We start from the raw sequence: 56,020 nt of genomic DNA, 5'->3' as shown, positions 1-56,020 counted from the left end.
TGAAGCTGGCGTCGTCATTGCTGTCAGCGAAGATGGTGTCCGTGCCGAACACGAGATCGTCGTCGCCGTTGTTGAAGCCAACACCGGCGTTCACACCGACGTAGAAGCCGGTCCAGGTGAAGACCGGAACAGCGGCCACGATCGGAGCCGGAGCGCGGCGGGACGGGAGGTCGGCAGCCATGGCGCCAGCGGTCAGGCCGAGAAGAGCAACCGAAGAGAGGAGAATCTTTTTCATTGATTTATCCATTCGCGAAGAACGCTATGGCCTCGCTTCTAACTCAGGGTTGCCTCAACGTCTGTCACTTTTACGCAACAGTGAACAATCGAAGCAACATCACACCCCTCTCTTAGAGGCATCTGTCGGCTCAAATCTGGCCCCGGACACGCGGTGCGCCAACGGCAGGAACGAGGGGAATCCGCCCTATCCTATTGTTTTGATGCGATTATTTTTCAAACCAAGATCGCAGAAGCACACCTGACACGACAGCTTATCGCAGGTAAGAAATCATTGACCATGCAGGAAAATAGCACCTTCCCTGCACATCTCTCAGCCCTCTTCGAGCCAGAGCCGCAAGGCATGTGCGACCCGTTCAGGCTGCTCCAGGCTGGACAGGTGACCGGCCTCGCTCACAACCGTAAGAGAGGCCCATTCGATCATGTCGGCCATTTCCCGGGCGATCTCGGGAGGCGTGATGGCATCGCCCTCGCCAACGAGAATCAATGTTGGAATTTCGATGCCGGGGAGAAGCGGGCGCGAATCAGGTCGGCCCATGATCGCGCGCTGCTGCCTGATGTAGGCATCCGCTCCCGTGTCGCGCAGCATTTCGAGCACGATGGCCTGCAGATCAGGATCGCCTTGACGGTCAGGATGCACCTGGCGCTGCCAGAGCTTCGCGTGAATCGCCTTGAAGCGTCCTGCCTCTGCCAGATCGATGAGTCGCTCGCGATCGCGGCTGGCCTCCGGGGTGTCCGGCAGGGCCGTGGTATCGAGAAGTGCGAGACGTTCGACGCGCTCGGGAGCCTGGCGCATGACCTCCATGGCCACGTATCCGCCCATGGACAACCCCGCGAGGGCGAAGCGCTCGGGCGCCTCCTCCAAAAGCCGTGCGGCTATTGCAGGAATCGAATCATCTCGCGTATGGTCGGCGACGACTACGTTCCTGTTTCCGGACAAAGCGGCAATCTGAGCATCGAACAGGCGCGCCGTGCAGGCCAAACCCGGAACCAGAACCAATGTTTCGGCCATTTCTTCCTTCCTGTGCAAGTTTGCTTGTATTGACAAGCTCATAGCTTGTCCTATGGTCCCGCCACACCTTTGACTTGAGCAAGAGCCTCAGGTGAAACCAGTCTCGCGCCTGTTTGTTGCCGTAGAGCGCGGCCGGCACTGTCAGCGCATCCTACCCCAACGGTATAGAGATTCATGTCCTTCGCCGAACTCGGACTTAGCGATAAAGTTCAACAGGCTGTCGCCGCGGCCGGTTACACGGAGCCGACGCCAATTCAGGCGCAGGCCATTCCCCATGTGCTCGCCCGCAAGGACGTTCTCGGCATTGCCCAGACCGGCACGGGCAAGACGGCCGCCTTCACGCTGCCGATGCTCACGCTGCTCGAACATGGCCGCGCCCGGGCGCGCATGCCGCGGACGCTGATCCTGGAGCCCACCCGGGAACTGGCCGCGCAGGTCCAAGACAACTTCGACAAGTACGGCATCTACCACAAGCTTTCCGTGGCCCTGCTGATCGGCGGCGTTTCCTTCGGAGACCAAGACGCCAAGATCACCCGCGGCGTCGACGTGCTGATCGCGACACCGGGCCGCCTGCTCGACCATTTCGAGCGTGGCAAGCTGCTGCTGACGGGAGTCGAGCTTCTCGTGATCGACGAAGCCGACCGCATGCTCGACATGGGCTTCATCCCGGATATCGAGCGCATCGTGAAGCTCGTGCCCTTCACGCGCCAGACGCTCTTCTTCTCGGCGACCATGCCGCCGGAGATCCAGCGCCTCGCGGATGCCTTCCTGCACAATCCGGTCAAGGTCGAGGTCGCCCGCGCCGCCTCCACGGCGGCGACGATCACCCAGCGCCTCGTGGCGACGGGACGGGAGGATTGGGAGAAGCGTGACACGCTGCGCGGCCTGATCCGCAACGCGACCGATCTGCAGAACGCCGTCGTGTTCTGCAACCGGAAACGCGACGTGGCCGTGCTCCATCGTTCGCTGCAGAAGCACGGCTTCGCGGCCGTGGCGCTTCACGGCGACATGGACCAGCATGCCCGCATGGCTGCGCTCGACAGTTTCCGCAGCGGCGAAATGCCCATTCTGGTGGCGAGCGACGTCGCCGCCCGGGGCCTCGACATTCCAACCGTGAGTCACGTCTTCAATTACGACGTGCCCCACCACGCCGAGGATTACGTCCACCGCATCGGCCGCACCGGCCGCGCGGGTCGTGTCGGTTACTCCTTCACGCTCGTCGGACCGGGCGATGAGAAATCCCTGGCCGCCATCGAAAAGCTGATCGGCACCTCCATCGAATGGGAGGGCCCGACCCTCGCCGAACTCCCGCCCTCCGAGGGCTCGTCCCGCCGCCGCGGCGGCCGAGGCGAAGAGCGCTCGTCCCGTGGCCGCAAGGTCAAGGTTCGCTCCGGCGGCCGTCAGCGGGGCGGATCCGAAGGCGAGAAAGAGGAAGCGGCGCCCGTACGGGAATCAGCGGCTCCCCATCAGGAGCAGCCCGCGCGCAAGCCGCGCCCGGAAAGGGAGCGCGCTTCCGGCAGGGGGAACCAGGGCCGTTCGCGCCGTGACGATGATGATGTGCCGGTCAAGGGAATGGGCGATCACGTACCGGCCTTCCTGATGCGGCCGGTCACGATCAAGAAGTCCTAGAGCATCCGACGTGAAGCGGGCCCTGCGCTTTCGGGCCCGTCCGGCGCCTCAGCTCTGTCGCCATGACGAGCCAGCCACGTCTTAAGAGCCGCTGCGCCACTAAGACGTGGATGTCCGCGACAGGCGCGGGCATGAGCGCTAAAGCGCAGGTTCCGAAGTTTTCCGCGATTTCCGGACGGGAGAAGACTTTTTCGTCTTCTTCGCAGCCGCCGCTTTCCCCCGCAGGGCCGCTCCCAACGCCATGCGGGCCAAGCCTGCCGCCTCGTCAGGGTCGTCCAAAGCCGATTCCGGCATGAGCCAATAGCTCATGATCGTCGTCCGGCCATCCTTGGTCCGATAGCTGAAGGGCCGCGAGCCGAGATCGCGGAAGAATCCGAGGCTCTCGTCATCGACCTTCAGGTAGAGCTCGCCGTCGCTTTCGAGGGCGAACATCACCCCTTCCCGGTAGACCCCCTGCCCGCCGAACATGCGGCGGATGCTGACCGGACCGAATGTCTGGAAGATCTCGCGGATGGCCTCGGCATCCATCGCTTTCAACCGGCGCTGTGGAGCGCGGGCGGCGTCGCCGGTGTGATCGCGACGGATTCGCCGCAACCGCAGGCAGAGGTCTGGTTGGGATTGTTGAAGACGAACTGGGACGACATCTTCGTCGTCTGGAAATCCATCTCCGTGCCGAGCAGGAACAGCACCGCTTTCGGGTCGATCAGCACGGTCACGCCCTTGTCCTCGACCACTTCGTCGAGCGGGTTGATGCTCTCGGCATATTCCATGGTGTAGGACATGCCAGCGCAGCCGCCGTTCTTCACGCCCACGCGGACGCCGACGATCGGCCGGTCGGCCTTGCTGATGATGTCCTTGACGCGGTTCGCCGCCGCGTCCGTCAAGGTGACGACCTTGAAACCGGGTAGAGCCATTAGCCTTCTCTCCTGGCAGCCGGGTTCAAGGCCCGGGCAGAACGAGTACGATATTCCATAGATAAGAGATCCCAGGGCAAACGTCGAGATCAACAGGGTTGTGATTGGCGGCCGCGTGCCTCATACGGGGTATGCTTTCCCAAAGACAAAATCCATCCAAGGAGAACAGATGCCGCATCACATGCCGCTGATATCCACGATCGTCGTCGGCCTCGTCCTGGCGTTCATTCTCGGCGCTATCGCGCAGCGGCTTCGCATCTCTCCCCTGGTCGGCTATCTCCTCGCAGGGGTTCTCGTCGGCCCCTTCACGCCCGGCTACGTGGCGGACCAGACGCTCTCCAACCAGCTCGCCGAGATCGGCGTGATCCTGCTCATGTTCGGCGTCGGCCTTCACTTCTCCCTGAAGGACCTCCTGTCCGTCCGCGCCATCGCCGTTCCGGGCGCGATCGTCCAGATCGCCAGCGCCACTCTCCTCGGAATGGGGCTCGCCTGGCTGATGGGCTGGAGCCTCGAAGGCGGCCTGGTCTTCGGCCTTGCCCTATCGGTGGCCAGTACGGTCGTGCTGCTGCGCGCCCTGCAGGAACGCCGCCTCGTGGACACGGAGCGCGGCCATATCGCGGTCGGCTGGCTGATCGTCGAAGACCTCGCCATGGTGCTGACCCTGGTGCTTCTGCCGGCCTTCGCCAAGGCGACGGCGGGCGCTAACGCCGATCTCGAATCGATTGCTCTTTCGCTCGGCCTCACCTTCGGCAAGGTCCTCGCCTTCGTGGCGGTCATGCTGGTCGTGGGCCGTCGCGTCATCCCATGGATCCTGCATTACGTGGCTCATACGGGCTCCCGAGAGCTGTTCCGCCTGGCGGTTCTCGCCATCGCCCTCGGCACGGCTTTCGGGGCGGCGGAGCTGTTCGGAGTATCCTTCGCCCTCGGCGCCTTCTTTGCGGGCATGGTCCTGAGCGAGTCGGAGCTGAGCCACCGCGCCGCCTCCGAAACGCTGCCGCTGCGCGATGCCTTCGCCGTGCTGTTCTTCGTCTCGGTCGGCATGCTGTTCGATCCGATGATCCTCGTCCACGATTTTGGGCCGGTGCTCGCCACGTTCCTGATCATCGTCGTTGGCAAGTCGCTCGCCGCCTACGGCATCGTCCGCCTGTTCCGGCATCCGGACACGACGGCGCTGACCATTGCGGCGAGCCTGGCCCAGATCGGCGAGTTCTCGTTCATTCTCGCGGGCCTCGGCGTCGAACTCCAGTTGCTGCCGAGCGAGGGGCGCGACCTGATCCTGGCCGGCGCGATCCTCTCGATCCTGATGAACCCGTTCCTGTTTGCACTGCTGGATCGCTGGTTCGCCAAGCGGGAAGCCGCGAAAAGCGAGAAGGCCGCCGCCGAGGCCAAAGCGGCCGCCGCAATGGTGGCCGAGCCTGCGCCCGTGACGCGGGAGCCTCTTCCGATGACATCCCTGACGGATCATGTTGTCCTTGTCGGCCACGGCCGCGTCGGCAAGTTCATCAGCCGGAAGCTCTCCTCCACCGGAACTCCTTTCCTGATCATCGAGACGAACAAGACGCAGCTCGCGGAGCTGCCGCAGGAGAGTGTCGAGACCCTGATCGGCAATGCGGCGGATCCGGAGGTCGCCGCCGCCGCGAATATCGCGGGGGCCCGCTGCCTCCTGGTCGCCATCCCGGACGCCTTCGAGAGCGGGCAGGTCGTCGAACAGGCCCGCAAGCTCAACCTGGACCTGCCGATCGTCGTGCGCGTCCATTCCGCCGCCCAGGAAGATCACGTCATGAAATACGGCGCGACGCGGGTGGTGATGGGAGAGCAGGAAATCGCCCGCGCCATGGTCTCGGCGGTTCCCGACGCTCCCCGCGCGCCCATCCTCTCCTCCGTCGAGGAGGCCGACGACATCGCCGAGGGTGCGACGGAGGAAGCCGCGCCGGAACGTGAGGACGAGAGCGCCCTATCGCACATGCTCCGGCCGGAAACCGATGCCGATGAGACGGGCCGGAAGGCGCCTGAACCACGGCCAGCGAGCCAGCACGCGGATGAGCCAGGGCGCTGACACCGGCCCGGTCGTCTTGAGAACCGGATCGATCAACCGCTTCTGAACGAGCACCTGCATGCCTTGGGTGAGCCGCGTTGGAAGCTCCCGCCTTTTCTGCACCAGAGCGAGCTTCCCCGGATCCAGTGCCCCGCGCTTGAGCGAGGGCCCGAGGATGTTCGCCGTCGCCACCGCATCTTGGATGGCGAGGTTGATGCCGACGCCGCCGATGGGCGACATGGCATGGGCCGCATCGCCGATGCAGAGCAGTCCCGGCCTGGACCATTGCGTCAGCCGGTCGACGGTCACGGTCAGGAGCCTGATGTCGTCCCAGCTGCGGATCTCCTCCACCCGCTCTCCCAGGAACGGAGCAAGGCTTGCCAGGCTGCGCCGGAAAGCAGCCAGGCCTTCGTTCCTGACGGTTTCGAACGATCCCTTGGGGATGAGATAGGCGCATTGCCAATACGCGCCGCGGTCGATCATCACCAGCATCCGCCCGGCCTCGATATGGCCCAGCAGATTGCTGGGGTCGCCGGGGAGTTTCGAGACCCGCATCCACAGCACGTCCATGGGCGCACCGATATCGAGCACCGGCAGGCCCGCCTTTTCCCGCATGATCGAATGCCTGCCGTCCGCCGCGACGACCAGGTCGCACATCACGTCGAGGAGGCCCTCCGGCGTCCTTGCGCGAACGCCGGTGATGCGCCCTCCCCCCTCGATCAGGTCCACCGCCTCCGCCTGCATCCGCAGATGAAAGCGCGGATAGGAACGGGCATGCTCGACCATGAAATCGAGGAAGTCCCATTGCGGCATGAAGACGACGAACTTGCAGCGGGTCGGGAGATGCGAGAAATCGCCGAGCTTCAGCAGGCTGTCGCCGACCCTGAGGCTGACGGTCTGCGTTTTCTGATGCGGTCTCGTGAGGAACTCGTCCAAAAGGCCCAGCTCGCCCATGAGATCGAGGGTCGAGGGATGTATGGTGTCGCCGCGAAAATCCCGCAGAAAATCGGCGTGCTTTTCGAGGACGACGACGTCGGTTCCCTGCCGGGCCAGGAGGAATCCCAACATGATCCCGGCCGGTCCCCCGCCGACGATGCAGCAGCGGGTGTGGAGCGTTTCAGGGGCTTGCGGCGTGTCCATGATCGGGCCTCCGTCACATTGAATACTGACACCACCCGCAAATCAGATATAATATTGCAATGAGTAAGGTGATTTCCTCATTGCATCGCGTCATCTCGTCCTCCGAGGGCGCTATATCCTTCACGACCGACGGGGGCGACGAGCATTGGCCCGGGTGGTGGCGCTGGCTGATGGTAAAAGGAAACAAGGCGTTTTTGATCGGCAATGTTTGTGACACTTGCGACTTTTTCTTCGAACGGCACGAGGGCGCAAACGCCAAGCCTGAGATAGGTGCCTTGAAGGACGCCCTCAGCGAGGGAATGCAGGAGCTGACACAATCTGCTCTGTCGACGCTCGAAGCCATATTTCCGAGCGGAGCGTACGAAATCCTTCTTCTGAGAACCCTCGTCAGCGACGTTAAGCTCGGATCAAACCTGGATTACTTCGCAAATGAGCAGATCAAAAATTCTGGCCTGGATACCTTCTGGGGCTTACCGCGTCATCCGAAAGTCACTTACTATAGAGCCGATACTCTTCAGATTGGCCAGAGGGAGAGCCTATTCGAGTTCGTAGTGCCTATGTTCCCGAAAACTTGGCTCAATCAGGCGCGGATCAATTACTTTCGAGAGGAGCTTCCACGAGGGGCTTGCCCGACTGCTCTGGCCATCTCCATCCTCGATGTGAAGACGCCCTCGACCTCTCCGAAGGGAGACAGCAGCGAGACACACTATTGCCTCGCTCACTATCTGCTGGATGGGCACCACAAGGTCGAAGCTGCTGCGCAAACAGGAAAGCCGATATCCATGATATGCTTCCTGGCGCTTGATCAGGGGGTCAGCAGCCCAGAACAGATTCTAACTGTGCTGAGTGCATTGAGGAGCGACTGAGCCCTTACCACATGTCGAGGGCGACACGGGCCTCGTCGGACATGCGGCTCTGGTCCCACGGGGGATCGAAGACGATGGTGGCTTTCACGCTCTGCACGCCCGGCACCGAAGCCACTGCGTTCTCCACCCAGCCTGGCATTTCCCCGGCGACCGGGCATCCCGGAGCCGTAAGCGTCATGTCGATGGCCACGTTCCGGTCGTCGTCGATGTCGACGCGGTAGATCAGGCCAAGCTCGTAGATGTCTGCCGGAATCTCGGGATCGTAGACGGTCTTGAGCGCGGCGATGATGTCGTCCGTCATGCGGTCGAGCTCTTCCGGGGGGATCCCTGAGCCGGGCGACACCTGCGGCGCGTTGGGCCCGTCCTGGATGGGGGTCTGGTCGTTCACAGGTCTATCCTTAGGCAAACAGGGTTTCCGCCTTCTGCAAGGCGTCCACCAGTTTATCGACTTCTTCCATGGTGTTGTAGAGGCCGAACGATGCACGGCAGGTGGAGGTCGCTCCGAAGCGGTTCAAGAGCGGCATGGCGCAATGGGTGCCGGCGCGAACCGCCACGCCCTGCCGGTCGATGATGGTCGCAACGTCGTGGGCATGGGCGTTCTTCATCTCGAAGGCGATGATCGGCCCCTTGCCTTTGGCCTCGCCGATGATGCGGATGGAGTTCATGGCCCGCAGGCGCTCGTGAGCGTAGGCCGACAGGGCCTCCTCGTGAGCGCGGATGTTCTCGCGGCCGAGCTCCAGCATGAAGCGGAGCGCGGCGTCCAGGCCGATTGCTTCGATGATCGCGGGCGTTCCCGCCTCGAAGCGGTGCGGCGGATCGTTGTAGGTGATCGCGTCCTCGCGCACCTCGCGGATCATCTCGCCGCCGCCCTGGTAAGGCGGCATCTTTTCGAGCAGCTCGCGCTTGCCGTAGAGAACACCGATCCCGGTCGGCCCATAGACCTTGTGGCCCGTGAACACGTAGAAATCGGCATCGAGGTCGCGCACGTCCACGTCGAGATGGACCGCGCCCTGAGCGCCGTCCACCAGAACCGGAACCCCGTGACCATGGGCGATGCGGATGATCTCCTTCATGGGCGTCGCGGTGCCGAGCACATTGGACATGTGCGTGATGGCGACCATCTTCGTGCGGGGCGAAAAGAGCTTCTCGAATTCCTCGACCAGGAAGTTACCCTCGTCGTCCACCGGGGCCCATTTGATGACGGCTCCCTTGCGCTCGCGCAGGAAGTGCCAGGGCACGATGTTGGAATGGTGCTCCATGATGGAGAGGATGATCTCGTCCCCCTCCCCGATATTCATGCGGCCGAAGGAATCCGCCACGAGATTGTACGCTTCCGTGGCCGATTTCGTGAAGACGATCTCGTCGATCGAACCGGCATTGATGAACTCGCGCACGGTCTCGCGCGCCCGCTCGAAGCCCTCGGTCGCCACATTGGCCATGTAATGCAGGCCGCGATGGACGTTGGCGTAGCCCGTCTCCATGGCATTGACCATGGCGTCGATCACGGCCTTCGGCTTCTGCGCCGAGGCGGCATTGTCGAGATAGACGAGCGGCTTGCCGTAGACCTGTTGCGACAGGATCGGGAACTGCGCCCGGATCGTCTCGACGTCGTATGGCTTCACTTGCATGTTCATCGCCTGATACTTCCCTTCACGTCATCACCGGCCTTGTGCCGGTGATCCCAACTCAGAAAAGCGCGTGCCTCTCCGATCGAGATGGCCGGGACGAGCCCGGCCATGACGTCGTGTTTTACGAACGGGCCTTCAGCCAGTTCTCGACCGTGCCGATCAGGGCCTCGCGGGCGCTCTCGTTCTCAACGAACTCGATGGCTTCTCCGAGGAATGCCTGGACGAGGAGGCTCTCGGCATCCTTCTTCGGCAGGCCGCGGGCCATGAGATAGAACAGGAGATCCTCATCGAGCTGGCCGCAGGTGGCGCCGTGGGCGCACTGCACGTCGTCGGCGAAGATTTCGAGTTCCGGCTTGTTGTTCATGGAACCGCCCTCCGCGAGGAGGAGCGCCGCCGACATCATGCGGCCGTCGGTCTTCTGGGCATGATGGGGAACGATGATCTTGCCCTGGAAGACGCCGGTGGCCTCGCCGTCGATCACGGTCTTGAACAGCTCGCGGCTCTCGCAGTGGAGCGCATTGTGCTCGACCACGAGCGTGGAATCGCCGTGCTGCGTGCCTTTCAGCATCGACGCGCCGTTGACGCGCAGGTGCGTGTTCGCACCGTCGAGGACGGCATAGACCTGGTGGCGCGACGTGGCGGCGCCGGTCACCACGTTGATGCTGTTGAAGGTCGCCTCGCCGCCGATCTTCAGGGCGAGCGTCGACAAGGCCAGAGACTTGTCACCTTCGGCGTTCAGGCGAACGTGCTGCACGTTCGACCGGTCGCCCGCGATCATCTCCACCACGTCGTTCGGCTGGTGGTTCGCGCCGTCGGTGCTCTCGTGGGATTCGAGGAGCGTGACCGATGCGTCGTCCTCCACCACCACGAGCACGCGGGTGGCGGTAGCGACCGCGGAACCGGCCGCCGTCACGAAGCGCAGATGAACCGGCGTCTCGACCTTACCGGCGACGCGGACCATCACCCCGTCCGCCATGAAGGACGTGTTGAGCTGATAGACCGGGTTGTCGCTCGCCCACGGAACCGGGCTGAGCTTCGCCAGCCATTGGTGGCCATTGGCCATGGCCTCCCGCAGCGGCACGATTTCGATGCCCTCGGGCAGGTTGTGGAAGTCCACCGCCTCGCGCACGAAATGGCCGTTCACGAACGGCACCTGGAGCGCGCTCACCTCTGCGAAGGCTTTCGAGCCCTGCAGTGCGGCCTTCGCCTCCTCGGTGGAGGGTACGTTCGCGAAAGGCGCGATCTCGCGCATAAGCGCGCGGAGGTCCGTATACTTGAACTCCTCGACCCGGCGGTGCGGGAGCCCCCGGGAGGAGAACTGCTCAAAGGCCTGGGCGCGCGACTCCGCGTCGCCCGGAAGCGTCGTCCTGGCGCTCTCGAAGGCCTGCACCAGCGCGGTTTCCGCCGGCGTCTTCATGAGGGTCACATCGGCCATGGTCACGCGGCCTCGCTTTCCCGGTAATCGGCGTAGCCGTTGGCTTCGAGCTCGAGCGCGAGCTCCTTGCCGCCGGTGCGCACGATGCGTCCGCCATGCATCACGTGCACGGTATCGGGCACGATGTGGTTCAGGAGGCGCTGATAGTGGGTGATGACCAGGAACGCGCGATCCGGCGAACGGAGCGAGTTCACGCCCTCCGACACGACGCGCAGCGCGTCGATGTCGAGGCCGGAATCCGTCTCGTCGAGGATGCAGAAGGACGGCTGGAGCAGCGCCATCTGCAGGATCTCCATGCGCTTCTTCTCACCGCCGGAGAAGCCGACGTTGAGGGCGCGCTTGAGCATGTCCTTGGGCATCTCGAGCTTGGCGGCAGCCGCATTCACCTGCTTGATGAACTCGGGCGTGGTCAGCTCGTCCAGCCCGCGCGCCTTGCGCTGCGCGTTGAGAGCGGCCTTCAGGAAGGTCATGGTGCCGACGCCGGGGATCTCCAGCGGGTACTGGAAGGCAAGGAAGACACCGGCCGCCGCGCGCTGATCCGGCTCCATTTCGAGCAGGTTCTGGCCGTCGAGCAGGACCTCGCCGTCGAGGATTTCGTAATCCTCCTTGCCGGCGATCACGTAGGAGAGCGTCGACTTGCCCGAGCCGTTCGGCCCCATGATGGCGGCAACCTCGCCCTTGTTCACGGTGAGATTGAGACCGTTGAGAATGCGCTTGTCCTCGATCTGGACAACAAGGTTCTTGATTTCGAGCATCTGAGTATTCCGTTTCTAGAGGCGTGGATGGCCGGATCAAATCCGGCCGTGACGGGCCTGGAGGTCTCGCGTCACGCCCGGGCTTGTCCCGGGCACCCACGTCTTGTTCCTGAATTAGCCGACCGAGCCTTCCAGCGAGATCGAGATGAGCTTCTGGGCCTCCACGGCGAACTCCATGGGGAGATGCTGCAGCACATCCTTCACGAAGCCGTTCACGATGAGCGCCGTCGCCTCCTCTTCCGAGAGGCCGCGCTGCTGGCAGTAGAACATCTGATCTTCCGAGATCTTCGATGTAGTCGCCTCGTGCTCGAACACGGCGGTGGCGTTCTTCGACTCGATGTAGGGCACCGTGTGCGCGCCGCATTCGTTGCCGATCAGCAGCGAATCGCAGTTCGTGAAGTTGCGCGCGCCGGTCGCCTTGCGGTGAGCCGAAACCAGACCGCGATAGGTGTTCTCGGAACGGCCGGCCGCGATGCCCTTCGAGATGATCCGGCTCGTGGTGTTCTTGCCGAGATGGATCATCTTGGTGCCGGAATCGACCTGCTGCATGCCGTTCGACACGGCGATCGAATAGAACTCGCCGCGCGAGTTGTCGCCGCGCAGGATGCAGGACGGATATTTCCACGTGATCGCCGAACCGGTCTCGACCTGGGTCCAGGTGATGACCGAATTCCTGCCGCGGCAATCGCCGCGCTTGGTCACGAAGTTGTAGATGCCGCCCTTGCCTTCGGCATTGCCCGGGTACCAGTTCTGGACCGTCGAGTACTTGATCTCGGCATCGTCGAGGGCGATCAGCTCGACTACGGCGGCGTGGAGCTGGTTCTCGTCACGCTTGGGGGCCGTGCAGCCCTCGAGATACGAGACGTAGGAGCCCTTGTCGGCGATGATGAGCGTCCGCTCGAACTGGCCCGTGTCCTTCTCGTTGATGCGGAAATAGGTGGACAGCTCCATCGGGCAGCGCACGCCCGGCGGCACATAGACGAACGAGCCGTCCGTGAAGACGGCCGAGTTCAGCGTCGCGAAGAAGTTGTCCGTCACCGGCACGACCGAGCCGAGATACTGGCGCACGAGATCGGGATATTCGCGGATCGCCTCGGAGATCGGCATGAAGATGACGCCGGCCTTCTTCAGCTCTTCCTTGAAGGTCGTCGCCACGGACACGCTGTCGAACACCGCATCCACGGCCACGCGGTTCTGCGGCTCGACCCCGGCCAGAACCTCCTGCTCACGCAGCGGAATGCCGAGCTTCTCATAGGTCTTGAGAATCTCGGGATCCACCTCGTCGAGGGACTTCGGCGCCGGGTTCTTCTTAGGGGCGGCGTAGTAATAAATATCGTTGTAATCGATCTTGTCGTAGGACACGCGCGCCCAGCTCGGCTCTTTCATGGTGAGCCAGCGCTTGTAGGCGTCGAGGCGCCACTGGAGCATCCATTCGGGCTCGCCCTTCTTGCCCGAGATGAAGCGGATCACGTCCTCGGAAAGGCCTTTCGGGGCCTTTTCCATCTCGACCTCGGTCTCGAAGCCATATTTGTACTGATCGACGTCAATCGACCGGACCTGATCGATCGTCTCCTGCACTGCAGGCATCTGTCTCTCCCACCTCTCACGGCTTCAAGGGCCGCGGGTTGATATGACATGGAAATCGGGCGGGGCTTTTCAGGCCGCGCTCGCCTTCCGCTTATATAAGGTGGCCACCACCGTTTCGCACGCCTCCGCAAAGCGGATGACGTCCTCATGTGTGGTCGACCACCCCAAACTCACGCGCAAAACGCCCTCTGCGAGGGCCTGCTCCACGCCCATGGCGTCGAGCACATGCGACCGCTTGACCTTCCCGGACGAGCAGGCCGAACCGGAAGACAGGGCGACCCCCGCCAGATCGAAGGCGATCAACGCCGTCTCGGCCTTAAGGCCGGGTATGGCAAAGGCCAAGGTATTAGGCAACCTTTCCGCGCCGGCACCCACAACGAGAGCCTCCGGGGCAATCCGGCGCACATGCGTCTCAGCCGCATTCCGCAGCTCCCGCAGCCGCCCGGCCTCCTGCTCAAGCCCGTCCAGGGCAAGCTCCGCCGCAGCGCCGAAGCCTGCGATAGCCGCCACGTTCTCGGTGCCGGCCCGGTAGTTCTTCTCCTGACCGCCGCCCCGGATCAGCCGCTCGCCGATCTCGTACTGATCGGAGGCGAGCACCAGAGCCCCTGCCCCCTTCGGACCGCCGAGCTTGTGGGCGGACAGAGTCAGCGCATCGACGCCGAGGCTCGCGATGTCCAATGGGACGCGGCCTGCCGCCTGCACCGCGTCGGTGTGAACGAACCCGCCATGGTCATGGACCAGCTTCGCGATCTCGGCGATGGGCTGGAGAACGCCGGTTTCGTTGTTGGCCAGCTGGACGGAAACCAGAACCCGCTCGCCGGGTGTGTCCTCCAGGTGAGACTTGAGCCAGGCGAGATCAAGGATTCCGTCCCCGTCGACGGGGATGATGTGGACCTTGTCGGTGGGGAAGCGATGGCCGTTGAGAACGCAGGGATGCTCGGTCGCGCCGATCAGAAGGCGCGTCGCACCCACCTGACCGAGACGGCGGAAGGACGGCGTCAGGACGAGATTCGCGGCCTCGGTGCCGCCGCTCGTAAAGATCACGTTTTTCGCCTTCGCGCCGACCAGCCTGGCGACGGCGGCCCGCGCAGTCTCGATCTCGGCCCTCGCGGCGCGGCCCTCGGCGTGAACGGAAGAGGCGTTGCCAGGCAGCTGCAGCACACGCACGAGCACCTCCGCCACCTCCGGGCGCAATGGCGACGTAGCGTTATGATCGAGATATGTGCGCTGGCCCGTCGCCATGGCTGTCAGCCTCAAACCTCACGAATGTCTTGCAAACAACCCTGGTTGCTGTGTTAAAGCACCGCAACCACATGCGCCCGTGTTTCAACCCAACGGCTCAGCCATTGGAATAAAATGAAACATTGGAACAGTTTAGAAATATTCTAAGGGTTTCTTAAGGGAATCCGAGACCTTGAGTCAAGGTCGCACGGGGGTTTCCCTCTCTTCACAGAGAGGCGATCAAGAGGTTCGCGTATATGCCTGAAGTCATCTTCACAGGTCCCGCCGGTCGTATCGAGGGGCGGTATCAGCCTGCCAAGGAGAAGGGCGCTCCGATCGCCATCATCCTGCATCCGCACCCGCAATTCGGCGGGACGATGAACAATCAGATCGTCTACAACCTGTACTACGATTTCGTGAAACGCGGCTTCTCGGTCCTGCGCTTCAATTTCCGCGGCGTCGGCCGCAGCCAGGGTTCCTTCGACCACGGCCAGGGCGAGCTGTCGGATGCCGCTGCGGCGCTCGACTGGGCCCAGGCCATGAACCCGGATGCCCGCGCCTGCTGGATCGCCGGCGTCTCCTTCGGCGCCTGGATCGGCATGCAGCTCCTCATGCGTCGCCCGGAGATCGAGGGCTTCATCTCAATCGCCGCCATGGCGAACCGCTACGATTTCTCGTTCCTCGCCCCCTGCCCGTCCTCCGGACTGTTCGTCCATGGATCCGAGGACCGCGTGGCCCCGGTGAAGGACGTGGTCAGCGTCATCGAGAAGGTGAAGACCCAGAAAGGCGTGAAGCTCGAGCATGCCGTGGTCGAAGGCGCCAACCACTTCTTCGACGGTAAGGTCGACGAGTTGATGGTGGCTGTCGACGAATATCTCGACAAACGCCTCGGCAGCACGGAAGAGGCTGCCTAAATCCCGTTTGCCCTCATTTGAAGAAGCGGCCGGTCACATCGACCGGCCGTTTCTTTTTTGGGAGTACGGACGAGACATCGGGCTCCGCCCGAGGTTCGGGCAGTTTCCCACGCAAGCCTCATGTTCATCCTTGCATCCGATGCTCTAGATGAAGGCAAAATCGTATGCAGCGAGTTTGCTGAGGTTCATGTTGTGCAAGGTGAGGCTGAAATCGCCTTTGGCAATGATGACGCTGCTGCCGTTCTGGTAAGCCGCTGCCCTTACTGCCGAGAAGTTGGCGAACAGGCTCGAAGCGATGTGGATCTTGTCGTACCCCGTCTCGAAGTCCGTGATCGTGCACGACTTTGCGGGAGCCTTAAGCTGGAAGATGTCTGCGCCCGTTCCGCCGGTCATCCAGTTCCCGGTGCCTATGGCAACCAAGACATCATTGCCGGACTCGCCGAACATGACATCCGATCCGTACCCGCCTTCGATCGTATCGTTCCCGAAACCGCCATAGACAAAATCGTTGTCGTTCCCGCCCCAAAGCGCATCATTGCCGTTGCCGCCGTAAACGGTGTCGTTGCCATCGTTGCCGATCAGCCTGTTATCGGCGTCGTTGCCGATAACCTTGTCGTTACCCCTGCCTGTATAGGCATTCTCGATCAGCGAACGTGAATCGCCATTGTAGAGGAACGCGTTGTAGACATTGCCTTTGGCGAAGGTGCCGTAGCCCTTCCGGGCAAGCTGCGTGTCGGAGAACCTGACATACCCGCCTGGGCCGAGATCGACATAACCGTCGCTCGAGAATGCGGTCAGATCATAGGTGTCGTTACCACCACCATCCCAAATGGTCAGGAAGATGTGATTGCCCGAGGTTGCGCCCTGGCTGACGCCGTTGACGAAGGTCTGGCCGGACCCTGGCACCCAGCGATAGACCGTCGCGCCGCTGTTTGTCGTGAAATCGGCCCCGTACATCGCCTGCAACGCACGGATGTCATATTGCATGAGGGTCTGAGGATCGTCCGAGAAGGTGTTGTAGGACATCACGGTGTATTCGGATGAGTCGTGCGCCGCGCTCATACGCGGCAGCGCACCTCCGGACTCGTGCGGATGCTTCAAGCCCAACGCGTGACCCAGTTCGTGCATGGCCAAAGCATAGGACCCGGATCCGGGAAGATCGCTGTTGCGCGTGATCCAGGTATCGCCGCTATAGATGGGAACGCCTGGATAATACCCATGGCTTCGGTTGATCATGCTGCCGGGGGTGAATCCGCTGATCTGCAGATCGCCCCCGTTGGTGCCCGCATAAACCAGTTCGAGGTTCGTGACCCCTTCGACGGACGTGAGCGCAAAGCCCGGTCCGCCCCCATATGGACTCCAGCCTTCAAGGATGTGGCGGGCCGCCTGCTGCGTCTCGAAGCTCAAAGGGCGGAATCCCGACGCGCTTGGGTTGATCCACTCGTAATCGTAGCGGGAATCCGGGAACGCGTAGGTGACGTAAGCCTTGTTCCACTGCGAGCCCGACATGACCGCAAGAACGTCGGGATCAAGGCCAGACGGGACATAATACCGGACACCCGGCATCGCGTAAGGGCTGGAGCCCGCCAAAGTCGAGAAGATTCCGAGAGGAAGAGCGGAGATGTTATCGCTGGTCCAATTATAGACCGAACCGATCTGGTTGCCGATCCAACCGGTTACATTCTGAACCGCGCCGCCGACCCAGTTCGTCACATTCCCGACCTGGTTACCAATCCAGCTCCAGGGCGAGCCTGCGGCCATCAAGGCGGGATTTAAGAGGGACAGTTCCCGGGCGCCATAGGAGAATTGCTGCCCCATGGAATACTGGAACCTGTCTTCGGTATCATGTTCGGAACCCATCCACGATGAGCTCACCGGCCAGAATGGAGAGGAGGGATACATCGCAACATTCCTAATGCAATTCTGTTGCATAATGGCAAAAGTTTCCCAGCACAATCCATGGCGCATTGCATTTCGGCAAATTCATTGACCTTCCGGACTCAGTTTTGAGCCAAAAGACAGGGTTTTTAAGCTGATTTATGCAAACTGCGCTTTATTGAGAGCCTCAAGATCCGATGATGCGCCAATAGCTTCTTCGACAGCGAGGTCGGCGGTCTGCCGGTCGCCACAGACGGAGGATCCCGATAGGCATCTCAGAGTGATCGCAGAAGCGAAGCGGCAAGCTGATCCCGCGCCGCAACGTCATGGGGGCGGCACCGCGCCTGCCCTCCAATTTCATCTCAGCCGAGCGCGAAGTCGTTCAATCGTCACCCTGTTTGCGAGATTGCTCGATCGCCTCGCTGGATGTGACGTGAACGGAAAGACTACGGGACGAACGACAGAATCCAGCCCCGCACGATGCATGAGCCGAGCAATCGATTACGATATGGCCTTGCATGAGACCTGACGGGTTGAGGGTTGAGGGCTGCGGTCAGCCCTCAATAACGGCGCTTGCAGGAGCAAGACAGCGTTCACGTGCCCCCCACCGTCAGATGAAACTGAAGTTGCTCGACACCAAGCTCCACATGTGAACGTCCTTAAGGACGAGATGGAGATAGTTGGGCTTGTCGATGACAACATCATTGCCGACTTGAGTTGCGGCCGCCATGACGGCGTTAAAGTCCTGCAGATAGGCTGCATACAAGACGACGGACTCGCCCGAGGCCCCTGCCCTCAAATCCTCAATGAGCGTGTCGCGCGAACCCAACACGAGGAAGGTGTCGACGCCGGCACCGCCAACCAAAGTATCGGGTATCCCTAGGTCCGAGCTCCCGGCCGAGAGCGTATCGTTGCCATCGCCGCCGAAGAGATAATCCGCCCCCGCATAGCCGTAAATCTGGTCATGGCCATTGCCGCCGTGGATGACGTTGGCGATGTCAGTGCCCGCCAGAACGTCATTCCCCCCTCCTCCGAAGACGTTTTCGAAGTTGGAGATGACATCGCCCGTAGCGATATCTCCGCTCGCGGTGTTGTTGTAGAGGTCAACGGTCACTCCGTTGACGGCATCATTGTATTCGAGCGTATCATAGATGCTGGCACCACCATCCAGGACATCAGCCCCAGGCCCGCCCCTGATATGGTCGGCTCCGTCGTAGCCATAAATGGTATCGTTGCCTTCTCCGCCGAACAGGTCGTCAGAGCCCGTTTGGCCGAACAGATGATCGTCGCCGCGCTCACCATACAGGTGAGCTCCTTGTGGGCGGCTGATCAGGAAATCCCCAAAATTCGAGCCCCGGACGCTCTCGATATCGACCAGGATATCCTCGTAGGCATCTCCCCAGTTCTGCCCCGTCGTCAGATCGACGGTGACGGGTCCCACTGAAGCAGAGAGATAAGACACTGTATCCCAACCGTTCCCGCCGAGGAATGTGTCCCCCTCGGAACCGCCATCCATCCAATCGTCCCCGTCATTGCCCTCAAGGATGTCGTATCCAGCACCGCCGATCAGGGTATCATTGCCAGACCCACCGGACAGGTTGTTGTTGGCGCTGTTGCCCGTGATGCTGTCGTTGAAATTCCCGCCGATGGCATTCTCGATCAGGGAACGAGGATCGCCTTGGTATTGCAAGGCGTTGAAGACGTTGCCGCGCGCGTAATGGTTGCCGCCGAGATAGGCGAGCCGATCATTCGAAAATTGAGACCAGCCGCCCGGTGTCAGATCGATTGTCATCTCCTGTCCGGAGTTGCTGAAATCGTAAGTATCGACGCCGCCTCCGTCCCATATCGTCATGAAGAAGCTGGAGCTGAAGCCGGCTTCTCTGAGATTGACGTAGGTCGTACCCGATACCGGGTCCCAGCTATAATACGTATCCGCATTGTTCGTGTTGAAATTGGCTCCATAAAGATACTGCAGAGCGGCGATGTCATACGTCATCAGCGTCTGAGGCGCCGTCGAGTCGCTGAAATTTTCGTCGGAATTGCCCACATAGGTACTGTAGGTCATGACCGAAAACTCGATGGAATTCCGATCCGGGCTCAGAACGGCAGGATTGCCGGTACTCGCCTCCTCGTGGCCGTGCTTCAGGCCCATTGCATGCCCGAGTTCGTGCATGACCGTGTAATATTGGAAGCTCCCGAAAGGAACGTCGGTGATGTTGTTTGCAAACCAGACGTCACCGCCCCGCGGATCGGCCCATGTCGGATCAGGGTAATACGCAAATGACCGATCGAGCAGCGTCGTCCGGCCTATGGCGATGTCCGCAGGGCTGGTTCCGGTCGAATAGAAGGTCAGGTTGGCGACCGCCTCCACCGAACTCAGCGTCATGTAATATTCGTAGGGCGAGGAAGGCCGATAGGTGCCCTGGAGAATGGCCTGCACCGCGTGCTGATGAGAGGCTCCAACAGGCTGGAAGCCGTAAACGAACAGGGGATATCTGTACCGATAATCACCAATGGAATCCGCGAAGAAGTATCCCAGGACGTTGGACGACCAGCTGTACCCCGATAGCAAAGCGCTGATGTTGTTCTCAGGCATATTTTCCTCCACGCGGAACGCCGACTCGTAACATAGTTGCGACCATTAGCAAGCCATGCGCTCGCTATTGGGCCCCACGATTTCTGGTTGCAGCCCTGAAATTTCGACCCGAGCGAGGCCTGTGCGGTTGCGGGAGCAGGCAAAACTGGTAGAGGGAAGCTCTCTTCTCGCGAAACCGAGTACCGTCATGACTGCGCCACGCTCCGAATTCCTCAAAGTGCTCACCGACCGAGGCTTCATTCACCAGACCTCCGATTTCGAAGGCGTGGATGCGGCGGCCCTTGAGAACCGGCTGACGACCTATGTGGGCTATGACTGCACGGGCCCGTCCCTTCACGTGGGCCACCTGCTCTCGATCATGATGCTGCACTGGCTCCAGAAGACCGGGGCCGGCAAGCCGATCACGCTCATGGGCGGCGGCACGACCCGCGTGGGCGATCCCTCCGGCAAGGACGAGAGCCGCAAGCTCCTGACGGTCGATCAGATCGAGGCCAACAAGGAGAGCATCAAGACCGTCTTCTCGCGCTTCATCAGCTTCGGCGAGGGCAAGATCGACGCCATGATGGTCGACAATGCCGAGTGGCTCACCAAGCTCAACTACATCGATTTCCTGCGCGATGTGGGCCGCCACTTCTCGGTCAACCGCATGCTGTCCTTCGACAGCGTGAAGCTGCGCCTCGAGCGCGAGCACGAATTGTCGTTCCTGGAATTCAACTACATGATCCTCCAGGCCTACGACTTCGTGGAGCTCAACAAGCGTTACGGCTGCGTGCTGCAGATGGGCGGCTCGGACCAGTGGGGCAACATCGTCAACGGCATCGATCTCGGCCGCCGCCTCGGCACGCCGCAGCTCTACGCCGTCACCTGCCCGCTCCTGACTACGGCTTCCGGCGCGAAGATGGGCAAGACCGCCTCCGGCGCGGTCTGGCTCAATGCCGACATGCTGAGCCCCTACGACTACTGGCAGTTCTGGCGCAACACCGAGGATGCGGACGTCTCCCGCTTCCTGAAGCTGTTCACGATCCTGCCGCTGGACGAGATCACCAAGCTCTCCGCCTTGCAGGGTGCCGAGATCAACGAGGCGAAGAAGGTGCTCGCCACCGAGGCCACCGCGCTCCTCCACGGCCGCGAGGCCGCGCAGCTTGCCGCCGAAACGGCGCAGAAAACCTTCGAGCAGGGCACCCTGGCGGAAAGCCTGCCCACCATCGAGGTTCCGTCCAGCGTCCTGAAGGAAGGGCTCGGCGTACTGACCGCCTTCGGACCCGACTACGCGAAGCTCGTGCCGTCATCGAGCGAGGCTCGCCGCCAGGTGAAGAGCGGCGGCCTGAAGGTGAACGACCAGACGGTCTCCGACGAGCGCGGCAGCTTGAGCCTGTCGGACCTCACGAGCGAAGGCGTGATCAAGCTCTCCTTCGGCAAGAAGAAGCACGTGCTCCTGCGGGCGGTGTAAAGGGATAGACACTCTCACGTCATGGCCGGGCTCGACCCGGCCATTCGCATTTTCGGGAACCGTTGAGCCAGCAAGACGTGGATCCCCAGCACAAGGCTGGGAATGACGAAGGGGAGAGCGTCGGAGCTTGTGCCCTCGCCGCCGCAACACCACTTGCGGAAAGCCCGCTCCCCTACCGTTCAGGAGGCGCAGGCTGCGCGTCGGTTTGCTGCGGCTCCATCCCCACGCCGAACAGCTTGCGCAGGAAGCCCGGAGCTACCGCCGAGAGCGGGTTGACCGTCAGGCTCGGCGCACTCGCCTGCCCCGTTGCCCGGAAATTGACCGCGAACAGGCCCTCGTACTGGCTGCCGCCGAGCAGCGGGCCGAACAGCGGCACCTTCGCGAAGGCGTTGTTCAGGCCATAGGCCGGGACGAACGTGCCGGAGATGTCCATCCGGTCCCGGCTGTAATCGAAGAACCCGTCCAGGGTGAAGCCGATCTGATTGCCGTAAATCGCCGCGTCCTTGAAATCGAGACGGCCGGACGTGCGCGTGAACTCGGCGCGAGCCCGGCTGAAGGCCACCTCGTTCACGTCCACGCGAACCATCTGGGGATTGCCTTGCTTGTCCTGCCCGGCGACCATTTGCGTCTGCGTCGGGATGATGCGGCGCAGGGCCGGCTCGTTGACCAGGGTGAAGGAGCGCAGCAGCAGAATGCCGGGCTGCTGCCCCTCCCCGGTCGTCATGTTGATGATGAGGTCGCCCCCGACCATCCGCCTATACACATCGGTGAAGCGCAGCAGCGCGCCGGCATCGTCGGCCTGGATGATGATGACCGATCCGTTCTTGCCCTGCGTGTCGGTGCGCGCCGCGACATTGGTCGCGCCGAGGCGGCCCTTCATCTCGAGCTGACGGAGGATCTCCTTGCGCATCGATCCCTTGATGACGGCGTTGGTGATCGCCTCGTTGTTGTACCCGGTCAGGATGTTGAGGTTCAGGTCGAGATCGATGTCCTTCGAATCCTTCTGGCCGTTTCCGTTCCTGGTCGGGGTTTGCGCGCCGAGGCTTTTGAGGAAGGGACGAGCATCGCCCACGTTGCCGCGGACGACGACCTTGTAGACGCCTCCGGATTGCTCGATCTGCGCCCGCATGTCGTCGCCAGGCGAGAGCTTGAAGGTGGAAAGATCCGCCTTCACGAGGTCGCCGTCCTTCGACAGGGCCGCGGATCCCCGCAGCTGGGCATTGCCGCTGTCGAGCTGCAGGTCGCGGATTTCGGGTTCGGGCCCGTCGCTCAAGGTGAAGGTGAGCTTGCCCGGTTTGCCCGCGGGCTTGACCCAACCCGGAATGAGCTGGTCCACCCCGGCCTTCGTCAGATCGGCTTCGACCGTCATGCCGGACACATCGGCGGCGCCCAATGGCACGCCGACCTTGAGGGCGACCGCGCCCGTCAACTGCGGTCCGAACGACAATCCACGCTTGCTGCGGGCGGCATCGTCGAGAACGAACGCGACATTGGCCTGCCCGCCCTGACGGCCCTTCTGCACGTCGATCGTCGCGGCGCCGCCGCCGATCTTGCCATCGCCCTTGATCGACAGATCGCCCCGGTCGTAGGCAACGGTCAGGTTGCCTCCTTCGAGCTTCTCCTTGCCGAACATCTTGTCGAGCGTGAGATCGCTGACGGTGCCCGTGATCTTCAGCGGAAGATCGGTGATGGCCGGAATGTCCTTGACGGGAATCCCGACCCCGACCAGCAGGTCTGCCCTGCCCTTCATGGTCGCGGGATCAACCTCGAAGCCTGCAATCTCTTTGACGAGCGGCTGCTGAAGCAAGGCCCCGACGCCGTCGGCCGGGCCTGTGAGACGAAAGCCGATGCGGGCAACGGCCTTGTCGTCCCAGTAATTGTCGAGCACGAACGAGCCGTCGAGGGCGTCCAGACCGTGATTGCCGGCCATGTCCACGCGGCCAGCCGGCGCGCGCAGGCTCACGCTCGTTCCGGTCACGCGCCCGGTCACGTCCATCCTCGAAACAGGCGGCAATCCCTCGGCCGCCTGGAGGGTGCCTTGCGAGATCACGAAATCGATCCTCACGGAGCGATCGGGAATGGGGCCGCCGGCCATGGATCTTTCGACGTCGGCTCCCGTCATCGCCACCTTGAGCTTGAAATTCTCGAGGGTGCCGCCCTTGAGATTCGCCACCAGGAAGCGGCGCACGGGCGGCGCGACCGCCTCGGGCCAGATCCGAAGCGCGGAGCGGATATTGGTCTTCGAGGCCGTGACGTCGAATTTCAGGCCTTTCGGATCGGCGGTATCCGCGAGGGTGCCGCCGATATTGGCGTTAAGATCGGGGCCCCTCAGGGCAATGCTGTTGATGATGACGCCGTTGGGGCCGGACAGGTCCGCATCCATCTGCGAGACTTGGAGCGGCGCATCGCCGGGAGCAGCCCCCGCCCACACGATGTCCCTGCCGCTGAGCCGCAGGTGCCACGTCTGGCGAGCGGTCGGGACCGACAGCGTTCCCTGGAGCTTGACCTGCGTATCGCCGCCTCTGAGTTCCAGGAGCGGCAGGTTGAGCGCCTTCTCGGTTTCGTTCCACTCGGCCACGATGGTGGCGCGGTCCACCGGGAGCGCGGACGTGTCCTTGTCCTCGATCCGGATGAATCCCGCATTGCTGTCGAGGCGCGTCTTCAGCTCGGTCACGCGGCCATCCGCATAGGCCACGTCGAAACGGCCCGAGAATTCGAGGTCCGTCGCCGCCGGAAGGCTCGACATGCCGCTCAGCACCATGATGTCCTGGATCGGAGCGGATTCAGCGACGAAGACGCCACGATACGCCGTCCGGTCCTCGGCCTTGGCGTTGCCTCTCAGCTCCCACGGTCCCTGAGGTCCCTCGATCGTGGCCGAGAAGCGGCGGCCGCCGTCCTGGTCCCAGTCGAAGGTGGCGTCGACCCGGTCGAACCGGGCCCGCTCGCGGTAATCGGCATCGATGATCACGAGTTGCGCATTGGTCAGCTGCGCCATTCCGAGCGTGTTGAGGACGCTGCGCGGCCCCACGATCAGATCGAACAGCGATCCTACGGCCCCAGAGACCAGAGACGGCCCGTCTGCGCTCGCGGCCATGGACGCCGCGGCCTCCTTGGAGGGAGCGGGCTCGGGAGCGGGAGCGCCCTGGGCCTGCCCCTCCTCCGTTGCCTGGACGGGCGAGAAGGTCAGCGAGCCGTCCCGGTTGACGAGCATGCGCAGCTGCAGATCCCGAACCTGGATGGCCTTGGGTTGAAGATTGGCGGTGAGCAGCGACGCGAAATCGACGCTGACAAGTGCATAGGGGGCGCGAACGACGAGCTCACCGCTAGGGCTGCGAATGTCGAGCCCGTTGGCCCGCAGGGCCGGCATGCCCTCGTGCAGTTCGATGACCGTGTTGCGCAGCGCCACGGTCCAGCCCGGACCGATCCGCGAGGCCAGAGCCTCGGCGACCCTCTCCGGCAGGCGTCCGAAGCTGAGCGGCGCAATGGACAGGCGAAGATAGAACACCCCCGCCGCGACGATCAGGAAGGCGATCAGCCCGAGCTTGGCATAGATCGTGCCACGGACCAGCCGCCTCACAAGGGTTCGTTTGGCCGGTTCTCGCCGGGACAACGTGGTACGGACCGATCGTTTCATTCTGTGGTATGGGGCAACCCGGTTCTTGCGCCTTCGCGGCAACGAGGGAATCAGTGAGGACCTTAACCGCCCCGGCAGCCTCCCGCGACCGCCTCTTTCCGTCGTGCACACAAGAGGCTTCCAACCAAGACATTCCGCCAAAAGGAAGGCGAACGATGACTCTGACGCCCGGAACCCAAGCCCCTGCCTTCTCCCTCCCGGCCACCGGCGGGCAGGAGATCTCCCTCGAAAGCCTCAGGGGCAGGAAGGTCGTGCTGTATTTCTACCCGAAGGACGACACCAGCGGCTGCACCCTGGAGGCGCAGAATTTCCAGGCTCTACGCCGGAATTTCGAGGCGTCGGACACCGTCGTCGTCGGGGTCTCGCCCGACAGCCTCAAGAGCCACGACAAGTTCCGCGCCAAGTACGATCTCTCGTTCCCTCTTCTGTCCGACGAGGCCAAGACGATGCTGGAGGCCTATGGCGTGTGGGTCGAGAAGAGCATGTACGGCCGCAAATACATGGGCGTCGAACGCACCACGGTGCTCATCGACCGGGAGGGCAGGATCGCCAGGGTCTGGAACAAGGTGAAGGTGCCGGGCCACGCGGAGGAGGTGCTGGCTGCGGCGAAAGCGCTCTGACAGGCGCGGGATGTGAAAAGGGCCGCTTCATTGAAGCGGCCCTTTGTTGTTAGTCGATGTCCTCGACCTCTTCTGCCCCGCCATAGACGCGCTGGGCGAGCGAGGCTTCGATGAACGGGTCGAGATCGCCGTCGAGCACGTCCTGCGGGCTCTGAGACTGGGTTCCCGTGCGCAGGTCCTTCACGAGCTGATAGGGCTGAAGCACGTAGGAGCGGATCTGGTGCCCCCAGCCGATGTCGGTCTTGGCGGCGGCTTCCGCATTCGCCTTTTCCTCGCGCTTCTTCAGCTCCAGCTCGTAGAGGCGCGCGCGCAGCATGTTCCAGGCGGTCGCCCGGTTCTTGTGCTGCGAGCGCTCCTGCTGACAGGCCACGACGATGCCGGTCGGGATATGGGTGATGCGCACCGCCGAGTCGGTGGTGTTCACGTGTTGGCCGCCCGCGCCCGAGGAGCGGAACGTATCGATGCGGCAGTCCGATTCCTTGACCTCGATATCGATGCGATCGTCCACCACCGGGTAGACCCACACCGAGGCAAAGCTCGTGTGGCGGCGCGCATTCGAGTCGTAAGGCGAGATGCGCACGAGCCGGTGCACGCCCGACTCGGTCTTGAGCCAGCCATAGGCGTTGTGGCCCTTGATCAGGAGCGTGGCGCTCTTGATGCCCGCCTCTTCACCGTCGGTGACTTCGAGAAGCTCGACCTTGTACTTCCGGCGCTCGGCCCAGCGGGCATACATGCGCTGGAGCATCGAGGCCCAATCCTGGCTCTCGGTGCCGCCTGCGCCCGAATGCACCTCGATATAGGTATCGTTGGAATCGGCCTCGCCGGAGAGCAGAGTTTCCACCTGACGGCGGGCGGCCTCCTCCTGGAGACGGCGGATCGCCTCCTCGCCTTCCCGGATCGTGCCTTCGTCGTCTTCCATCTCGCCGAGTTCGATCAGCGTCATCGCGTCATCGAGCTCCTGCTCCATGCGCTTGATGGCGGAGATCTGGTCCTCGAGCGACGTGCGCTCGCGCATGGTCTTCTGCGCGGCTTCCGCATCGTTCCAGAGGTTCGGATCTTCGGCGAGGGCGTTCAGTTCGGCGAGGCGGCGCTGGGCATTATCCCAGTCAAAGATGCCTCCTCAGCAGCCCGACTGACTGCTTGGTCTCTTCTACGAGGTGTTCGATTTCAGCGCGCATTTCGTCTTGCTGTCCGTGCCTGTGAATGAGGGGGTCTTAAGGGCCCTGCCCCGGTGTGTAAAGGATCTCTTCCCACAGGTCCGCCCGCCGTCGCCGTCACCGGAGCGCGGCAGCGGAGCCATGGATTCGTGCCTGTCAGAAATCCCGTTCGATATGGGATGCGGGGCGGATCAATACAATCCGCCCGGCGTCGCTCCTACGGCCCTGCGGGGCGTCGCGTCCGGAGGCGCGGGCGAATATTCCGCCTGCGGACTCTCCTCCTCAGGGGGGGAATAATATTCCGGAGGAGACTGGCCGGGCTTGAAGGCCTCCAGGATCGTGCCGCCGCCCTCGCCGCCCGCGCGGGTGCCGGTGGAGGCGTTGACGCGGATCAGCTTGATGCCCGCAGGCACGCGGAACGGCGTCGCAGGCTTGTCCTTGAGCGCCATCTGCATGAAGTCGCGGAACACGGGAGCCGCGTACTGGCCGGCGGTGGCCGCGTTGCCCAGCGATTTCGGCGTATCGTAGCCGAGGAACACGCCCACCGCGAGGTCGGGCGAGAAGCCGACGAACCACACGTCCTTGGCGTCGTTGGTGGTGCCGGTCTTGCCCGCGAGCGGCTTGCCCACGGCCTTGACCGACTGCGCCGTGCCGCGCTGCACCACGCCCTCGAGGATCGACGTGATCTGGTAGGCGGTCAGCGAATCGAGCACCTGCTCGCGGGTATCGACGAGCTTGGGCGCCGCGCTGCCGTCCCAGCTCGCCGCGTCGCAATTGGCACATTTGCGGTCGTCATGCCGGTAGATCGTGCGGCCGTTGCGGTCCTGAATCTGGTCGATCAGCGTCGGCTTGATGCGGCGGCCGCCGTTGGCGAACATGGAATAGGCCGCCGTCATGCGCATCACCGTGGTCTCGCCCGCGCCGAGCGACATGGAGAGCAGCGGCAGCATGTCGTCATAGACGCCGAAGCGGCGGGCATATTCGGTGACGACCGGCATGCCGATCTCGTTGGCGAGGCGCACCGTCATCAGGTTCTTCGAGTGCTCGATGCCGTAGCGCAGCGTACGCAGGCCTGCGGATTTGCCGTCGTAGTTCGACGGCGCCCAGGCGGCCTGCCCCGGGCCCATGTCGAGGACGAACGGCGAATCCATGATTTGCGACGACGGCGTATAGCCGTTGTCGAGAGCCGTCGCGTACACGATCGGCTTGAACGAGGAGCCCGGCTGGCGCATGGCCTGCGTGGCCCGGTTGAATTCGCTCTGGTCGAAGGAGAAGCCGCCGACCATGGCGTGGACGCGGCCGGTCTGGGGATCCATGGCGACGATGGCGCCGGAAATCTCGGGCACCTGGCGCAGGCGATACTGGCCCTGCTTGCCGTCGAGGGGCTCCACATAGACCACGTCGCCGGACGATATCGCCTTCTCGACGGAGCGGCGGGTCCATTTCACGCCGTCGGCCGTGACGAAGCCGGTTTCACGCTCGCGCGAAAGCTGGCCAGAGGCCTCCTTCTTCGGCTGGAGGCCGATGCGGGCCCGTCCGCCGGAGACGTCGAGCACCACGGCCAGGCGCCAGGGCTGAACGTCGCCCATGGAGGAAACTTCGGAAAGAGCCAAGCCCCATTCGCGGCCGGCCAGATCGAGCTTCTGTTGCGCGCCGCGCCAGCCGCGCGCCTCGTCGAAGCGGACGAGCCCGTCCACGAGCGCCTTGCGGGCCATGGCCTGCATCTTCGGATCGAGCGTCGCGCGGATCAGGAGGCCGCCCTCGTAGAGCTTCTCCTCGCCATAGCGCTCCGCGATATCGCGGCGCACGCCTTCGGCGAAGTAGCCGGACGCGATGCTGTTGGGCGACACCACGCGCGGCGTGACGTCGAGGGGCTCCTTCTTGGCGGCTTCCGCCTGCTCCTTCGTGATGTAGCCGTTCTCGGCCATGCGGCCGATGACCCAGTTGCGGCGCTCGATGGCGGCCTGGCGCTGGCGGAACGGATGATAATTGTTCGGGGCCTTGGGCAGAGCGGCGAGATAGGCCGCCTGCGCGATGCTCAGCTCGTGGAGCGACTTGCCGAAATAGTTCAGGGCGGACGCGGCCACGCCGTAATTGCCGAGGCCGAGATAGATCTCGTTCAGGTAGAGCTCGAGGATCTTGTCCTTGGAGAAGGTCGATTCCATGCGCAGAGCTATGAGCGCCTCGCGGATCTTGCGCTCATAGCTGCGCTCGTTGCCGACGAGGAAGTTCTTGGCGACCTGCTGCGTGATGGTGGAGGCGCCCTGCTCGCGCTTGCCGCCCGACTTGAGGTTGGAGACGACCGCTCGGATGACGCCCTCCGGGTCGACGCCCGGATGCTTGTAGAAATTCTTGTCCTCGGCCGAGATGAAGGCCGATTTGACGAGCTTCGGCATGGCCTGGATCGGCACATAGAGCCGTCGCTCGCGGGCGTATTCCGCGATCAGGCTGCCGTCCGAGGCGTGGACGCGCGTCATCACAGGAGGCTCGTAATCGGCGAGCTGCGCGTGATCCGGCAGGTCCTTGGAGTAGAACCAGAAGCCATAGGCCAGTCCGACGGCGCCGATCAGGAAGAAAATCGCCCCGACGCTGAACAGGAAGCCGAAAAATCGTAGGACAAAGCGCATCCGAAGGTATTCCGTTGTCGGCACCCAGCGGCACCTGATTGTGCATCTCCCGAACGCCGTTTCCTTCCGGAACAGAAGCCGGGCACAGCCTGACCCGCTCTGTTAACCGAGGAATCGCGCCCCCGCTACGGGTATCCACACTCTATCTATGGTAAAACTGCGGCAGCGCCCTGCCGGGCGATCCGTGTTGCAAAAAAGCGATCCACGGCCACGCCCATGGCGTTCACCATCTTGCCGCGCCATTCCTCCGACATCAGCAGGTCGAGATCCTGCTTGCTGGAGAGGTACCCCAATTCCACCAGGACGGAGGGCACGTCGTGGGCGCGCAGGACCTGGAAGCGGGCCTGGCGGTGGGGATTCTTGTTCAGGCGGGCGATGGAATCGAACTCGCCGACGAGGCGGGTCGCGAAATTGTGCGAGAAGCTGCGGGTCTCCCGCAGGGTCAGCTCCTGCAGGATGTCGGAAATATCGTCCGGCATGTCCGCCGTCTCGACGCCCGCCGCCGCGTCGGCCTTGTTTTCGCGGTCGGCCAGCTTGGCCGAATCGGCGTCGGAGGCCCGGTCCGCGCCGGTATAGACGGTCAGGCCACGCACTTCCTGGCCGCCGGAGATCGAATCCGCGTGGATGGAGATGAACAGATCCGCCTGCACGTGCCGCGCGGCGCGCACCCGGTCGCCCAGCGAGACGAACACGTCCCTGTCGCGGGTCATGACGACCCGGTAGCGCCCGCTCTCTTCGAGCTTCTTCTGGAGCTTCTGGGCGAAGGCGAGAACGAGGTCCTTCTCGATCACCCCACCCGTGGAATTGGCGCCGGGGTCGATGCCGCCGTGACCGGCGTCGACCACGATGACGGGACGGGCATCCTTCGCAAGCGGAGCCGGTTCCGCTCCGCTGGACTGGGCCGCCTTGGCCGCGCTGTCGAGCGCCGCGCGATGGAAATCGTCGCGCTCGATTCGGGTGAGCTCGATGGTGAGAAGGGCCGTGCCCCCGGCGGCGTGCGCGTCCACGGTCATGCCGGAGACGGTGGCCGGCTGGGCCAGGTCCATCACGACCCGGGAGCGTCCCGGAGCGAAGAGACCGTAGCGGTAGGAGGAGATCAGGCCGGCCTTCTGGCGCCCCGAATCCGGCGGCAGGTGGAACGCCACCTCCGGCAGGTCGATGATGAGGCGGTCGGGCCTTTCCATGAGAGAGGCCTGGGCCGTGACGGCCTTGGACAGAGCGATCTTGAACCGGGTCGTGGGCCCGTCCACTTCGACGGACACGTCGGCGGCGATGATCTGAGCCGCGGCCTTGCCGCCATCGGCATTCGCCCAGGCGGGACCGACGGCCACGGCGAAGAACATCGCCAGGAGACCCGCCATCAACAGGCTTGTGAAGGGTTTGATTCTCATGCTGCCGCTGGAACTTTTGTGCCCCCTTCCTATCTCATTACCCGGCATCTGGTTAAAGAAGCTTCTCGGGAAATGCTCGATAGTGAGACTCTGTTGCATTAACGACACATGTCTCTGCATCTTGCCAAATGCCCCATTCGATCTGTAATGATCATGACCCCGTCCGGCATGGCCGAATCTGACGGCGGACCTGAGGAGATGGTTGTGTTGACCGGTCCTCACGGATCCCGTCACCCTCGACAGGCGCTTGGAAGGGTTCAGTGGGCGATACAGGTCGCCACTTATTTGCCGATGACCGGGCTCCGTCCGGTCCATCGATTCCTAGAAAGGGCAGTCTTGAATGGTTGCGCACACGAAGTCAGCTTTGACTCTCGTCCCGGCACCGTTCGAAGCGCGCGTTTCTTTTCGCGCTCGCCCTTCCCTCACCACATCCGGCTCAAAGCCGGCCCGTTTCAACCCAGAATGCGCCCCTCTGCGGCGCACGATGGCGATCGACAGCACTCCGAACGCAATTTCAGCCCGCCGCTGTCTCACGCGGCGCGGCCACCCGCCTTCACTGCGGCCCCTGCCTCAGGTCCTGCCCTCGATCGCCATGTCGAGAGTTCAACATGGCAAACAAGATGCTCATCGATGCCTCCCACCCGGAAGAAACCCGGGTCGTGGTGGTGCGCGGCCAGAAGGTCGAGGAGTTCGACTTCGAATCCGCTAACCGGAAGCAGCTACGCGGGAACATCTATCTCGCGAAGGTCACCCGCGTAGAGCCGTCCCTTCAGGCGGCGTTCGTCGAGTATGGGGGCAACCGCCACGGTTTCCTCGCCTTCAGCGAAATTCACCCGGACTACTACCAGATCCCGGTCGCCGACCGTCAGGCTCTCCTCGAAGCCGAAGCCGAAGCTCAGGCGGAGGAGGAGCGCGAGGAGGAGCGTCGCCGTCACCGGCGCCGCCGGTCCGCGCCGCGCCGCGCGAACAGCGACGAGACGGTCGCCTCCTCCGAGGCCGAGGCCGGCACGGAGGCTCCCGCTCCCGCCGAGGGCACCGATGAGACCGCCGACCTGATCGCGGCTGCGGGCGACTTCGAGCCTGCGTCGGGCGAAGCCGTGGAAACGGCCCAGGCCGTCGAAGGCCCCGAGGGAGCCCAGGCCCTCCCCGAAAGCCAGGAGGCTCCGGCCGAGGTCGCGGACGGCGAAGGCGGGGAGACCGAGTCTCGCGAGGCCGCGGCACCCGCCGATGGCGCGTCCGAGGATGCTGAGGTCTCCGGCGACGAGGACGGCGAGCACGACGAAGACGAGGAAGAGCACGACGACCACGCCGAAGGCGAGGACGAGGATCACGTCGAGCAGCTCGGCGGCGGCGATGCGATGGAGGACCTTCCCCAGCGCCGTGTCCCGCGCAAGCAGTACAAGATTCAAGAGGTCATCAAGCGCCGCCAGATCCTGCTCGTCCAGGTCGTGAAGGAAGAGCGCGGCAACAAGGGCGCGGCGCTGACCACCTATCTGTCCCTCGCCGGCCGCTATTCTGTGCTCATGCCCAATACGGGCCGGGGCGGCGGCATCTCGCGCAAGATCACCAATGCGGCCGACCGCAAGCGCCTGAAGGAAATCGCCCAGGAACTGGAGGTGCCCGAGGGAATGGGCATCATCCTGCGCACCGCCGGCGCATCCCGCACGAAGCCCGAGATCAAGCGCGACTATGAATATCTGATGCGCCTGTGGGAGAGCGTGCGCGAGCTGACCCTCAATTCCTCGGCCCCCGCCCTGGTCTATGAGGAAGGTTCGCTCATCAAGCGCGCCATCCGCGACCTCTACAACAAGGAGATCGACGATATCCTCGTCTCCGGCGAGGACGGCTACCGCGAGGCCAAGGACTTCATGCGCATGCTCATGCCGAGCCATGCCAAGATCGTCCAGCCCTACCGCGAGCCGCAGCCGCTCTTCGCGAAATACGGGGTGGAAGCCCAGCTCGACGCGATGTTCTCCAACGTCGTGACGCTGAAGTCCGGCGGCTACCTCGTCATCAACCCGACGGAAGCCCTGGTCTCCATCGACGTCAACTCCGGCCGATCCACCCGCGAGCACAACATCGAGGACACGGCCCTGCGCACGAACCTCGAAGCGGCCGAGGAAATCGCCCGCCAGCTTCGCCTGCGCGACCTCGCCGGCCTCGTGGTCATCGACTTCATCGACATGGAAGAGAAGCGCAACAATCGCGCTGTCGAGAAGAAGCTCAACGAGTGCCTGAAGAACGACCGCGCCCGCATTCAGGTCGGCCGCATCTCGCCCTTCGGCCTCCTGGAGATGTCGCGCCAGCGCATCCGCACGGGCGTGCTCGAATCCTCCTCCGTCCCCTGCCCGCACTGCGCCGGCACGGGCTTCATCCGTTCGACGCCCTCCGTCGCGCTCCACGTGCTGCGCTCGATCGAGGAAACGCTCATCAAGAATGCCGGCTACAACCTGATCGTCCGCACGCGGATGGAGGCGGCGTTCTACATTCTCAACCAGAAGCGCCTGCACCTGCGCGAGCTGGAGACCCGCTTCGGCGTGGCGATCTCCGTGGTGGCGGACGACTCGCTCACCGGCACGACGAATTACGTGATCGACCGAGGCGAGCCTGCCCTGCGCCTCGAGCACAAATCGGCCGCGACCGGTATCCAGATCGACGCCATCGCCCCGATGGACGTGGTTGAGGAAGTCGAGCCCGAGATCGAGGTCGAGGACGAGGAACAGGCCGAAGAGGAGGCCCAGGCCTCCGAGGAAGGCCGTGAGGACGGCGATGGCAATGGCCGCCGCCGCCGCCGCCGTCGCCGCCGTCGCGGGCGCGACCGTGAGGCCGTCGCGGGCGCGGACCATGACGAAGAAGCCGCCGAGAGCGACCTTCCCGAGACCGAGGAACAGGAAGGCGAAGGCGCAGAGGCCTCCGGCGAGGAGACCGTAGGCGCCGAGTCCGAGGAATCCGAGGACAATGGCCGTCGCCGCCGTCGCCGGGGCCGCCGCGGCGGTCGGGGCCGGGGTCGCGACGAGGCCATCGAGACATTCGCGACCGAGGAAGGTTTCGTGGCTGCAACCGAGGCCGTCGCCCAGGCGGTCGGCACCCTCGACGAGCCGGCCGGCGAAACCGCTTCCGCTCAGGAGCCCGCAGCGCCCCAGGAACAGGCCCATGCCGAGGAGCCTGCCCGCGCCGAGGAGCAGCCCATCGAGACCAAGCCCGAGCCGCAGCTTGCCGCGGAGGCCGAGGAAGCCCCGCGTCCCGTGGTTCCCGAGCCCGAGCCGGTCGCCGTCGTGCTCACTCCGCCCGACCCGGAGCGCCCGAAGCGCGCCGGCTGGTGGTCGAAGGCCAAGTCGGTTCTCAGCGGATCGTAAATTCCAAAAGCAAAATGCCCGGCGAAAGCCGGGCATTTTCGTTGAAGTGATTTCCGCCTCTTATCACTTTCGTCATGGCCAGGCTCGTCCCGGCCATCCACGTCTGTGCCGCAGTTCGAAGGCGTGGATGCCCGCACCACGTGCGGGCATGGCGACGGAACTTCCTACCTCAGCCATCCCCTGAGCCGCTCCACCGTCTCCCGGCAATCATTCTCCGACCCTGCGAAGGACAGGCGCATGTAGTGCGAGCCCTCGATGGGATCGAAGTCGAGGCCGGGGGTTGCCGCGACGCCCGTCTCTTCCAGCATGCGCTTGCAGAAGCCGATGGAATCGTTCGTGTAACGGGCGATGTCGGCATAGATGTAGAAGGCGCCGTCCACCGGATGCATGTCGGCGATCCCGATCCGGGGCAGCTCTTCGAGCAGGTAGGCGCGGTTCCGGGCATAGCCCGCCTTCACGGCCTCCAGCTCCTCAGTGGCGTCGAAGGCGGCGAGCGCCGCGACCTGCGAGAGGTAGGGCGGCGAGATGTAGAGGTTCTGCGCCAGCCGCTCGATCGGCCGCACGAGCCGGTCGGGCACGACGATCCAGCCGATGCGCCAGCCGGTCATGCAGTAATATTTCGAGAACGAGTTGATGATCACCGCGTCGTCGTCCGAGGCGAGCGCCGTCGAGGCGTCCTCGCCATAGGTGAGCCCGTGATAGATCTCGTCCGAGACGAACCACAGCCCCAGCCGGCGGCAGGCTTCGCCCAGTTCGCCCAGCGCCTTTCGGCCGATCATGGTGCCGGAGGGATTGGCCGGGCTCATGGCGAGGATGCCGTGGAGCGGCTTTTCCGCATGGGCCCTCTCGATGGCCCGGGCGGTCATGATCCATCCGTCCGCTTTCGCGAGCGGAATCACCACCGGTTCGATGCCGAGCGCTTCGAGGATGTTGCGATAGGCCGGATAGCCGGGAGCCGTGATGGCCACCCGCTGGCCCGCGTCGAAGAGGCTCAGGAAAGCCAGCACGAAGCCCGCCGAGGATCCTGTCGTCACGACGACGCGCTCAGGGGCGATGGAGACGCCATAGGCATCTTTGTAATGGCGGGCGATCCGCTCTCGCAGGGCTGCGATTCCGAGGGCTTCCGTGTACCCGATTCGGCCGAGATCGAGCGCGGCCTTGGCCGCCTCGCGGGCCACCCGGGGAGCGGGAGCGGAAGGCTGGCCCACCTCCATATGAATCACGCTGTCGCCTCGCCTTTCTTTCGCCGCAGCGGCGCTCAACACATCCATGGCCAGGAAGGACGAGACCCGGTCCATGCGGCGGGCGATGAGGGGAAGGTTCTGAGTGGCGATCGATTTTGTCATGGAAAGGCTCGTAGCCCTTTGGAAAGCCGGCCTCAAGAACCATGTTTCGGCCGTCATGGCCGGGCTTGCTCGAGCCATCCCCATCTTTTCCCGAGTGACGAGCCGGTTTGAGAATACGAAGGCGTGATTTGACGCCGCGCTCCCCAAACCGCTAACTCACGCCAGATATCTCGTTCAGCCGGATCTCGAACCACCGCACCGGGCAGGCTGCAACAGGACACTCCGCAAAGGATCGGATATGCGTTTCTCGCTTCTCAACACCTGCCGGGCCGCGGCCCTGTTCGGCGCCCTCGCTGTCGCCCCGGCCGCCATGGCCCAGACTGCCGTCTTCAACGACCAGCAGAAACAGGCGATCGGCGAAATCGTGAAGGAATACCTCCTGAAGAACCCCGAGGTTCTCACGGAGGTGATCGGCGAGCTCGAGAAGCGGCAGGCCGAAGCCCAGCAGGCCTCCCAGGCGAGCGCCGTGCAGGAAACCAAGCAGGCGCTTCTGAACGCCCCTCATTCCTACGTGGTCGGCAACCCCTCCGGCGACATCACTCTGGTCGAGTTCTTCGACTACAATTGCGGCTATTGCAAAAAGGCCCTCTCCGACCTCCAGACGCTGGTCAAGAGCGATCCCAAGCTGCGCATCGTGCTGAAGGACTTCCCCGTGCTCGGCCCCGATTCCGTGGAAGCGAGCCGGGTGGCCCTCGCCGTCAAGAAGCACCTGCAGGGCCAGAAGCTCTTCGACTACCATGTGAAGGTTCTGGAAACCCGCGGCCGCGTAAACGGCGAGCGCGCCATGGCGGTCGCCAAGGAGATGGGCGTCGACATGGCCAAGCTCCAGAAGGATATCGACAGCCCCGAGGTGCGCGGCGCCCTTCAGGAGAACATGGCGCTCGGCGACAAGCTGAGCCTCACCGGCACGCCGGCCTTCATCATCGGCGAGGCGGTCATTCCCGGCGCGGTCGGCATCGAGCCCCTGAAGCAGCTCATCGACAACGTCCGCTCCTGCGGCAAGGCCACTTGCGGCTAAGCACGGCCCATCGTCTCCCTCCACGTCATCCCCGGCCTCATGCCGGGGATCCACGTCTTTGATTGCCATATTCTCGAGACGTGGATGGCCGGGACAAGCCCAGCCATGGCGCGGAAAGCGCCTCCCCGGGCCTCAATGCCCTTACGGAAATCGCGCCAAGCTCTGGAAACCCTTGGTTTTCCCCTTCCCCCATGCCCGCCTTTTGGATAAGAGGGCGTTTCGGCTCCGCCTGACGGGGCTTTATGGAACGCTCCTTTCACGATGATCAACGTCCACGTCCTCAACGGACCCAACCTCAATCTGCTCGGCACCCGAGAGCCCCAGATCTACGGCAGCACCACGCTGGCGGATGTCGAGAAGCTCGTGCGCGAGAAGGCGGAGGCCCTGGGGGTGGCGATCACGTTCCGCCAGTCGAACCACGAAGGACAGCTGGTCGACTGGATCCAGGAGGCGGGAGTCCAGGGCGCGGGCATCGTCATCAATGCCGGCGCATATACCCACACCTCGATCGCTCTGCGCGATGCCATCTCCGGCAGCGGCGCTCCGACGATCGAGATCCATCTTTCCAACGTTCATGCTCGCGAAGGCTTTCGCCATCGCTCGCTCATCGCACCCGTGTCAGTCGGCGTGATCTGCGGTTTCGGCCCCATGAGCTATCTGCTCGGGCTTGAGGCGGTTCACCGTGTCATGGTCGAGCGGGCCCGACTGCCGAAGCCTTCCCAGCACTAGTTCCTCACAATAAAGAGGTGAGCCCCATGGCCAAGGACAACCCTTTCGATCCCGATCTCGTCCGGGAGCTGGCGAACATGATCGCCGAAACGGATCTCAGCGAGATCGAAGTGGAGAAGGGCGACCTTCGCATCCGCGTGGCCCGCACGATCCAGGCCGTGACGGTTGCGGCTCCCGCGGCGCTTGCTCCGGCTCCGATCGTCGCCCCGCCCCCGGCCGCTGCCGATGTATCGGTCGCAGCCAAGCCCGGCGCGCCCCATCCCGGCGCGGTGCTCTCGCCCATGGTCGGCACCGCCTACCGCAAGCCCTCGCCGGAAGCGAAGGCTTTCGTGGAGATCGGCTCCAAGGTCCAGGCCGGCGACAAGGTTCTCCTCGTCGAGGCCATGAAGACCTTCAACGAAATCGTCGCTCCCCGCGCCGGCACCGTGACCGCCATCTTTGTCGAAGACGGAACTCCTGTTGAATACGGCGAACCCCTCCTCGTCATCGAGTAAGGCGCGACATGTTCGATAAGATCCTCATTGCCAACCGAGGCGAGATCGCCCTGCGCATCCTGCGGGCAGCGAAGGAACTCGGGATCGCCACCGTCGCGGTGCATTCCACCGCCGACGCCGACGCCATGCATGTGCGGCTCGCCGACGAGAGCGTCTGCATCGGGCCGCCTGCCGCCCGCGACAGCTATCTCAACATCCCGGCCCTGATCGCCGCCTGTGAGATCACCGGCGCGGACGCCATCCATCCCGGCTACGGCTTTCTCTCCGAGAACGCCCGCTTCGCGGAAGTGCTGGAGCATCACCACATCGCCTTCATCGGCCCCAAGGCGGAGCATATCCGCATCATGGGCGACAAGATCGAGGCGAAGCGCACCGCCAAGCGCCTCGGCATCCCCTGCGTTCCCGGCTCCGAGGGCGGAATTTCCGACGAGGACGAGGCCAGGAAGGTCGCTGGCGAAATCGGCTATCCGGTCATCATCAAGGCGGCGGCCGGCGGCGGCGGACGCGGCATGAAGGTCGCCCGCAACGAGGCCGATCTCGTCCACGCGCTCCAGACCGCCAAGACCGAGGCGAAGGCTGCCTTCGGCGACGACGCCGTCTATATCGAGAAGTACCTCGAGAAGCCGCGCCATATCGAGATCCAGGTTCTCGGCGACGGCAAGGGCGGCGCGATCCATCTGGGCGAGCGCGACTGCTCGCTCCAGCGCCGCCACCAGAAGGTCTGGGAGGAAGGCCCCTCGCCTGCCCTGAACGTCGAAATGCGTGAGCGCATCGGCGGCGTCGTGGCGAAAGCCATGCAGGAGCTGCAATATGCGGGCGCCGGAACCATCGAGTTCCTCTACGAGGACGGCGAGTTCTACTTCATCGAGATGAACACTCGTATTCAAGTGGAGCACCCCGTCACGGAGATGATCACCGGAATCGACCTGGTGAACGAGCAGATCCGCGTCGCTGCGGGCCACCCGCTCTCGGTGAAGCAGGAAGACATCAAGATCGAGGGCCATGCCATCGAATGCCGCGTGAACGCGGAGCATCCTTCGACCTTCCGCCCCTCGCCCGGAACGATCAGCTATTTCCACCCGCCGGGCGGCCTCGGCGTGCGCGTCGACTCGGCGGCCTACCAGGGCTACCGGATCCCGCCGCACTACGATTCCCTCGTGGGCAAGCTCATCGTGCACGGCCGCACCCGCAACGAGTGCCTCATGCGCCTGCGCCGCGCCCTCGACGAGTTCGTGGTGGACGGCGTGGACACCACGCTCCCGCTCTTCCGCACCCTCGTGCGCAACCCGGACATTCAGAACGGCCAGTACGACATCCACTGGCTCGAGAATTTCCTGAAGACGGGCGGGCTGGAAGAGGCCTGATTGATGACAGGCTTCCTCCCGGTCGGCCGCCGCAAGGGGATGAGGGCTAAGCCCCGAACATTCCCCATGCCGCGGACCGGGAGGAACGCCCTTTCTCAAAAATCGACGGGCCTCCGGTCTAACCTTGGGTACTAGTCGTTCTATGTGTGCTGACAGGGCCCGAACGATTGGACATGCTGGTGGATGACTAAGCCATCGGACGATAGCATCACCATCACCCCTGAGATTCTGCTCAAGGCCTATGCCGCGGGCATCTTTCCCATGGCCGAGGATGCGGACGATCCGTCCCTGTTCTGGGTCGAGCCCCGGGAAAGGGGCATCATTCCGCTCGACGCCTTCCACGTTCCAAAGCGCCTGGCCCGCACGGTTCGCTCCGACGAATTCAAGGTCCATGTCGACCGCGATTTCGATGCGGTGATCGCAGGCTGCGCGGCGCCCGCCACCGACCGGGAAAAAACCTGGATCAACCGGCGCATCCGGGACCTGTACGGGCAATTGTTCGATGCGGGCTTCTGCCACACGGTCGAGGTCTACCGCGACGATCGCCTCGTGGGCGGCCTCTATGGCGTGCGCCTCAAAGGCGCGTTCTTCGGCGAAAGCATGTTCCATACGGAGCGCGATGCCTCGAAGATCGCGCTGGTTCATCTCGTCGCGCGGCTGAAGCGCGGCGGCTTCACCCTTCTCGACACCCAGTTCGTGACCTCGCACCTGGCGCAGTTCGGCGCTGTCGAGATCCCCCGGCGCAGCTATAAGCAGATGCTCCGCGTCGCCATGGAGCACGAGGGCAATTGGAATGCTTGGCCGAAAGGCCGAAGCGTGAGCGGCGAGGAGATCCTCGCCGCGCTCTAGCGCATCGTGCGGAAAAGTGGATCCGGTTTTCGCTGCGCGGCCCGCTGGGTCCGCGTCCCACGATGCGCTCATCCAAGAAGGGAGCATCGGATCGATCCCAAAAGTGCAAATCCACTTTTGGGTCCGATGCTCTAGATCTGTGAAAGCGTATCTCGTCGACCTTGGGCTGGGGAACACTCGCAGAGGAGGATCACACGCCATGCCGTCGAGCTTCAATGTACGCAATGCTGCCGGGTACGAGCAACTCATGGGTCGCTGGAGCAAGAACTTGGCCGAGCCGTTCATCGGCTTCGCCGGCCTTGCCAACGGCGAACGGGTTCTGGATGTCGGATGCGGCACAGGGAGCCTCACCTTCGCCTTGCCTCGGGCGGCAGAGGTGCGCGAGATCACCGCGATCGACTACTCGTCCGCCTTCGTCGAGGAGGCGCAACGGCGGAACGACGATCCGAGGATCACGATCCAGGAAGGCGATGCCTGCGCCCTCGTGTTCCCGGACGGCCGGTTCGACCGCGCCCTGGCCCTGCTGGTCCTGCATTTCATCCCCGAGACCGGCAAGGCGGTGGCTGAGATGCGCCGGGTGGTTCGCCCCGGCGGCAGGATCGCGGCAGCCGTTTGGGACCACCTCGGCGGCATGTCGGGCATGCGCATGATGCTGGATACGCTCGCCATGCAGGACGAGAGAGCCCGGGAGCTGCGCCACCGTTATTGCTTCCAGCCCATGATGCGGCCGGGCGAGATGAAGCGTTGCTTCATCGCTCAGGGCTTGTCGAACGTCCAGGAGACCGAGCTCCTGATCCGAATGGATTATGAGAACTTCGCGGATTATTGGGAGCCGTTCGCCGCGGGCGAGGGCCCTCTCGGAAGTTATGTCGCAAGTCTCGATCCGGCGCGCCTCGCGAGCGCCGAAGAGGCTGTCAGGGCGGCCTATGAAGCCGGTGAGCCCGATGGCCCACGCTCGTTCACAGCGGTCGCGTGGGCTTGCCGGGGAGACGTTCCGGAGGCAGCCAAGGAGGATAGCGCCTGACCTGCGATCAACGGTCCGTATTGATGAGGGGCGCGTTCCGGTTGAAATCCGGGCCGTTGCGTCGCGCCGGCTGCCGCGGCTGAGGCGGGGCGCTCGTCAGGGGCGGCGCGGGCGGCAGCGGCCGGGCAGCGTTCGAATCGGGCGGAGCCATGATGTCGCGGGGGCGACCGGGCTCTGACGATGTGCGCTGCGTGTTCGGCTCGATCGGCGGCAGCTCCTCGGGCGTCTCCTTCGGCTCGGCGATCACCTCGGTGCCGCCTTTGCAATCCACGAGCCAGATATCGTAGACCGGGTGCTCGATGCCGTGCAGGCCGGGGCTCGAGGCGAACATCCAGCCCGAGAACACCTTGCGGGTGCCCCCTTCGCTGCCGGGCTCCTCCACCTCGACGAAGGACGTGGTGTTCGGGGTTTCCGTCGGCGGCTTCGTGAAGCAGACGCGCGGCGTCATCTGGAGCGCGCCGAACTGAACCGTCTCATCGATCTTCACCTCGAACGAGACGATGCGTCCGGTGATCTTGTCGAGACCGGAAAAGACGGCCGTCGGATTCTTGATTCTGTCCGCCTGAGCCGCGCCGGCCGCGCCGACGACCGAGGCGAGCACCAGGGCGGCCCGCGTCCATTCGAACTTCATTGTCTTAATCCATGCCCCTTGTGAACTGGTTCTACAGCCAAGAAAGGCCTGTATCGGGTTCCGGCAACGCGATAACACGCGAACCATGATGGAAAAAGGGCAAGCGAGGAAAAGAGACCCGTTGGACACGCCCTTTCGGGACGGGCCCCGGCCCGGCGGGAATCACCGCTCCAGAGGATTCGGCGCGGGCACCTTCATGGCATCGCCCTCCTTCTCCCGGCGCTCGTAATGAGCCGTGGAGCAGGTCACGGAGCACAGGAGACCGCGATCCGACCAATAGGACGGGCCGTTCTCAGACTTGCCGGCGTGATACGCGAAATCGCCGTGGCCGTAAGGCAGGCCACATTCGATGCAGGTGCGCGGTTGGGGACGGTTCAGCATGACATCCTCAGGAGCAAGGCCGCGAGGGCATTACTCGCCCGGCGTCCAGGGAACATAGTCGCCGGTCGCGGCGGGACGCCGGCCGGTGGAGAGCTGGGACCCTTGGGGGCGATAGGCCTGAGGCGTGCCGGTCATGTTGGGCACGTAAGGCCTCTCCCAGGAATGCGGCTGATAGTTTTCCTCGCTCGGAGGCACATCGCCGTTGTGGCAGAGCCAGGCGCGCCAGCCAGGAGGGACCCTGGAGGCATCGGCGTCGCCGTTATAGATGACCCAGCGACGCTCGGCGCCCACATTCGAGTCGATCGGCTGAGCCTGGGTGTAGCGGTAATAGCGATTGCCGAACTCGTCCTGGCCCACGAACTGCCCCTTGCGCCACGTAAAGAAGCGGGTGCCGAGGGTCTGCCCGTTCCACCAGGTGAAGAACTGCGTCCAAAACTGTTTCATGCGTCTGCCATAGGGTCGAAAAGCTGGCCGGAATATGGCGTCGGACTTTCGCAAAGTCCAGAAAGGATTGCGCGCACCGCCCCTTCGCAATTTTCCATTCCAAAAGGGGCGCGTGGAGCGCCCCTTTCGTGTGGTCGGTCGGCGGCTGGGCTCAATAGGCGATCAGCATGTGCGAGGCGGCGTCCCAGGACAGGTTGCGGCCGTAATTCTCCAGCACGAGCTGGTACTTGTTGTCGACCAGCACCGTCGTCTCGTAGCTCACCGCATAGCTCGTCCCGGTCCAGTTGTAGAACGCCTGCCGGTTGAACACCACCGAGCCCGCCCCGTCGATCTGGAGCCGGTCCCCGACCTCCAGGTCCTTGATCCGGTCCACCACCACCGGCACGTAGGCATAGGCCTGCGCATCCCGGTCGGCGGCGACATCGAACACGAAGGTGTCACGGCCCGCTCCGCCATAGAGCACGTCGAGCCCGGCCCCGCCCTGGAGCACGTCATCGCCATTGCCGCCATGCAGGAAATCGGCGCCTGAGCCGCCGCGCAGCACGTCGTTGCCGTCGTCGCCGACGACATGATCGTTGTCGGCGCCCGCCTCCAGCGTGTCGGCGCCCGCCCCGCCGAGCAGCACGTCCTGGCCGGCCTGGCCGGAGAGCCGGTCGGCGCCGTCGCCGCCCTCCAGGCGATCAGAGCCGTCGCCGCCCTCCAGGCTGTCGTCGCCCGCGCCGCCGATCAGCGTGTCGTTGCCCTGGCTGCCGAAGAGCTGGTCAGCGCCCTCGCCGCCGTCGAGGCTGTCCGCGCCGGCGCCGCCGAGCAGCACGTCCTGGCCATCGTGGCCGTCGAGCGTGTCGGCGCCGGTGCCGCCATAGAGCACGTCGCTGGCGAGGCCGCCGACGATCACGTCGCTGCCCGCGCCGCCGTCGATCACCGCGCCCGCGGCCTTGAGCGCGCCGGTGCGGCCCTCGTCGCGGCCGCAGGCGATCCAGTGGTGATAGGCAAAGCTGATGTCGAGCTGGTTGGCGTCCATATAGGCCTTGATGTCGGGATTGGCCGCGAGATAGCCTTGCGCATCGAAGCTGGTGCTCCAATCCGCGCCGGGCCCCTGGCTCTGCCCGTGCCAGCCGCCCGGGCGGCCCTCGACGCTGCCGAAATAGCGCCAGTGATGGAAGCCCCAGGCCTGCGGATCGAGGCCGTTCTGGGCCGCATAGGCGGCGAGATCCGGGTTCTGGGCCATGTAGTCGGCGCCGTCGAAATCGGCGTAGACGTCGTTGCCGACGCTGATGAAGTCGTTGCCGGCGCTGCCGACCACGTTCTCGATGTCGAACAGCCGGTCGCCGTGGGCGTCGCCCTGCAGGCCGACCCCGGTGGCGAGATTGACGCGCACGCCCTCGCCGTTGATGCCGGGCTGGCTCGTGCCATAGCTCACCGTGTCGGTGCCGGAACCGCCGGAGAGAATATCGGCTCCCTTGCCCCCGGAGAGAACGTCATTGCCGTCGCCGCCGCTCAGGATGTCCGACCCCGCGCCGCCGATCAGCGTGTCATTCCCTCCTGCCGCAAAGAACCATCCCGAGCCCTCGATCCGGTCGTTCCCAGAGGTGCCAAGCGCGGTATGGACGATGTAAGTCCCCGAAGCCGCAGTCAAGGTCAGAGCGCCGACCCTAACCACCTCGATGGATTCTTCCTCGGCTTCCTCATCATCGCCCGAGGGGTCTTCCTCGGTGAGATCGAAAATAAGGGTCGCTGCCCGAGGAAGCTCCCCGGTGATCTCACTCATGGAGAAGATCAGAGGGGTTGCCTGAGGAAGCTGTCCGTCAGGAGTTGGGCAACCGCTTATGCAAACGATGGGTCCAAATTCGAGCTGAAGCCCGTCATCCCCGTCCTCCGACGTATCGTCCGCGTCGGCATCATCCTGCGATTCCGTCTCCGGACTTCCCGTGATCGGGCCGCCGCTCACCGCCGTGCCGCCATAGGGAATGGCACTTCCGCCGAAGATGCGAGCAAGTTCGGCGAGCAAAATCTGTTGAGCCGTTGCCATGATCGGTCTCCATTAAGGCCAAGCTTTGATAGGAAACTAGACCAAAATGAAACGTAATCAAGTAACATTCAACAGATGCTGAAAACGTCTCGCGATACTACCTACGATTTAAATGCACTTTAGAAATCTCAACCAGAGGTAATTTATTTTGCCATCCCACTCGGAGAAGCAGCAAATCAATAGAACAACAACGTTGAATGCACAGCATTACTTAGCAACTCTCGGCTTCATAAAGTATCGTCGGACATTTCTCTATCCAAACATGAGGATTTTGAATCTTTTCTGAGGCGGTTGCGTGCGCTCACCTATTCGGCCTCCCGGAAGAATTTACCTCAACGGCCACCTCCCTGGGTCCATCCACCGGCAGCTCGAATCGCAGCAACAACGCCCGAGGCCGCGCCGCCGATTCGATCAGCACCATGCGAGGGGTCTTCCCTTGGTTTTCCGCCTTCGGCTCAGGCCCGAAGACATTCTCCCCGGCCTCAGGAAGCAGAACCGCACAACACAACATTTCGGGGCTCGGGCCCGCCGTTAACCACGATTTGTGCACCGGCAAATTCGCCGGCAGAATTTATGCTCCGGGATTCTGAAAGGATTCTCCGGAGCTTAGCCACTTTTCCACATTTTTAACAATTGCCCACTACATATAGACGGAACCAGGGCCGTCGCTACAAGTTCTTGACGCAGGACCCTTAAGACGACTAGCTTGCCGGAGTGCCGATCTGAGACCGGCGGCCCCTCTGTGAGGAGGGGTTGAAATCTCCCAAGAGTCAGCGTCAGGGCCACGCGGCGAAGCGATTGCCGCGGGGACTGTGGTGTCCGAAGGAGACGTGACTCGGGCGTGCGAGTGGCGGTTCGACACGAGCGGACCGTGGGGGCGTTAAAAAAATAGTTGTGGGGCAATCGCTGCGGACACGTTTCGCAGCCCGGAGGCTTTTTGCCTCCGTACCAAGGGATCAGACAGATGCGGATCGAGCGGCGTTATACGCAAACCGGGCAATCGCCCTATTCCTCCCTCGCCTTCCGGCTCGCCACGAGCGAGATCCGCAATCCGGACGGGTCCATCGTCTTCCGGCTCGAGAACATCGAGGTGCCGGAGACCTGGAGCCAGGTGGCGTCCGACGTCCTCGCCCAGAAATATTTCCGCAAAGCCGGCGTTCCGGCCCGCCTGAAGAAGGTGGAAGAGAACGACGTTCCCTCCTGGCTCTGGCGCTCGGTGCCCGACGAGGCGGAACTCGCCAAGCTGCCGGAAGAGAGCCGCTTCGGCTCCGAAATCTCCTCCAAGCAGGTGTTCGACCGCCTCGCGGGCTGCTGGACCTATTGGGGCTGGAAGGGCGGCTACTTCTCGTCGGAAGAGGATGCGCAGACCTTCTATGACGAGCTGCGCTACATGCTCGCCAACCAGATGGTCGCGCCGAACTCCCCGCAATGGTTCAACACCGGCCTGCACTGGGCCTACGGCATCGACGGCCCCGGCCAGGGCCACTATTACGTGGACTACAAGACCGGCAAGCTGACGAAGTCGAAATCGGCCTACGAGCACCCGCAGCCGCATGCCTGCTTCATCCAGAGCGTCGAGGACGATCTGGTGAACGAGGGCGGCATCATGGACCTGTGGGTCCGCGAGGCGCGCCTGTTCAAGTACGGCTCGGGCACCGGCTCCAACTTCTCCAAGCTGCGCGGCGAGGGCGAGAAGCTCTCCGGCGGCGGCCGTTCGTCGGGCCTCATGTCCTTCCTCAAGATCGGCGACCGCGCCGCGGGCGCGATCAAGTCGGGCGGCACCACCCGCCGCGCGGCGAAGATGGTGGTGGTCGACGTCGATCACCCGGACATCGAGAGCTACATCGACTGGAAGGTGAAGGAAGAGCAGAAGGTGGCGGCCCTCGTCGCCGGCTCCAAGCTCGCTGCCAAGCACCTCAAGGCCATCATGAAGGCCTGCGTGAACTGCGAGGCCGAAGGCGACGCCTGCTTCGATCCGGAGAAGAACCCGGCTCTGAAGAAAGAGATCAAGATGGCCCGCCGGGTCCAGATCCCGGACAACTACATCAAGCGCGTCATCCAGTTCGCGCGCCAGGGCTACACCGACATCGACTTCCCCGTTTATGACACGGATTGGGATTCGGAGGCCTATCTCACGGTCTCGGGCCAGAACTCCAACAACTCCGTCTCGGTGACCGACGACTTTTTGCGCGCCGTGGAATCGGATGGCGAGTGGAAGCTCACCGCCCGCAAGGACGGCAAGCCCGTGAAGGTTCTCAAGGCCCGCGACCTGTGGGAGCAGATCGGCCACGCGGCCTGGGCCTCGGCCGATCCGGGCCTGCATTTCAACACCACCATGAACGACTGGCACACCAGCCCCGCCGGTGGCCGCATCCGGGCGTCGAACCCCTGCTCGGAATACATGTTCCTCGACGACACGGCGTGCAACCTCGCCTCCGCCAACCTGCTGCAGTTCTTCGACCGCGCGGCGCACAAGTTCGACGCGGAGTCGTTCGAGCATGCCTGCCGCCTGTGGACCATCGTGCTCGAAATCTCGGTGCTGATGGCGCAGTTCCCGTCGAAGGAGATCGCGCAGCTCTCGTATGAGTACCGCACCCTCGGCCTGGGCTACGCCAATATCGGCGGCCTGCTCATGACCATGGGCCTGCCCTACGATTCGGACGCGGGCCGTGCGCTCGGCGGCGCGATCACCGCGATCATGACCGGCGTGTCCTATGCCACCTCCGCCGAGATGGCGGGCGAGCTCGGCGCGTTCCCGAACTACAAGGCCAACGCGAAGCACATGCTGCGCGTGATCCGCAACCATCGCCGCGCGGCGCATGGTCAGGCGGAGGGCTACGAGGGCCTGTCCGTCAATCCGGTTCCGCTCGATCACGCCTCCTGCCCGGACGCCGACCTGATCGCCCATGCGAAATCCGCCTGGGACAAGGCGCTCGAACTCGGCGAGGCGAACGGCTACCGCAACGCGCAATCCACCGTGATCGCGCCGACCGGCACGATCGGCCTCGTGATGGATTGCGACACCACCGGCATCGAGCCCGACTTCGCTCTCGTGAAGTTCAAGAAGCTCGCCGGCGGCGGCTATTTCAAGATCATCAACCGCGCCGTGCCCGACGCGCTGCGCGCGCTCGGCTACCGTGAATCCGAGATCGCCGAGATCGAGGCCTACGCGGTCGGCCACGGCTCCATGAAGCAGGCTCCGGCCATCAACCCGGGCTCGCTGCGGGCCAAGGGCTTCACGGACGAGAAGATCGAAGCCGTGGAGAAGGGCCTGAAATCGGCCTTCGACATCAAGTTCGTCTTCAACCGCTGGACTCTCGGCGAGGACTTCCTCACCGGCACGCTCAAAGTGCCCGCGGAGAAGCTCAGCGATCCGTCCTTCGACCTGCTCTCCTTCCTGGGCTTCTCGAAGGCCGACGTCGAGGCCGCGAACATCCACATCTGCGGCGCGATGACCCTCGAAGGCGCGCCCTTCCTGAAGACCGAGCATTACGCGGTGTTCGATTGCGCCAACCCGTGCGGCAAGATCGGCAAGCGCTATCTCTCGGTGGAGAGCCACATCCGTATGATGGCGGCGGCGCAGCCCTTCATCTCGGGCGCGATCTCCAAGACCATCAACATGCCCAACGACGCCACCGTCGAGGATTGCAAGAACGCCTACATGCTCTCCTGGAAGCTGGCGCTGAAGGCGAACGCCCTCTACCGCGACGGCTCCAAGCTCTCGCAGCCGCTGAACTCCGCCCTCATCGCCGATGAGGACGAGGACGCGGAGGACGCGGTGGAAGCGGTCACCGCCCTCCCCGCCGCCGCGAAAGCCGCCCACGTGTCGGAGAAGATCGTCGAGAAGGTGGTCGAACGCATCGTTGCCCTGCGCGAGCGCGAGAAGATGCCCGACCGCCGCAAGGGCTACACCCAGAAGGCCGTCGTCGGTGGCCATAAAGTGTATCTGCGCACCGGCGAATACGACGACGGTCGCCTCGGCGAAATCTTCATCGACATGCACAAGGAAGGCGCGGCCTTCCGGGCGATGATGAACAACTTCGCCATCGCGATCTCGCTCGGCCTGCAATACGGCGTGCCGCTGGAGGAATACGTGGAGGCCTTCACCTTCACGCGCTTCGAGCCGGCCGGCTTCGTGCAGGGCAACGAGCGCATCAAGTCCGCGACCTCGATCCTGGACTACGTATTCCGCGAGCTCGCGGTGTCCTATCTCGCCCGCAACGATCTCGCCCATGTGGATCCGTCCGAGGCAGGCCCCACCACCATCGGCTCGGGCGAAGCCCAGTCGAAGGCGCCGGAAGCGGCTCCCGCCACGGCCATCGTGTCCCGCGGCTTCACCCGCGGTAACGTGGACCGCCTCATGCTCATCCCCGGCGGCGGCGCCGCCAGCGGCGGAGGCGTGACGCAGCGCACGGGCGGCGTGACGGTAGGCGCGACCGCGCTCAAGAGCGAGCTCGCCCAGCCCGCCCCGCAGGCGGAGGAAAAGGTCGGCGAAGCCGAGATGGCCAAACTCGCCTTCTCCGCCCCCGCAGCCGCCCCCTCCCTCGCCGACAAGCGCGCCGAGGCCAAGATGAAGGGCTACGTGGGCGAAGCGTGTCCCGAATGCGCGAACTTCACGCTGGTTCGGAACGGGACGTGCTTGAAGTGCGATACGTGCGGCAGCACGACGGGGTGCTCGTAAGCCCGGCGCAGGGTCTGTTTGTGAGGACGCTCACAAAGGTTGGCGAGAATCTCGCTAACCGCGCCTCAAACGGAGACAAAATCTAGCGCACCCTGGAGTGGTGACAAACTCTGACGAAGGCCGCTTGCAGCGGCCTTCTGTCATTTGGAAGAGAAAACTTGCCACCGTGGCGGAGAGGTCACTCTCGCGAAGAGGGGGCTCAGAAAGCGACCTCATTAGAGCGTCAACAGCACCCCTTAATCGAGGTGGCTGGGAGCATTCCCTTCCAGAGCCGAAAAGTCGCTCAGCGGAGCTCTAATCGCCGTGCGATCAAATTGTCCCGGACGGCCCGCCGATGACGGGAACGTTGGGGCCGTGCGGGAATGGCTGGCTGGCGAGGCGGCAGACTCCGACAGCTGCGTGCCTGGCTGGTTCCTGACGAGAGGATTGTCGCCATCTCGCATCGATGCCTGCTTCAGTGATGGGCCGGCGGTACCGCAGCCGTTACACAGCCCAGGCTCATGTAGCCATTGGCGGTAGCGAAGCCACAAGACGGCCACGGTGATAGCTCGCAGCCAACAGCAGACCGACGAGAGCGAGGATGGCACCCAAAAGCGCAACTGACGGAAGCCCAAAGGTGCGGATGGCAAGACCACCAAGTCCAGCACCAAGTCCTTGCCCCAGATAGTTCATGGACCCGTTCACAGCGAGCACTATCGCGGCAGCACCGGGAGAGATCGACACGAGCCTGGCCTGGACAATCGGCATGATCGCGAATAGGGCGAGCGCCGACGAGAAGACAGCCCACCCGACCAGCATCACCGAGGGCAGGCCGCCCGGAACCCCCGCTTCGAGCCGGGCAAAATGGATCAGTTGCGCAACCAGGATAAGGGCGAAGGCTCCGGCAATTGCCCCGCGGATGGCCTTGCCATTGGCGGCTCGCCCACCGAGCACAAGACCCATCAGGGCTCCGATCCCCATGATCGCCTGAAAAACGCCGACTTTTCCGCCCTGGATTCCTGCTTCCACCTCGAGCACTGGGCCAATGTAGGAGACGACGGCCATTGTCGCGGCGAAGGAGAGCAGGGTCAGCATGACGAGTGGACCGACATGGCGCCATTCGATTCGGGTGTTCTCCGTTGCCATGGCATGGGGCATGCGCGGCAGCAGCAGCGCGATCCCCGCGCACGCGATGCCCGACAGCAATGCGGCGAAAAGGAATGTCGCTCTACATCCGAACAGGTCCCCGACAAGACTGCCCAAGGGGATCCCGAGCAGGAATGCGAGCGTCATTCCACCGAGCACCATTGCGATGGCTGATCCGCGCCGGGATGCTGGGACAAGGGCTGCGGCGGCCGCACCGGCAACGGGCATGACGATCCCGCCCGTGGCGCCGGCAAGAACCCGAAGGAGAACGAGCAGGCCGAAGTTCGACGCAAAGGCGCACCAGACGGTAAATCCGGTGACTGCCACCAGCGCGAAAACGAGAAGCCGCCTCCGGTCCGTCCTCCCGCCCCACAGGGCGAGGAGCGGCCCGCCGACGGCGGCCGAGATCACAAAAGCGGTCTGCAACTGGCCCACCGCAGCCACGGAGACACCGATGTCTCGCGCCATGGGATCCAAAAGCCCCCCAAAGACGTAAGCCCCCGATCCGAAGGCCAAGGCGGCCATCGTGAGAAGAAGAACACGTGGATCCATCAATCAACTCTCCTGCATGGGCATGGACGATCCGGCGAGCACGCGAACCATGGGGAGTGCCGGTTTGGCTTCAGCCCAGAGGCTGAACGCGATGTCCGCAACCCCGGCTTGCTTCCGCCCGTTCAGTGCTCGGCCCAGCTTTGCTCAGGCAGGAGAGAGGGTCGATTACGCGTGAGGTAATGACTGGCCTCTGGAGCCTTCTGCTGCGGCCTTGAATTGCGGGTACCGCCACAAGCTCGGACAGTGTCCGGGAAAGCGCCTCCGGCGGAGGAAGGCTCCGATCGACTCCGGCGACCACGTCGCGGCATCGAGCGGGAGGGCGGCATGAAAGGCTGCATTCGTCCCCGGACGTGTGATCGTCCTCACGGCCGGCCGAACTCCTCCACGAGGAAGCCGAAGAACGCGTGGACCTTCGGGGCGAGGTGCTGCCGGGACGGGTAGATGGCATAAAGCGTGGTTTCCACCGTGCTCCAGTCCTCCAGGACGCATTGGAGGCGCCCTTCCCTCAGGTCGTCCTCGACGTAGGGCTTCGGCATCAGGCTGAGACCGAAGCCTTCGCGCAGCGCGTCGCGTACGGCGAGGCTCGATGTCACCGAATACCGGGCGCTGATCGGGATCCGCTCGGTGCGACCGTCCTTGCGGAACTCCCATACGTCCGCATGTCCCGACAGGCTGAATCGGACGCACTCGTGCGACCGCAGGTCGGATGGCGCCTCCGGCCTGCCATGCGCCTCGAAGTAGGTCGGCGCCGCGCACAGCACGTGCGGCATGACCGCGAGCTTCCTGGCGATCAGGCTGGCGTCCTCCAGGCTGTCGCTGCCGCGGATGGCGAGGTCGAAACCCTCCCGGATCAGGTCGACCCGCCGGTCGTCGAGATGGAGGTCCAGGGTGATCTCCGGATAGCGGGACAGGAAGCGGGGGATCGCCGCGGAAAGCCGTGTCAGGGTAACGGTCATCGGCGCGCTGACCCGCAGGGTGCCGCTCGGCTCCTTCTTCAGCGGGGACAGGGCCGCATCCGCCTCCGAGAGCGCATCCAGCCCGCGCACGACGTGCTCCAGGTAGATTCTGCCCTCCTCCGTGAGCGCCATGCGCCGCGTCGTCCGGTGGATGAGGCGGGCGCCCACATGCGCCTCCAGCTCGGCGATGTTCTTGCTGACCGCCGCCGGCGACAGGCCGAGCCGCCGTCCGGCCTCGGCGAAGCTGTTCCGTTCGGCGACGTGGCGGAAGACCTGCAACGCGGTGAAGCGGTCCATCGGATCGTTCTCTTCTGGTGAACAATGTCTTTTCGATATGCCGAATTATCAACCATCAGCCAAGTTTCTACTCTCCTCCTCCGAACACTTCTTTCCTTCGGAGACAGAAAAGTGACCAACCCTGCCATCGCGCTCATCGAGCAACGCGTCTCGACCAACCGGTTCGATGCCGGCCATGCGCTGACGGATGCGGAGATCGCGGACCTGACGCGCCTCGCGACGCGGGCGCCGACCGCCTACAACCTCCAGAACTGGCGCTTCGTCGCGGTACGGACCCGCGAGGCCAAAACACGCCTGCGCAGCCTCGCCTATGGCCAGGCGAAGGTGTCGGACGCTGCCGTCACCTTCATCGTCTGTGGGATGCTGCCTGACCACGCTGCCATCCCCGAGCGGCTGCATCCCTTCGTACAGGCCGGGTACATGGCGGCGGACATGGCCTTGGGCTGGCAGGAGGGCGCCCGCGCGCAGTATGCCGATCCCCGGACAGCCCGCGACGAGGCCGTCCGCTCGGCCACCCTCGGCGCCGCGACGCTGATGTATGCCGCCGAGGCGCTGGGCCTCGCCTCGGGTCCGATGGTCGGGTTCGATGCCGAAGGCGTGGCGCGTGCGTTCGGCCTCGGGCCGGACGAGGTGCCTGTAATGCTCGTCGCGATCGGCCGCGCTGCCCCGGGCAACTGGCCGCAGAAGCCCCGTCGCCCGCTGGCCGAAGTCCTGGAGATCGCATGAGACCGAACGCTTCCGATGTGCTGCTGACGGCCATCGCCCCTGCGATCTGGGGCAGCACCTACGTCGTCACCACCGAGTTCCTGCCGAACTTCTCGCCGCTGACGGTCGCGATGCTTCGCGCCTTGCCGGCCGGGCTGCTGCTGCTTCTGATCGTGCGACAACTGCCGACCGGGATCTGGTGGGCACGGAGCTTCGTGCTCGGCGCTCTGAACTTCTCGGTCTTCCTGAGCATGCTGTTCATCGCGGCTTATCGGCTTCCCGGTGGCGTAGCCGCCACGGTCGGAGCCGTACAGCCGTTGCTGGTGGTGTTTCTGGCCTACTTCATACTCGCCAGCCCGATCCGCCTCGTGCCCATCGTTGCCGCCCTTGTCGGGGCCGCGGGCGTCGCGCTGCTGGTGCTGACGCCACGTGCCGCCCTCGATCCGGTCGGTATCCTGGCGGGACTGGTTGGAGCCGGCTCCATGGCGTGCGGGATGGTGCTGAGCCGCAAGTGGCAGCCGCCGGTCTCCCTGCTGACCTTCACCGCATGGCAACTGACCGCCGGCGGCCTGCTTCTTGTTCCGGTTACCCTCGTGCTCGAGCCGGTCATTCCGGTCCCGACCATGACCAACCTGCTCGCGCTGACGTGGCTCGGCCTGGTCGGCATGGCCCTGACCTATCTTCTCTGGTTGCGGGGCATCACGCGCCTGGACCCCTCCGTGGTCTCGCCGCTGCTCTTGCTCAGCCCGGTGACCGCCGTGCTGCTCGGATGGCTGGTTCTGGACCAGACGCTGACCGCGCTCCAGATCATTGGTGGCATTCTCGTCGTCGGCAGCATCTGGCTCGGACAGCACGCCAACCGCCGTTCCACTGCGTCATCGCGGCAAAGGCCCGCCCCGGGTCAAGGTGCAATGGCGAACGCACCAAGTGACGGTCTGACCGCATCACCGCTTCGGAAATCCGGATGAGACTGCGGCCAGCCTCCCTGGTTTACCCCTTGGTTCTTGCACGACGTCCGGCAGCCTTCTCCCGATTGCCGCATGTCTCCATGCTGCACCAGCGGCGCTTGCCGTTCTTGCTGGTGTCAATGAACATCATCACGCAGTTGGGGTGTTCGCACTGCCGCAGCCTCTCGGTGCGTCCTGATGCAAGCGTTTCCGCAAAGTCCGCTGCCAATCGGCCCAGGAGCGCATCGGCCAGCGGTGTTTCGAAGCGCGGCCGGACCTCCCACCCTGATCCACCCTTGATGAGGGCCGAGACGACCGGGCTCCGGGCAAGCCTCTCGTTCACGGCAGCAATGGTCGCCGCCGGCGGGCTCCGGTCGGCAACGAGGGCTTCGGCACCTTCGCGCAACGTGGCGCGGAACCGGCGAGCCTCCGCGAGCCAAGTCTCATCCGGCTCGAATGAGTCTTCTGAGCTGATCAGGCCGGCGGCTTTCGCCCAGCGCACGAAAGCGCCGGGGGGACTGATCAGATCGTCTCGCCCCCCACCGGGACGAGCCGGTTCCGTGTTGAGGAAATCAACCCAAAGGGCATTGCCGACGAAGGAGAAGTCCCTGGCTTCCATGGTAACCTCTGAAATCATGTTTGACAGGTTACCATCGCCTGAAATAACCATCAAATGTCAATTTTGATAGTTACCTCTTTGGGAGCTGAAGATGACCCTTGCCTCTCGAATCGCCCGCCTCTCGGCTGCCGGACTCCTGGCCCCGGCGCTGCTGGCCGCCCCGGCTGACGCCGATCCCGCGCAGGTGCGCTATCGCACCCAAGCCGTCGACGGGATCGACATCTTCTACCGCGAGGCCGGCTTACCCGGTGCGCCGGCCGTGCTGCTCCTCCATGGCTTCCCAACGTCCTCGCACATGTTCCGCGATCTCATTCCACAATTGGCGCAGCGCTATCATGTCATTGCCCCCGACTATCCAGGCTACGGATTCAGCAGTGCGCCTTCGCCCACGAGCTTCGCCTATACATTCGACAGCCTGGCCGACGTCATGAGCCGCTTCACGCAAGCCATCGGGCTCAACAGCTACGCCCTCTACATGCAGGACTTCGGAGGTCCGGTTGGCTTTCGTATGGCCGTCTGGCACCCTGAGCGCGTGAACGCGCTCATCGTCCAGAACGCCAATGCCTATGAGGAGGGGCTGTCGCCGGCCATGGATGCGGCCCGACCCGCCTGGAAACGACGCACACCGGAGACCGAGAGGACGCTGCGTGGCTTCCTCACGCCGGACACGACCAGGTTCCAGTACCTGCACGGCGCACGTGATCCGGGCCGGATCAGCCCGGACGCCTGGCTGCACGCCCAGGCGGGACTCGACCGTCCGGGCAATGACGAAATCCAGCTCGCCCTCCTGCATGACTACGGGGCCAACCCCAGACAGTATCCGCGGTGGCAGCGCTATCTGCGTGAGCACCGGCCACCCACCCTCGTGGTCTGGGGCAAGCACGATCCGTTCTTCACGGCTGCCGGCGCGAGGGCCTACGAACGCGATGTGCCGGACAGCGAGGTCCACCTGCTCGAGACGGGTCACTTCGCGCTGGAAGAAGATGCCCCGACGATCGCCCGCCTCATGCTCGACTTCCTCGATCGCAGGCTTGCCGCACGGTGAGGGGCCTCCACTCGCCGGCGCGGCCGCGAAACAGGATCCACACACTCTTGGACACGGCATTCGATATCAAGCGCCTCCAGATTACCGTGACGTCCTCTCGGGTGTTCCGAGAGGATTGTCCGTTCCAGATCGACATGATAATCAGCGGGCCCTCTTTTGACCTCGCATGAACCTGGAGCCGTGGCATGGGAGCTGAACCCTCGTCGGACAAGTAAGCCGCAACAACGCTTTCCTTGTTGTTGCGGCGTCTGTCGAACCGATCCCAGCCCATGCTGACAGGCAGATCGCCGCCAAATGTTTCTCATTTGAGCGGATGCCTCATCATGTCTTCCAAGCCCCCCGTGTGGGCCTATTCCTTGCCGACAGCGCTCCTGCTGATGGCGCCCTTCGATATTCTCGCCTCGCTGGCGATGGATATCTATCTCCCCATCGTTCCGGCCATGCCGGGCATTCTCGGGACCAGTCCGGCCATCGTTCAGCTCACGTTGAGCCTCTACATGGTGATGCTCGGCCTCGGCCAGATCATCTTCGGGCCGATCTCCGATCGCATCGGACGGCGGCCCGTGCTGATCGGCGGCGCGTTCCTGTTCGCGGCGGCGTCATTCTGCCTGGCTGCATCCTCGACCGCCATTCCCTTTGTCGCCCTCCGCTTTTTGCAAGCGGTCGGGGCTTCAGCGGCTCTGGTAGCGACCTTCGCGACCGTTC

General features: G+C 63.8%; 42 protein-coding genes and 1 pseudogene. 18 read left to right on the top strand and 25 right to left on the bottom strand.

All coding sequences use genetic code 11. The features are described 5' to 3' along the window. Both ACS5Q0_RS22015 and ACS5Q0_RS22010 read right to left on the bottom strand, forming a co-directional pair. Positions 1-235: pseudogene (locus tag ACS5Q0_RS22015) on the bottom strand (outer membrane protein); the annotation flags it as partial. 312 nt (positions 236-547) lie between these two features. Continuing rightward, positions 548-1,246 (bottom strand): alpha/beta fold hydrolase, encoded by a 699-nt coding sequence (locus tag ACS5Q0_RS22010; RefSeq protein ID WP_473128796.1) that lies wholly within the window; start codon positions 1,244-1,246, stop codon positions 548-550. A 174-nt stretch (positions 1,247-1,420) separates the two neighbouring features. On the opposite strand from ACS5Q0_RS22010, the gene ACS5Q0_RS22005 reads away from it, so the two are divergent. Further along, a complete protein-coding gene (locus ACS5Q0_RS22005) occupies positions 1,421-2,875 on the top strand; it encodes a DEAD/DEAH box helicase (RefSeq protein ID WP_473128795.1) in 1,455 nt (484 codons plus the stop codon). A 138-nt stretch (positions 2,876-3,013) separates the two neighbouring features. Here the strand turns inward: ACS5Q0_RS22005 and ACS5Q0_RS22000 are convergent, their stop codons facing one another. Both ACS5Q0_RS22000 and ACS5Q0_RS21995 read right to left on the bottom strand, forming a co-directional pair. Continuing rightward, positions 3,014-3,403, bottom strand: a complete 390-nt coding sequence (locus ACS5Q0_RS22000) for a TfoX/Sxy family protein (RefSeq protein ID WP_473128794.1) — start codon at positions 3,401-3,403, stop codon at positions 3,014-3,016. 5 nt (positions 3,404-3,408) lie between these two features. Next, positions 3,409-3,789 (bottom strand): HesB/IscA family protein, encoded by a 381-nt coding sequence (locus ACS5Q0_RS21995; RefSeq protein ID WP_473128793.1) that lies wholly within the window; start codon positions 3,787-3,789, stop codon positions 3,409-3,411. Positions 3,790-3,958: 169 nt separating this feature from the next. Here ACS5Q0_RS21995 and ybaL point away from each other — a divergent pair, with 169 nt between their 5' ends. Further along, on the top strand, positions 3,959-5,845 hold the full coding sequence (ybaL, locus tag ACS5Q0_RS21990) for a YbaL family putative K(+) efflux transporter (RefSeq protein WP_473128792.1): 1,887 nt from the start codon (positions 3,959-3,961) through the stop codon (positions 5,843-5,845). Here ybaL and ACS5Q0_RS21985 read toward each other — a convergent pair. After that, positions 5,744-6,964: an FAD-dependent oxidoreductase gene (locus tag ACS5Q0_RS21985; RefSeq protein ID WP_473128791.1), complete on the bottom strand. Its 1,221-nt coding sequence runs from the start codon at positions 6,962-6,964 to the stop codon at positions 5,744-5,746. The two genes, ybaL and ACS5Q0_RS21985, sit on opposite strands and share 102 nt — an antisense overlap. 59 nt (positions 6,965-7,023) lie before the next feature. On the opposite strand from ACS5Q0_RS21985, the gene ACS5Q0_RS21980 reads away from it, so the two are divergent. Continuing rightward, positions 7,024-7,830, top strand: a complete 807-nt coding sequence (locus tag ACS5Q0_RS21980; RefSeq protein WP_473128790.1) for a hypothetical protein — start codon at positions 7,024-7,026, stop codon at positions 7,828-7,830. 4 nt (positions 7,831-7,834) lie between these two features. Here the strand turns inward: ACS5Q0_RS21980 and ACS5Q0_RS21975 are convergent, their stop codons facing one another. The 6 genes from ACS5Q0_RS21975 to ACS5Q0_RS21950 all read right to left on the bottom strand — a co-directional run bounded on the left by ACS5Q0_RS21975 (position 7,835) and on the right by ACS5Q0_RS21950 (position 14,477). Beyond that, positions 7,835-8,218 carry an SUF system Fe-S cluster assembly protein gene (locus ACS5Q0_RS21975; RefSeq protein WP_473128789.1) on the bottom strand — a complete coding sequence of 128 codons (384 nt, stop codon included), beginning with the start codon at positions 8,216-8,218 and terminating at the stop codon, positions 7,835-7,837. Positions 8,219-8,228: 10 nt separating this feature from the next. Further along, positions 8,229-9,464 (bottom strand): cysteine desulfurase, encoded by a 1,236-nt coding sequence (locus tag ACS5Q0_RS21970; protein WP_473128788.1) that lies wholly within the window; start codon positions 9,462-9,464, stop codon positions 8,229-8,231. 115 nt (positions 9,465-9,579) lie between these two features. Further along, complete coding sequence (gene sufD, locus ACS5Q0_RS21965; RefSeq protein ID WP_473128787.1) at positions 9,580-10,893, bottom strand: Fe-S cluster assembly protein SufD; 1,314 nt, start codon at positions 10,891-10,893, stop codon at positions 9,580-9,582. A gap of 2 nt (positions 10,894-10,895) precedes the next feature. Continuing rightward, complete coding sequence (gene sufC, locus ACS5Q0_RS21960) at positions 10,896-11,648, bottom strand: Fe-S cluster assembly ATPase SufC (protein ID WP_473128786.1); 753 nt, start codon at positions 11,646-11,648, stop codon at positions 10,896-10,898. A 114-nt stretch (positions 11,649-11,762) separates the two neighbouring features. Beyond that, positions 11,763-13,235 (bottom strand): Fe-S cluster assembly protein SufB, encoded by a 1,473-nt coding sequence (sufB, locus tag ACS5Q0_RS21955; protein ID WP_473128785.1) that lies wholly within the window; start codon positions 13,233-13,235, stop codon positions 11,763-11,765. Positions 13,236-13,304: 69 nt separating this feature from the next. Then, complete coding sequence (locus ACS5Q0_RS21950) at positions 13,305-14,477, bottom strand: cysteine desulfurase family protein (RefSeq protein WP_473128784.1); 1,173 nt, start codon at positions 14,475-14,477, stop codon at positions 13,305-13,307. Positions 14,478-14,713: 236 nt separating this feature from the next. On the opposite strand from ACS5Q0_RS21950, the gene ACS5Q0_RS21945 reads away from it, so the two are divergent. Next, entirely contained in the window at positions 14,714-15,370 is a 657-nt protein-coding gene (locus tag ACS5Q0_RS21945; protein ID WP_473128783.1) for an alpha/beta hydrolase, read from the top strand. Positions 15,371-15,514: 144 nt separating this feature from the next. Here ACS5Q0_RS21945 and ACS5Q0_RS21940 read toward each other — a convergent pair whose 3' ends face one another. Both ACS5Q0_RS21940 and ACS5Q0_RS21935 read right to left on the bottom strand, forming a co-directional pair. Next, positions 15,515-17,230, bottom strand: coding sequence for a M10 family metallopeptidase C-terminal domain-containing protein (locus tag ACS5Q0_RS21940; RefSeq protein ID WP_473128782.1), 1,716 nt, complete (start codon positions 17,228-17,230; stop codon positions 15,515-15,517). 628 nt (positions 17,231-17,858) lie between these two features. Next, the gene (locus ACS5Q0_RS21935) at positions 17,859-19,844 is read right to left on the bottom strand and encodes a M10 family metallopeptidase (RefSeq protein ID WP_473128781.1); all 1,986 of its coding nucleotides are present in this window, start codon (positions 19,842-19,844) and stop codon (positions 17,859-17,861) included. Positions 19,845-20,031: 187 nt separating this feature from the next. Between ACS5Q0_RS21935 and tyrS the strand changes: the two genes are divergently transcribed. Beyond that, positions 20,032-21,294, top strand: a complete 1,263-nt coding sequence (tyrS, locus tag ACS5Q0_RS21930; protein WP_473128780.1) for a tyrosine--tRNA ligase — start codon at positions 20,032-20,034, stop codon at positions 21,292-21,294. A gap of 172 nt (positions 21,295-21,466) precedes the next feature. Here the strand turns inward: tyrS and ACS5Q0_RS21925 are convergent, their stop codons facing one another. Next, entirely contained in the window at positions 21,467-24,871 is a 3,405-nt protein-coding gene (locus ACS5Q0_RS21925; protein WP_473128779.1) for a hypothetical protein, read from the bottom strand. Between the two features lie 212 nt (positions 24,872-25,083). Here ACS5Q0_RS21925 and ACS5Q0_RS21920 point away from each other — a divergent pair, with 212 nt between their 5' ends. After that, on the top strand, positions 25,084-25,548 hold the full coding sequence (locus tag ACS5Q0_RS21920; protein WP_473128778.1) for a peroxiredoxin: 465 nt from the start codon (positions 25,084-25,086) through the stop codon (positions 25,546-25,548). Positions 25,549-25,597: 49 nt separating this feature from the next. Here ACS5Q0_RS21920 and prfB read toward each other — a convergent pair. From prfB to ACS5Q0_RS21905, 3 genes are all read right to left on the bottom strand, one after another. Further along, positions 25,598-26,726, bottom strand: a protein-coding gene (prfB, locus tag ACS5Q0_RS21915) for a peptide chain release factor 2 (protein ID WP_473128777.1) whose coding sequence is annotated in 2 segments (ribosomal slippage) — positions 25,598-26,656 and positions 26,658-26,726 — 1,128 coding nt in all. Because the reading frame shifts where the segments join, the coding sequence is not laid out codon by codon here. Between the two features lie 170 nt (positions 26,727-26,896). Further along, positions 26,897-29,332 carry a penicillin-binding protein 1A gene (locus tag ACS5Q0_RS21910; RefSeq protein ID WP_473128776.1) on the bottom strand — a complete coding sequence of 812 codons (2,436 nt, stop codon included), beginning with the start codon at positions 29,330-29,332 and terminating at the stop codon, positions 26,897-26,899. Between the two features lie 146 nt (positions 29,333-29,478). Beyond that, positions 29,479-30,723, bottom strand: a complete 1,245-nt coding sequence (locus ACS5Q0_RS21905) for an N-acetylmuramoyl-L-alanine amidase (protein ID WP_473128775.1) — start codon at positions 30,721-30,723, stop codon at positions 29,479-29,481. A 608-nt stretch (positions 30,724-31,331) separates the two neighbouring features. On the opposite strand from ACS5Q0_RS21905, the gene ACS5Q0_RS21900 reads away from it, so the two are divergent. Continuing rightward, positions 31,332-34,079 carry an Rne/Rng family ribonuclease gene (locus ACS5Q0_RS21900; RefSeq protein ID WP_473128774.1) on the top strand — a complete coding sequence of 916 codons (2,748 nt, stop codon included), beginning with the start codon at positions 31,332-31,334 and terminating at the stop codon, positions 34,077-34,079. A 164-nt stretch (positions 34,080-34,243) separates the two neighbouring features. Here the strand turns inward: ACS5Q0_RS21900 and ACS5Q0_RS21895 are convergent, their stop codons facing one another. Beyond that, on the bottom strand, positions 34,244-35,425 hold the full coding sequence (locus ACS5Q0_RS21895; RefSeq protein WP_473128773.1) for a pyridoxal phosphate-dependent aminotransferase: 1,182 nt from the start codon (positions 35,423-35,425) through the stop codon (positions 34,244-34,246). 238 nt (positions 35,426-35,663) lie between these two features. On the opposite strand from ACS5Q0_RS21895, the gene ACS5Q0_RS21890 reads away from it, so the two are divergent. The 6 genes from ACS5Q0_RS21890 to ACS5Q0_RS21865 all read left to right on the top strand — a co-directional run bounded on the left by ACS5Q0_RS21890 (position 35,664) and on the right by ACS5Q0_RS21865 (position 40,903). After that, on the top strand, positions 35,664-36,443 hold the full coding sequence (locus ACS5Q0_RS21890; protein ID WP_473128772.1) for a DsbA family protein: 780 nt from the start codon (positions 35,664-35,666) through the stop codon (positions 36,441-36,443). A gap of 261 nt (positions 36,444-36,704) precedes the next feature. After that, positions 36,705-37,172: a type II 3-dehydroquinate dehydratase gene (gene aroQ / locus ACS5Q0_RS21885; protein WP_473128771.1), complete on the top strand. Its 468-nt coding sequence runs from the start codon at positions 36,705-36,707 to the stop codon at positions 37,170-37,172. A gap of 26 nt (positions 37,173-37,198) precedes the next feature. Further along, on the top strand, positions 37,199-37,666 hold the full coding sequence (gene accB / locus ACS5Q0_RS21880) for an acetyl-CoA carboxylase biotin carboxyl carrier protein (protein ID WP_473128770.1): 468 nt from the start codon (positions 37,199-37,201) through the stop codon (positions 37,664-37,666). 8 nt (positions 37,667-37,674) lie between these two features. Further along, positions 37,675-39,030 (top strand): acetyl-CoA carboxylase biotin carboxylase subunit, encoded by a 1,356-nt coding sequence (accC, locus tag ACS5Q0_RS21875; RefSeq protein WP_473128769.1) that lies wholly within the window; start codon positions 37,675-37,677, stop codon positions 39,028-39,030. 183 nt (positions 39,031-39,213) lie between these two features. Continuing rightward, positions 39,214-39,879: a leucyl/phenylalanyl-tRNA--protein transferase gene (gene aat, locus ACS5Q0_RS21870; protein ID WP_473128768.1), complete on the top strand. Its 666-nt coding sequence runs from the start codon at positions 39,214-39,216 to the stop codon at positions 39,877-39,879. A gap of 199 nt (positions 39,880-40,078) precedes the next feature. Beyond that, entirely contained in the window at positions 40,079-40,903 is an 825-nt protein-coding gene (locus ACS5Q0_RS21865) for a class I SAM-dependent methyltransferase (protein WP_473128767.1), read from the top strand. Positions 40,904-40,910: 7 nt separating this feature from the next. Here ACS5Q0_RS21865 and ACS5Q0_RS21860 read toward each other — a convergent pair whose 3' ends face one another. The 4 genes from ACS5Q0_RS21860 to ACS5Q0_RS21845 all read right to left on the bottom strand — a co-directional run bounded on the left by ACS5Q0_RS21860 (position 40,911) and on the right by ACS5Q0_RS21845 (position 44,388). Then, positions 40,911-41,534 (bottom strand): DUF2155 domain-containing protein, encoded by a 624-nt coding sequence (locus ACS5Q0_RS21860; RefSeq protein ID WP_473128766.1) that lies wholly within the window; start codon positions 41,532-41,534, stop codon positions 40,911-40,913. A gap of 162 nt (positions 41,535-41,696) precedes the next feature. Further along, positions 41,697-41,915: a hypothetical protein gene (locus ACS5Q0_RS21855; protein ID WP_473128765.1), complete on the bottom strand. Its 219-nt coding sequence runs from the start codon at positions 41,913-41,915 to the stop codon at positions 41,697-41,699. 30 nt (positions 41,916-41,945) lie between these two features. Beyond that, the gene (locus ACS5Q0_RS21850) at positions 41,946-42,359 is read right to left on the bottom strand and encodes an NADH:ubiquinone oxidoreductase subunit NDUFA12 (protein ID WP_473128764.1); all 414 of its coding nucleotides are present in this window, start codon (positions 42,357-42,359) and stop codon (positions 41,946-41,948) included. 151 nt (positions 42,360-42,510) lie between these two features. Beyond that, entirely contained in the window at positions 42,511-44,388 is a 1,878-nt protein-coding gene (locus tag ACS5Q0_RS21845; RefSeq protein ID WP_473128763.1) for a calcium-binding protein, read from the bottom strand. A gap of 964 nt (positions 44,389-45,352) precedes the next feature. Here ACS5Q0_RS21845 and ACS5Q0_RS21840 point away from each other — a divergent pair. After that, a complete protein-coding gene (locus ACS5Q0_RS21840; protein WP_473128762.1) occupies positions 45,353-49,069 on the top strand; it encodes a vitamin B12-dependent ribonucleotide reductase in 3,717 nt (1,238 codons plus the stop codon). 498 nt (positions 49,070-49,567) lie between these two features. On the opposite strand, the gene ACS5Q0_RS21835 is transcribed toward ACS5Q0_RS21840, so the two are convergent. After that, complete coding sequence (locus ACS5Q0_RS21835) at positions 49,568-50,746, bottom strand: MFS transporter (protein WP_473128761.1); 1,179 nt, start codon at positions 50,744-50,746, stop codon at positions 49,568-49,570. Between the two features lie 362 nt (positions 50,747-51,108). Beyond that, on the bottom strand, positions 51,109-51,999 hold the full coding sequence (locus ACS5Q0_RS21830; protein WP_473128760.1) for a LysR family transcriptional regulator: 891 nt from the start codon (positions 51,997-51,999) through the stop codon (positions 51,109-51,111). 111 nt (positions 52,000-52,110) lie between these two features. Here ACS5Q0_RS21830 and ACS5Q0_RS21825 point away from each other — a divergent pair, with 111 nt between their 5' ends. Further along, positions 52,111-52,725 carry a nitroreductase family protein gene (locus ACS5Q0_RS21825; RefSeq protein WP_473128759.1) on the top strand — a complete coding sequence of 205 codons (615 nt, stop codon included), beginning with the start codon at positions 52,111-52,113 and terminating at the stop codon, positions 52,723-52,725. Beyond that, complete coding sequence (locus ACS5Q0_RS21820) at positions 52,722-53,672, top strand: DMT family transporter (RefSeq protein WP_473128758.1); 951 nt, start codon at positions 52,722-52,724, stop codon at positions 53,670-53,672. Before ACS5Q0_RS21825 ends, ACS5Q0_RS21820 begins: the two co-directional genes overlap by 4 nt. A gap of 22 nt (positions 53,673-53,694) precedes the next feature. Here ACS5Q0_RS21820 and ACS5Q0_RS21815 read toward each other — a convergent pair whose 3' ends face one another. Continuing rightward, positions 53,695-54,270: a CGNR zinc finger domain-containing protein gene (locus ACS5Q0_RS21815; protein ID WP_473128757.1), complete on the bottom strand. Its 576-nt coding sequence runs from the start codon at positions 54,268-54,270 to the stop codon at positions 53,695-53,697. A 91-nt stretch (positions 54,271-54,361) separates the two neighbouring features. Here ACS5Q0_RS21815 and ACS5Q0_RS21810 point away from each other — a divergent pair, with 91 nt between their 5' ends. After that, entirely contained in the window at positions 54,362-55,315 is a 954-nt protein-coding gene (locus ACS5Q0_RS21810) for an alpha/beta fold hydrolase (RefSeq protein ID WP_473128756.1), read from the top strand. Between the two features lie 323 nt (positions 55,316-55,638). Then, a partial coding sequence (locus ACS5Q0_RS21805; RefSeq protein WP_473128755.1) for an MFS transporter occupies positions 55,639-56,020 on the top strand: 382 nt, incomplete at its 3' end.

The organism is Microvirga sp. HS2 (assembly GCF_055792805.1).
This window is presented reverse-complemented; position numbering and strand designations above follow the sequence as displayed.

Bases quoted from the DNA above. Each gene is read 5' to 3' on its own strand.
- ACS5Q0_RS21910 (WP_473128776.1), bottom strand. From the start codon at position 29,332: ATGCGCTTTGTCCTACGATTTTTCGGCTTCCTGTTCAGCGTCGGGGCG.
- accB (WP_473128770.1), top strand. From the start codon at position 37,199: ATGGCCAAGGACAACCCTTTCGATCCCGATCTCGTCCGGGAGCTGGCG.
- ACS5Q0_RS22005 (WP_473128795.1), top strand. From the start codon at position 1,421: ATGTCCTTCGCCGAACTCGGACTTAGCGATAAAGTTCAACAGGCTGTC.
- ACS5Q0_RS21945 (WP_473128783.1), top strand. From the start codon at position 14,714: ATGCCTGAAGTCATCTTCACAGGTCCCGCCGGTCGTATCGAGGGGCGG.
- ACS5Q0_RS21985 (WP_473128791.1), bottom strand. From the start codon at position 6,964: ATGGACACGCCGCAAGCCCCTGAAACGCTCCACACCCGCTGCTGCATC.
- ACS5Q0_RS21920 (WP_473128778.1), top strand. From the start codon at position 25,084: ATGACTCTGACGCCCGGAACCCAAGCCCCTGCCTTCTCCCTCCCGGCC.
- ACS5Q0_RS21900 (WP_473128774.1), top strand. From the start codon at position 31,332: ATGGCAAACAAGATGCTCATCGATGCCTCCCACCCGGAAGAAACCCGG.
- ACS5Q0_RS21935 (WP_473128781.1), bottom strand. From the start codon at position 19,844: ATGCCTGAGAACAACATCAGCGCTTTGCTATCGGGGTACAGCTGGTCG.
- aroQ (WP_473128771.1), top strand. From the start codon at position 36,705: ATGATCAACGTCCACGTCCTCAACGGACCCAACCTCAATCTGCTCGGC.
- ACS5Q0_RS21995 (WP_473128793.1), bottom strand. From the start codon at position 3,789: ATGGCTCTACCCGGTTTCAAGGTCGTCACCTTGACGGACGCGGCGGCG.
- sufD (WP_473128787.1), bottom strand. From the start codon at position 10,893: ATGGCCGATGTGACCCTCATGAAGACGCCGGCGGAAACCGCGCTGGTG.
- tyrS (WP_473128780.1), top strand. From the start codon at position 20,032: ATGACTGCGCCACGCTCCGAATTCCTCAAAGTGCTCACCGACCGAGGC.
- ACS5Q0_RS22010 (WP_473128796.1), bottom strand. From the start codon at position 1,246: ATGGCCGAAACATTGGTTCTGGTTCCGGGTTTGGCCTGCACGGCGCGC.
- ACS5Q0_RS21850 (WP_473128764.1), bottom strand. From the start codon at position 42,359: ATGAAACAGTTTTGGACGCAGTTCTTCACCTGGTGGAACGGGCAGACC.
- ACS5Q0_RS21810 (WP_473128756.1), top strand. From the start codon at position 54,362: ATGACCCTTGCCTCTCGAATCGCCCGCCTCTCGGCTGCCGGACTCCTG.
- ACS5Q0_RS21835 (WP_473128761.1), bottom strand. From the start codon at position 50,746: ATGGATCCACGTGTTCTTCTTCTCACGATGGCCGCCTTGGCCTTCGGA.
- ACS5Q0_RS22000 (WP_473128794.1), bottom strand. From the start codon at position 3,403: ATGGATGCCGAGGCCATCCGCGAGATCTTCCAGACATTCGGTCCGGTC.
- ACS5Q0_RS21950 (WP_473128784.1), bottom strand. From the start codon at position 14,477: ATGGCGACGGGCCAGCGCACATATCTCGATCATAACGCTACGTCGCCA.
- ybaL (WP_473128792.1), top strand. From the start codon at position 3,959: ATGCCGCATCACATGCCGCTGATATCCACGATCGTCGTCGGCCTCGTC.
- ACS5Q0_RS21980 (WP_473128790.1), top strand. From the start codon at position 7,024: ATGAGTAAGGTGATTTCCTCATTGCATCGCGTCATCTCGTCCTCCGAG.
- ACS5Q0_RS21860 (WP_473128766.1), bottom strand. From the start codon at position 41,534: ATGAAGTTCGAATGGACGCGGGCCGCCCTGGTGCTCGCCTCGGTCGTC.
- ACS5Q0_RS21970 (WP_473128788.1), bottom strand. From the start codon at position 9,464: ATGAACATGCAAGTGAAGCCATACGACGTCGAGACGATCCGGGCGCAG.
- ACS5Q0_RS21895 (WP_473128773.1), bottom strand. From the start codon at position 35,425: ATGACAAAATCGATCGCCACTCAGAACCTTCCCCTCATCGCCCGCCGC.
- ACS5Q0_RS21830 (WP_473128760.1), bottom strand. From the start codon at position 51,999: ATGGACCGCTTCACCGCGTTGCAGGTCTTCCGCCACGTCGCCGAACGG.
- sufB (WP_473128785.1), bottom strand. From the start codon at position 13,235: ATGCCTGCAGTGCAGGAGACGATCGATCAGGTCCGGTCGATTGACGTC.
- ACS5Q0_RS21815 (WP_473128757.1), bottom strand. From the start codon at position 54,270: ATGGAAGCCAGGGACTTCTCCTTCGTCGGCAATGCCCTTTGGGTTGAT.
- ACS5Q0_RS21840 (WP_473128762.1), top strand. From the start codon at position 45,353: ATGCGGATCGAGCGGCGTTATACGCAAACCGGGCAATCGCCCTATTCC.
- ACS5Q0_RS21865 (WP_473128767.1), top strand. From the start codon at position 40,079: ATGCCGTCGAGCTTCAATGTACGCAATGCTGCCGGGTACGAGCAACTC.
- ACS5Q0_RS21890 (WP_473128772.1), top strand. From the start codon at position 35,664: ATGCGTTTCTCGCTTCTCAACACCTGCCGGGCCGCGGCCCTGTTCGGC.
- ACS5Q0_RS21905 (WP_473128775.1), bottom strand. From the start codon at position 30,723: ATGAGAATCAAACCCTTCACAAGCCTGTTGATGGCGGGTCTCCTGGCG.
- sufC (WP_473128786.1), bottom strand. From the start codon at position 11,648: ATGCTCGAAATCAAGAACCTTGTTGTCCAGATCGAGGACAAGCGCATT.
- ACS5Q0_RS21845 (WP_473128763.1), bottom strand. From the start codon at position 44,388: ATGGCAACGGCTCAACAGATTTTGCTCGCCGAACTTGCTCGCATCTTC.
- aat (WP_473128768.1), top strand. From the start codon at position 39,214: ATGACTAAGCCATCGGACGATAGCATCACCATCACCCCTGAGATTCTG.
- ACS5Q0_RS21940 (WP_473128782.1), bottom strand. From the start codon at position 17,230: ATGGGTTCCGAACATGATACCGAAGACAGGTTCCAGTATTCCATGGGG.
- accC (WP_473128769.1), top strand. From the start codon at position 37,675: ATGTTCGATAAGATCCTCATTGCCAACCGAGGCGAGATCGCCCTGCGC.
- ACS5Q0_RS21820 (WP_473128758.1), top strand. From the start codon at position 52,722: ATGAGACCGAACGCTTCCGATGTGCTGCTGACGGCCATCGCCCCTGCG.
- ACS5Q0_RS21855 (WP_473128765.1), bottom strand. From the start codon at position 41,915: ATGCTGAACCGTCCCCAACCGCGCACCTGCATCGAATGTGGCCTGCCT.